At 61.0% G+C, this 56,040-nt stretch carries 53 protein-coding genes (1 of these 53 running past the window's edge); 27 read left to right on the top strand and 26 right to left on the bottom strand.

The genetic code is table 11. The features are described 5' to 3' along the window. A protein-coding gene (locus AB8B20_RS14615; RefSeq protein WP_439074853.1) for a transcriptional regulator GcvA crosses the window boundary here: on the bottom strand, positions 1–234 show its 5' end (the start). It extends 681 nt beyond the left edge of the window; the window shows 234 of its 915 coding nt (coding positions 1–234); its start codon is at positions 232–234; its stop codon lies beyond the left edge, outside the window. A 136-nt stretch (positions 235–370) separates the two neighbouring features. On the opposite strand from AB8B20_RS14615, the gene AB8B20_RS14610 reads away from it, so the two are divergent. Both AB8B20_RS14610 and AB8B20_RS14605 read left to right on the top strand, forming a co-directional pair. After that, the gene (locus AB8B20_RS14610) at positions 371–574 is read left to right on the top strand and encodes a DUF1127 domain-containing protein (RefSeq protein WP_439074854.1); all 204 of its coding nucleotides are present in this window, start codon (positions 371–373) and stop codon (positions 572–574) included. A gap of 30 nt (positions 575–604) precedes the next feature. Next, positions 605–1,216 (top strand): GNAT family N-acetyltransferase, encoded by a 612-nt coding sequence (locus AB8B20_RS14605; protein ID WP_439074855.1) that lies wholly within the window; start codon positions 605–607, stop codon positions 1,214–1,216. A 106-nt stretch (positions 1,217–1,322) separates the two neighbouring features. Here AB8B20_RS14605 and AB8B20_RS14600 read toward each other — a convergent pair whose 3' ends face one another. Continuing rightward, a complete protein-coding gene (locus AB8B20_RS14600) occupies positions 1,323–2,162 on the bottom strand; it encodes an oxidoreductase (RefSeq protein ID WP_439074856.1) in 840 nt (279 codons plus the stop codon). 120 nt (positions 2,163–2,282) lie between these two features. On the opposite strand from AB8B20_RS14600, the gene AB8B20_RS14595 reads away from it, so the two are divergent. Continuing rightward, positions 2,283–3,191, top strand: coding sequence for a LysR family transcriptional regulator (locus AB8B20_RS14595; protein ID WP_439074857.1), 909 nt, complete (start codon positions 2,283–2,285; stop codon positions 3,189–3,191). Positions 3,192–3,198: 7 nt separating this feature from the next. Here AB8B20_RS14595 and AB8B20_RS14590 read toward each other — a convergent pair whose 3' ends face one another. Both AB8B20_RS14590 and AB8B20_RS14585 read right to left on the bottom strand, forming a co-directional pair. Continuing rightward, on the bottom strand, positions 3,199–4,032 hold the full coding sequence (locus tag AB8B20_RS14590) for an enoyl-CoA hydratase (protein ID WP_439074859.1): 834 nt from the start codon (positions 4,030–4,032) through the stop codon (positions 3,199–3,201). A 22-nt stretch (positions 4,033–4,054) separates the two neighbouring features. After that, positions 4,055–4,756 carry an SDR family NAD(P)-dependent oxidoreductase gene (locus tag AB8B20_RS14585; protein ID WP_068734530.1) on the bottom strand — a complete coding sequence of 234 codons (702 nt, stop codon included), beginning with the start codon at positions 4,754–4,756 and terminating at the stop codon, positions 4,055–4,057. A gap of 91 nt (positions 4,757–4,847) precedes the next feature. Here AB8B20_RS14585 and AB8B20_RS14580 point away from each other — a divergent pair, with 91 nt between their 5' ends. After that, positions 4,848–6,605 (top strand): acyl-CoA dehydrogenase family protein, encoded by a 1,758-nt coding sequence (locus AB8B20_RS14580; protein ID WP_439074861.1) that lies wholly within the window; start codon positions 4,848–4,850, stop codon positions 6,603–6,605. A gap of 14 nt (positions 6,606–6,619) precedes the next feature. On the opposite strand, the gene AB8B20_RS14575 is transcribed toward AB8B20_RS14580, so the two are convergent. From AB8B20_RS14575 to AB8B20_RS14540, 8 genes are all read right to left on the bottom strand, one after another. After that, positions 6,620–7,765, bottom strand: a complete 1,146-nt coding sequence (locus tag AB8B20_RS14575) for an alpha/beta fold hydrolase (protein ID WP_439075063.1) — start codon at positions 7,763–7,765, stop codon at positions 6,620–6,622. A gap of 76 nt (positions 7,766–7,841) precedes the next feature. After that, complete coding sequence (locus AB8B20_RS14570; RefSeq protein WP_439074862.1) at positions 7,842–9,080, bottom strand: class I SAM-dependent RNA methyltransferase; 1,239 nt, start codon at positions 9,078–9,080, stop codon at positions 7,842–7,844. Further along, positions 9,073–9,828, bottom strand: coding sequence for a TlyA family RNA methyltransferase (locus AB8B20_RS14565; RefSeq protein WP_439074863.1), 756 nt, complete (start codon positions 9,826–9,828; stop codon positions 9,073–9,075). The genes AB8B20_RS14570 and AB8B20_RS14565 overlap by 8 nt, the downstream gene beginning before the upstream one ends. Positions 9,829–9,830: 2 nt before the next feature. Next, entirely contained in the window at positions 9,831–10,373 is a 543-nt protein-coding gene (locus tag AB8B20_RS14560) for a nucleoside 2-deoxyribosyltransferase (protein WP_120287045.1), read from the bottom strand. Positions 10,374–10,507: 134 nt separating this feature from the next. Then, entirely contained in the window at positions 10,508–12,433 is a 1,926-nt protein-coding gene (gene dxs, locus AB8B20_RS14555; RefSeq protein ID WP_089265987.1) for a 1-deoxy-D-xylulose-5-phosphate synthase, read from the bottom strand. A 343-nt stretch (positions 12,434–12,776) separates the two neighbouring features. Continuing rightward, entirely contained in the window at positions 12,777–14,084 is a 1,308-nt protein-coding gene (locus AB8B20_RS14550; RefSeq protein ID WP_439074864.1) for a hypothetical protein, read from the bottom strand. A gap of 101 nt (positions 14,085–14,185) precedes the next feature. After that, complete coding sequence (locus AB8B20_RS14545; protein ID WP_068734542.1) at positions 14,186–14,437, bottom strand: exodeoxyribonuclease VII small subunit; 252 nt, start codon at positions 14,435–14,437, stop codon at positions 14,186–14,188. Between the two features lie 92 nt (positions 14,438–14,529). After that, positions 14,530–15,465: a histone deacetylase family protein gene (locus AB8B20_RS14540; protein WP_089265990.1), complete on the bottom strand. Its 936-nt coding sequence runs from the start codon at positions 15,463–15,465 to the stop codon at positions 14,530–14,532. A gap of 309 nt (positions 15,466–15,774) precedes the next feature. Between AB8B20_RS14540 and AB8B20_RS14535 the strand changes: the two genes are divergently transcribed. After that, positions 15,775–17,850, top strand: coding sequence for a putative bifunctional diguanylate cyclase/phosphodiesterase (locus AB8B20_RS14535; protein ID WP_439074866.1), 2,076 nt, complete (start codon positions 15,775–15,777; stop codon positions 17,848–17,850). A gap of 1,128 nt (positions 17,851–18,978) precedes the next feature. On the opposite strand, the gene AB8B20_RS14530 is transcribed toward AB8B20_RS14535, so the two are convergent. The 3 genes from AB8B20_RS14530 to AB8B20_RS14520 form a co-directional block, all read right to left on the bottom strand. Then, the gene (locus AB8B20_RS14530; protein ID WP_439074868.1) at positions 18,979–20,748 is read right to left on the bottom strand and encodes a bifunctional metallophosphatase/5'-nucleotidase; all 1,770 of its coding nucleotides are present in this window, start codon (positions 20,746–20,748) and stop codon (positions 18,979–18,981) included. Positions 20,749–20,906: 158 nt separating this feature from the next. Then, positions 20,907–21,668, bottom strand: a complete 762-nt coding sequence (locus AB8B20_RS14525; protein ID WP_089265991.1) for a crotonase/enoyl-CoA hydratase family protein — start codon at positions 21,666–21,668, stop codon at positions 20,907–20,909. A 107-nt stretch (positions 21,669–21,775) separates the two neighbouring features. Next, positions 21,776–23,551 carry an acyl-CoA dehydrogenase gene (locus AB8B20_RS14520; RefSeq protein WP_439074870.1) on the bottom strand — a complete coding sequence of 592 codons (1,776 nt, stop codon included), beginning with the start codon at positions 23,549–23,551 and terminating at the stop codon, positions 21,776–21,778. A 218-nt stretch (positions 23,552–23,769) separates the two neighbouring features. Between AB8B20_RS14520 and AB8B20_RS14515 the strand changes: the two genes are divergently transcribed. Continuing rightward, positions 23,770–24,153 (top strand): YkvA family protein, encoded by a 384-nt coding sequence (locus AB8B20_RS14515; protein ID WP_439074871.1) that lies wholly within the window; start codon positions 23,770–23,772, stop codon positions 24,151–24,153. Between the two features lie 13 nt (positions 24,154–24,166). Here AB8B20_RS14515 and AB8B20_RS14510 read toward each other — a convergent pair whose 3' ends face one another. Both AB8B20_RS14510 and AB8B20_RS14505 read right to left on the bottom strand, forming a co-directional pair. Beyond that, positions 24,167–26,584: a TonB-dependent receptor gene (locus AB8B20_RS14510; protein WP_439074873.1), complete on the bottom strand. Its 2,418-nt coding sequence runs from the start codon at positions 26,582–26,584 to the stop codon at positions 24,167–24,169. Positions 26,585–26,690: 106 nt separating this feature from the next. Continuing rightward, a complete protein-coding gene (locus AB8B20_RS14505; RefSeq protein ID WP_439074874.1) occupies positions 26,691–28,112 on the bottom strand; it encodes a histidine kinase in 1,422 nt (473 codons plus the stop codon). A gap of 206 nt (positions 28,113–28,318) precedes the next feature. Between AB8B20_RS14505 and AB8B20_RS14500 the strand changes: the two genes are divergently transcribed. Both AB8B20_RS14500 and fghA read left to right on the top strand, forming a co-directional pair. After that, a complete protein-coding gene (locus tag AB8B20_RS14500) occupies positions 28,319–28,939 on the top strand; it encodes a response regulator transcription factor (protein ID WP_068734560.1) in 621 nt (206 codons plus the stop codon). Between the two features lie 71 nt (positions 28,940–29,010). Beyond that, on the top strand, positions 29,011–29,856 hold the full coding sequence (fghA, locus tag AB8B20_RS14495; protein ID WP_439074875.1) for an S-formylglutathione hydrolase: 846 nt from the start codon (positions 29,011–29,013) through the stop codon (positions 29,854–29,856). 13 nt (positions 29,857–29,869) lie between these two features. Here fghA and AB8B20_RS14490 read toward each other — a convergent pair whose 3' ends face one another. Then, the gene (locus tag AB8B20_RS14490; protein ID WP_410001845.1) at positions 29,870–30,382 is read right to left on the bottom strand and encodes a DUF3280 domain-containing protein; all 513 of its coding nucleotides are present in this window, start codon (positions 30,380–30,382) and stop codon (positions 29,870–29,872) included. Between the two features lie 130 nt (positions 30,383–30,512). Here AB8B20_RS14490 and AB8B20_RS14485 point away from each other — a divergent pair, with 130 nt between their 5' ends. Genes AB8B20_RS14485 through AB8B20_RS14465 form a run of 5 tightly spaced genes read left to right on the top strand, consistent with a single transcriptional unit; the run spans position 30,513 to position 34,951 of the window. Continuing rightward, entirely contained in the window at positions 30,513–31,694 is a 1,182-nt protein-coding gene (locus AB8B20_RS14485; protein WP_439074877.1) for an ABC transporter substrate-binding protein, read from the top strand. Beyond that, positions 31,694–32,683 carry a YVTN family beta-propeller repeat protein gene (locus tag AB8B20_RS14480; protein WP_439075064.1) on the top strand — a complete coding sequence of 330 codons (990 nt, stop codon included), beginning with the start codon at positions 31,694–31,696 and terminating at the stop codon, positions 32,681–32,683. Before AB8B20_RS14485 ends, AB8B20_RS14480 begins: the two co-directional genes overlap by 1 nt. Further along, positions 32,680–33,501 carry an ATP-binding cassette domain-containing protein gene (locus AB8B20_RS14475; RefSeq protein WP_439074879.1) on the top strand — a complete coding sequence of 274 codons (822 nt, stop codon included), beginning with the start codon at positions 32,680–32,682 and terminating at the stop codon, positions 33,499–33,501. The genes AB8B20_RS14480 and AB8B20_RS14475 overlap by 4 nt, the downstream gene beginning before the upstream one ends. Further along, positions 33,498–34,346: an ABC transporter permease gene (locus AB8B20_RS14470; protein ID WP_439074880.1), complete on the top strand. Its 849-nt coding sequence runs from the start codon at positions 33,498–33,500 to the stop codon at positions 34,344–34,346. Before AB8B20_RS14475 ends, AB8B20_RS14470 begins: the two co-directional genes overlap by 4 nt. Continuing rightward, entirely contained in the window at positions 34,343–34,951 is a 609-nt protein-coding gene (locus AB8B20_RS14465; RefSeq protein WP_439074881.1) for a hypothetical protein, read from the top strand. The genes AB8B20_RS14470 and AB8B20_RS14465 overlap by 4 nt, the downstream gene beginning before the upstream one ends. A gap of 211 nt (positions 34,952–35,162) precedes the next feature. On the opposite strand, the gene AB8B20_RS14460 is transcribed toward AB8B20_RS14465, so the two are convergent. Beyond that, the gene (locus tag AB8B20_RS14460) at positions 35,163–35,864 is read right to left on the bottom strand and encodes an alpha/beta fold hydrolase (RefSeq protein WP_439074882.1); all 702 of its coding nucleotides are present in this window, start codon (positions 35,862–35,864) and stop codon (positions 35,163–35,165) included. 244 nt (positions 35,865–36,108) lie between these two features. Here AB8B20_RS14460 and AB8B20_RS14455 point away from each other — a divergent pair, with 244 nt between their 5' ends. Next, positions 36,109–37,014, top strand: coding sequence for a LysR family transcriptional regulator (locus AB8B20_RS14455; RefSeq protein WP_439074883.1), 906 nt, complete (start codon positions 36,109–36,111; stop codon positions 37,012–37,014). Between the two features lie 31 nt (positions 37,015–37,045). Here the strand turns inward: AB8B20_RS14455 and AB8B20_RS14450 are convergent, their stop codons facing one another. Both AB8B20_RS14450 and AB8B20_RS14445 read right to left on the bottom strand, forming a co-directional pair. Beyond that, positions 37,046–37,600, bottom strand: coding sequence for a PQQ-dependent catabolism-associated CXXCW motif protein (locus tag AB8B20_RS14450; RefSeq protein WP_439075065.1), 555 nt, complete (start codon positions 37,598–37,600; stop codon positions 37,046–37,048). A gap of 2 nt (positions 37,601–37,602) precedes the next feature. After that, a complete protein-coding gene (locus AB8B20_RS14445) occupies positions 37,603–38,499 on the bottom strand; it encodes a substrate-binding domain-containing protein (protein ID WP_439074885.1) in 897 nt (298 codons plus the stop codon). 156 nt (positions 38,500–38,655) lie between these two features. Here AB8B20_RS14445 and AB8B20_RS14440 point away from each other — a divergent pair, with 156 nt between their 5' ends. Continuing rightward, positions 38,656–39,582 carry a quinoprotein relay system zinc metallohydrolase 2 gene (locus AB8B20_RS14440; protein ID WP_089266264.1) on the top strand — a complete coding sequence of 309 codons (927 nt, stop codon included), beginning with the start codon at positions 38,656–38,658 and terminating at the stop codon, positions 39,580–39,582. Positions 39,583–39,637: 55 nt separating this feature from the next. Continuing rightward, on the top strand, positions 39,638–40,468 hold the full coding sequence (locus tag AB8B20_RS14435; protein WP_439074887.1) for a quinoprotein dehydrogenase-associated SoxYZ-like carrier: 831 nt from the start codon (positions 39,638–39,640) through the stop codon (positions 40,466–40,468). A gap of 26 nt (positions 40,469–40,494) precedes the next feature. On the opposite strand, the gene AB8B20_RS14430 is transcribed toward AB8B20_RS14435, so the two are convergent. Then, positions 40,495–40,836, bottom strand: a complete 342-nt coding sequence (locus tag AB8B20_RS14430; RefSeq protein ID WP_175366352.1) for a hypothetical protein — start codon at positions 40,834–40,836, stop codon at positions 40,495–40,497. Between the two features lie 103 nt (positions 40,837–40,939). On the opposite strand from AB8B20_RS14430, the gene AB8B20_RS14425 reads away from it, so the two are divergent. Then, on the top strand, positions 40,940–41,296 hold the full coding sequence (locus AB8B20_RS14425) for a hypothetical protein (protein WP_320445388.1): 357 nt from the start codon (positions 40,940–40,942) through the stop codon (positions 41,294–41,296). Between the two features lie 3 nt (positions 41,297–41,299). Here AB8B20_RS14425 and AB8B20_RS14420 read toward each other — a convergent pair whose 3' ends face one another. Further along, positions 41,300–41,509, bottom strand: coding sequence for a hypothetical protein (locus tag AB8B20_RS14420; RefSeq protein ID WP_068734580.1), 210 nt, complete (start codon positions 41,507–41,509; stop codon positions 41,300–41,302). Positions 41,510–41,588: 79 nt separating this feature from the next. Then, positions 41,589–42,461, bottom strand: coding sequence for a hypothetical protein (locus AB8B20_RS14415; RefSeq protein WP_244558438.1), 873 nt, complete (start codon positions 42,459–42,461; stop codon positions 41,589–41,591). Positions 42,462–42,636: 175 nt separating this feature from the next. Between AB8B20_RS14415 and AB8B20_RS14410 the strand changes: the two genes are divergently transcribed. Next, the gene (locus AB8B20_RS14410) at positions 42,637–42,945 is read left to right on the top strand and encodes an EthD family reductase (protein ID WP_231079394.1); all 309 of its coding nucleotides are present in this window, start codon (positions 42,637–42,639) and stop codon (positions 42,943–42,945) included. Positions 42,946–43,032: 87 nt separating this feature from the next. On the opposite strand, the gene pqqA is transcribed toward AB8B20_RS14410, so the two are convergent. Together pqqA and AB8B20_RS14400 are read right to left on the bottom strand one after the other, a co-directional pair. Beyond that, entirely contained in the window at positions 43,033–43,113 is an 81-nt protein-coding gene (gene pqqA / locus AB8B20_RS14405; RefSeq protein WP_081421972.1) for a pyrroloquinoline quinone precursor peptide PqqA, read from the bottom strand. A 118-nt stretch (positions 43,114–43,231) separates the two neighbouring features. Further along, complete coding sequence (locus AB8B20_RS14400; protein WP_170849575.1) at positions 43,232–44,209, bottom strand: helix-turn-helix domain-containing protein; 978 nt, start codon at positions 44,207–44,209, stop codon at positions 43,232–43,234. Between the two features lie 447 nt (positions 44,210–44,656). Here AB8B20_RS14400 and xoxF5 point away from each other — a divergent pair, with 447 nt between their 5' ends. The 9 genes from xoxF5 (at position 44,657) to AB8B20_RS14355 (ending at position 55,940) form a co-directional block, all read left to right on the top strand. Next, complete coding sequence (gene xoxF5, locus AB8B20_RS14395; protein WP_089266008.1) at positions 44,657–46,462, top strand: lanthanide-dependent methanol dehydrogenase XoxF5; 1,806 nt, start codon at positions 44,657–44,659, stop codon at positions 46,460–46,462. 107 nt (positions 46,463–46,569) lie between these two features. Continuing rightward, positions 46,570–47,061, top strand: a complete 492-nt coding sequence (locus AB8B20_RS14390) for a c-type cytochrome, methanol metabolism-related (RefSeq protein WP_231081034.1) — start codon at positions 46,570–46,572, stop codon at positions 47,059–47,061. 101 nt (positions 47,062–47,162) lie between these two features. Continuing rightward, on the top strand, positions 47,163–48,272 hold the full coding sequence (locus tag AB8B20_RS14385) for an S-(hydroxymethyl)glutathione dehydrogenase/class III alcohol dehydrogenase (RefSeq protein WP_089266009.1): 1,110 nt from the start codon (positions 47,163–47,165) through the stop codon (positions 48,270–48,272). A gap of 76 nt (positions 48,273–48,348) precedes the next feature. Then, positions 48,349–48,912, top strand: coding sequence for an S-(hydroxymethyl)glutathione synthase (gene gfa, locus AB8B20_RS14380; protein ID WP_439074889.1), 564 nt, complete (start codon positions 48,349–48,351; stop codon positions 48,910–48,912). A 557-nt stretch (positions 48,913–49,469) separates the two neighbouring features. Then, on the top strand, positions 49,470–50,552 hold the full coding sequence (locus AB8B20_RS14375) for an ABC transporter ATP-binding protein (protein ID WP_439074891.1): 1,083 nt from the start codon (positions 49,470–49,472) through the stop codon (positions 50,550–50,552). Positions 50,553–50,606: 54 nt separating this feature from the next. Next, positions 50,607–51,671, top strand: coding sequence for an ABC transporter substrate-binding protein (locus AB8B20_RS14370; RefSeq protein WP_093757019.1), 1,065 nt, complete (start codon positions 50,607–50,609; stop codon positions 51,669–51,671). A 56-nt stretch (positions 51,672–51,727) separates the two neighbouring features. Continuing rightward, positions 51,728–53,062, top strand: coding sequence for an LLM class flavin-dependent oxidoreductase (locus AB8B20_RS14365; protein ID WP_439074893.1), 1,335 nt, complete (start codon positions 51,728–51,730; stop codon positions 53,060–53,062). 111 nt (positions 53,063–53,173) lie between these two features. Beyond that, positions 53,174–54,850, top strand: a complete 1,677-nt coding sequence (locus tag AB8B20_RS14360) for an ABC transporter permease subunit (protein ID WP_439074895.1) — start codon at positions 53,174–53,176, stop codon at positions 54,848–54,850. Positions 54,851–54,986: 136 nt separating this feature from the next. Continuing rightward, a complete protein-coding gene (locus AB8B20_RS14355) occupies positions 54,987–55,940 on the top strand; it encodes a LysR substrate-binding domain-containing protein (RefSeq protein WP_320445378.1) in 954 nt (317 codons plus the stop codon). The last annotated feature ends 100 nt before the right edge of the window (positions 55,941–56,040 follow it).

Raw genomic sequence — 56,040 nt, 5'->3', positions numbered from 1 at the left:
GTTGAAGGCCGCGCGTACGCCCGGCAGATAGTCGTGTCCTTGCGGGGTGAGCGCGAGGGCGCGATTCTGCCGAATGAACAGTTTGAGACCGAGCTCTTCTTCCAGCCGCTTGATCTGATGGCTGATCGCCGTCTGCGTGACGTTCAGCTCGCTTGCCGCATTGGTGAAGCTCAGATGGCGTGCGGCTGCTTCGAAGGCGCGCAGTCCGTTGAGTGACGGCAACCGGGTGCTCATCCACGCTCTCTCCCTGGCCACTCACTCCTCGGCCTATCCATGAGTTTGTCTCATGTGACGCGGTGCACAATGTCGTTTGTGCAATGTGAGAATGAAGCCGATATTTCCTAAATAAATTTAGCTTCAGGAGAGCAAAATGTCTACTTGCACCCATGAATCGATGACAAATCATCATGCTCCGCTCAGCGTGGCGGTCATCGCCGAGACGTTCCACGTCTGGCGGGAGCGCGCCCATCAACGCCGCGAACTGGCCCATTGGAGCGAGCGTGACATCCACGACGCCGGCCTTTCGGTGGGCGACGTGATGGCCGAGGCCAGCAAGCCGTTCTGGCGCGCGTAAGGACGGTCCGATCGTCCGGGAGCAACTGTCATGCAACATCTCAACCTCGATGACCTCGGTCAGTATTCCGATGTGGTGTTGTCACGCAGCGGCGCTGCGGTGACAGTTCGGTTTGTCGAGCTTCACGATGCGGACGCGTTGCAGGCCTATTTCCGCGGACTGTCTGTGCGGTCGCGTTACAATCGCCTGATGGGCGCCGCCAGCGAATTGCCGGCGGGGCAGCTCGACAAATTCATCCATGTCGGTGAGGCCGACAGTTTCTCGGTCGTCGCGACGGTCTCGCGCGATGGCTCGGAGACCATTGTCGGCGAGGCCCGCTACGCGTTCGATGAAGCGACGTCCCGTTTCGAACTGGGCCTGTCCGTAGCCGATTCCATGCAAGGGCAGGGCATCGGCCTGGCACTCATGTCCAATTTGGAATGCCGTGCTGCTGCGCTCGGAGCCGACCAGCTCTTCGGAGATACATTGCGCTCAAACGAGGCAATGCTCGCACTGGCCCGCAAGGCCGGCTTCACATTCGCGCCGACGCCGGGCGATTGGAAGCAGGTGCGCTTCGTAAAGCAGATCGATGCGGCGCCAACCGCAAACCCATGTGCGGTCTGGCGCCTCGCAGCGCAATCCCTGCAGCAGATACTTGCCTAAGCGCGGCAACGCTCGCCACGTTCAGGCAAGGTATGATGCGACGAAGCAATTCAATCTCTCTAGCTCAGGATTGCTTCGTCGCATCTGCGTGTCCTGAAGACGGCGCCTATGCCGTCCCTTTCGCGAAGTCTGTTGATGTGGCCACGTCGCGCCACGCAGCCAGTTCCTTTTCGACAAAAGCATGTTTGCTCTCAATCCGCGCAACCGTGTCGCTGCCGAGCGGCAAGCGGACTGGAGGGGTCTTGGCAGCCGCGAGCTGCATGAAGGCCTTTGCCAGCTTGCTGGGATCGCCGGGCTGCGCATGATTGGCGTCGGCGGCATGGCCGCGAGTCTTGCCGACGGTGGCGTGATAGTCGCTGATCTCGAGTGCGGTGCGCACCAGCGAGTTATCGTCCAGAAAGTCGGTGCGGAAGAAGCCGGGCTCGACCACGGTCACATGGATGCCGAGCGGCGCGACTTCGGCGGCCAGTGCTTCACTGATGCCTTCGACCGCGAACTTGGTCGAGCCATAGACGCCCCAGCCCGGAAAGCCTGCATATCCGCCGACGGATGAAATGTTCATGATGTGACCGGAGCCCTGTCGGCGCATATGTGGCAGCACGGCGCGGGTGACGCCGAGCAGGCCGAATACGTTGGTGGCATAGAGACGTTCGACTTCCGTGGCGCTGGCTTCCTCGATCGCGCCGAGCAGGCCATAACCGGCATTGTTGACCAGTACATCGATGCGGCCGAATTTCTTCACAGCCTGACCTGCGGCCTCGTGGGGCTCGGTCTCGCTGGTGACATCGAGCCGTGTGGCCAGCAGGCGCTCATGGGTGCCGAGACGTGCGGTGACAGCATTGGGATCGCGGGCCGTTGCAACGACGGCATCGCCCTGAGCCAAAGCTTCCGCCGCAATGAGGGCGCCGAAACCGCGGGATGCTCCTGTGATGAACCAGACACGCATGATGGTCTCCCTTTCGTAATGGCCCCGCGTCAGTGCCGGGCTGACGGGAGGAAACTAGCGGCTCGCCAGAACTGAAATAATCCTCTATTTATTCCATGTGTTCATGAGCTGGATTCAACAATGAGCCTGATCGGCCCGGCCGACCTCGCCACTTTTCTGGCGATTGCCCGCCATCGCAGCTTTCGCAATGCCGCCATTGAACTTGGCGTGTCCGCCTCCGCGCTGAGCCACGCTTTGCGCGGCATCGAGGAGCGTCTTGATGTCCGGCTGGTCAATCGCACCACCCGGAGCGTCGCGCTGACGGAGGCGGGCGAGCGGTTGTTCGTGCGGGTCAGTCCGGCGTTTCAGGACATCGATGACGCGCTGGAAGATCTCAATCATTTTCGCGGCAAGCCGGCGGGGACGTTGCGCTTCAATGCTGCCCGGCAATCCGCACAACTCGTGCTGCTGCCGATCGTCACGCGATTCCTGAAAGCCTATCCGGAGATCAATGTCGAGATTGCCGTGAATGACGGGCTTGTCGACATGGTCTCTGCCGGTTTCGATGCGGGCATCCGCTTCGGCGAAACTGTTGCGGCGGACATGATCGCGGTGCCGATCGGCCCGCGGCAGCGATCGGCCGTCGTTGCGTCACCCGGCTTCTTCAAGCAACACAAGCCGCCGCAGACGCCGCACGAGCTGAAAGATCTGCCATGCATCCGCTATCGATTCTGGGGCGGCGCGCTCTATCGCTGGGAGTTCGAGCGCGGCGGCATCGAGGTCGAGATCGACGTCGCGGGCACGCTCACTTTGAACGATCAGGACCTGATGGTGGACGCTGCGCTGGACGGAGCCGGACTGGCTTACGTGTTCGAAGGGCAGGTCGAGGAGTTGATCGCCAAGCGAAAGCTTGTGCGAGTCCTCGCTGACTGGTGCCCGGCCTATCCCGGCTTCTTCATGTATTATCCCAGCCGCCGACAACTGCCGGCGGCATTGCGGGCCTTTGTCGATTTTGCCAAGACGCCGGCTTTAGTGAAGTCGAAGGTTTAGATGCGCATCAGTTGCCTTTGAAGTTCGGCTTGCGCTTCTCGATGAAGGCTTGCACCGCCTCGCGGTGATCTGCCGTCATGGTCGTGCGGATCAGCCTCTCCGCCTCATGATCCCGCGCCGTCGTGAAATCGAATGCGAGCGCTTCGTCGAGATTGTCCTTCATGTAGCGCAGCGCCAGCGTCGGCCCCTGTGCCATGCCGCGCGCCAGTGTGAAAGCCTCGTCCTGCAGCCTGTCGTCTGGCACCACGCGGTTGAACAACCCGATGGCTTCGGCGCGGCTTGCATCGACTTTTTCGGCGGTGAACATCAGCTCGCGCGCGCGGGCCGTGCCGACAAGACGCGTCAACAGCCAGGCGATGCCGTAATCGCCGCTGAGACCAACGCGCAGATAGCCTGTCGAGACGAAAGCCGATTGCGCGGCGATGCGGATATCGCAGGCCATGGCGATGGCAAGACCGGCGCCGGCCGCGGGGCCGGGCAGGGCGGCAATGGTTGGCTTGCGTACGGCAACGAGGGCGCCGGTCAGCAGACGCTGACGCTCCTGCAGATCGACGACACGCTCGTCGAACGACATCTCCAGCACGGCCTGCTTGCGATGGGCGCCCATGCCCTTCACGTCACCGCCGGAGCAGAAGGCCGTGCCGGCGCCGGTAATCAGGAGCGCACCGACATCAGGATTTTCGCCGCAGGTGCGGATCATTGTGCGCAATGCGGGCGTGAGATGATCCGACAGCGAGTTGCGCGCTTCCGGTCGGTTCAGGGTGATGACGGCAACGCGCTCGCGGATCTCGCACAGCAGCTCACCGGTGCCGGTGTTGATGACCTGTACGGCTTCACTCATGTGTCTCGCCCCCGCTATCGCGTCAGAATTTTTCGACCCATGGACGGATTTCGAGCTCCGAACTCCAGGCACTGCGCGGCTGCTGTAGCACGTTCCAGTAATTCATGGCGATGGCATCGGGGTCGAGCATCGAGTCCGGCCTGTCCGCTGGCTCAACGCGGACTGAACTGCGAATGCCGCCATCGATGACAAAGTGGGCGATGTGGATCCCTTGCGGTGCAAACTCGCGGGCCAACGACTGCGCCATTCCGCGCAACGCGAACTTGCCCATGGCGAAGGGTGCCGATTGTGCGAAGCCTTTGATACTCGCGGAGGCACCAGTGAACAGGATGGCGCCGTGCTTGTTGGGCAACATGCGCTGCAATGCCTGTTGCGCGACCAGAAATCCGCCGAAGGCGCTAACGGCGATGGATTGTGCAACATCGGGAGGTGCGAGCTCGATGAAAGGCCCACGGGCGCGTTGGCTGGCGTTGTAGACGACGATATCGGGCGCGCCGATCTGGCGTTCGACATCTGCAAACAGCTTGGCGACATCTCCGGCCTGGGTCGCGTCGCAGGCAAAGGCCTTGGCGCCGGTCTCCTGGCACAGCGCATCCAGCTTGCCGGGATTGCGGGCGGCGAGTGCGACGCGGATGCCCTGTTTGGACAGCAGCCTCGCCAGCGATGCGCTGATGCCCTCACCGACGCCGACGATCAAAGCGGTTTCGTAATGCGGAATTTCCATGGATCAAATCTCCGGCTGGGGCACTTTATTCGCTGGCGCGGCAGGCGCATGATGAAGATGGAAACGCAACTGCCAAACACAAGAGGCCGTCATGAACGCCCATGCCCAGATTGCCGCCAATCTGATCGCACCCGACACGTCCGGCATGAATTTCTACCGGGCCGATCCGGCACTGACCGATCTGCTGCGTATTCATCTGCCGGAGGATCTGTTCAACCATATCGAGCCGCATCTCGATCGGCTGGGCGGTCTTGTCGGTGGGCGGCTCGATGAAGCCGGGCGGATGGCCGACAAGCATGGACCAGTGCTGCATCAGCGCGACAAGTTCGGCCAGGACGTCCAGTGGGTAGAATATCACCCGGCCTATCGCGAACTTGAGAACGCAGCCTTCGGCGAGTTCGGGATCCATGCGCTGTCGCACCGCAAGGGCATCATGGGCTGGCCCTCGACCTATCCGGTGACAGCCAAGCACGCCTTTACGTTCCTGTTCAATCAGGCCGAGTTCGGCATGGGGTGTCCAATCAATGTCACCGATGGCGCTGCGAAACTGCTGTCGAATTACGGCGACGACGCGCTCAAGGTAAAATATCTCGACGGGCTGACGCAGACCGACATGAGCAAGCTGACCCAGGGTGGTCAGTTCATGACCGAGAAGGAAGGCGGCTCCGACGTCGGCAAACTGACGACATCTGCCGTGCAGGAGGGCGATCACTGGCGGCTGTATGGCGAGAAGTGGTTCTGCTCCAATGCCGATGCGAAAGTCGTGATGCTGCTGGCGCGGCCGGAAGGCGCGGTCGGCGGCACCAAGGGTGTCGGCCTGTTCCTGATGCCGCGGACGCTCGATGACGGCACGCCCAATCACTACCGGATCGTGCGCCTGAAGGACAAGCTCGGCACGCGGTCGATGGCATCAGGTGAGATCAAGCTTGAGGGCGCTATCGCTTATGCCGTCGGCAAGCTCGATCGCGGCTTCGTGCAGATGGCCGAGATGGTGAATTCGTCGCGCCTATCGAATGGCGTGAAGTCGACCTCGCTGATGCGCCGCGCCTGGCACGATGCGATGGCAGTCGCGCGCGGCCGTGTCGTGTTCGGCCAGCGCATCATCGACATGCCGCTGGCGCGGCGGCAGTTGATGAAGATCATGGTGGCGACCGAGCAGGCGTTGTCGATGAGCTTTCTCACCGCGGATGCGCTGGACCGTGCCGAAGCCGGCAGTCAGGATGCTGCAGCGCTGCTGCGGATCCTGACGCCGACGCTGAAATTCCGTGCGACGCGTGACGCGCGCAAGGTCTGCGGCGACGCGATGGAGATGCGGGGCGGCGTCGGTTATATCGAGGAATTCGCTACCGCGCGCCTGCTGCGCGATGCGCATCTCGGCTCGATCTGGGAGGGCACCGGCAATATCGTCGCGCTCGATGCGCTGACACGTGCGGTGGGCCGGCACGGTGCCGAGGCTGCGCTTGCTGCCGACTTGCATGCGCGGCTGGACGATTCTCCGAGCGTACCGCAGGCATGGCGCGATCGGCTGCGCGGTCTCGCCAACCGTGCCATCGGCTTCGCGCGTGAAGTTGCCGCACGGTCGGACAATGAGGGTGATGCCCGCCGCGCAACGAGTTCACTATATCATGTGGTCAGCGCCATCGCGATGACATGGGAAGCGCACCGCATCCACGAACGACGTGGCGATGCGCGGCGCCTGCTGCTGTCGCGCCTCGTGATCGATCATCGCCTGATGACGCCCGATCCGTTTGCTGTGATCGAAAGCGAAACGCAGAAACAGATCGTCGCGCATCTGCTCGGTGAGCGCGATGTCAGCATGGAGGAGGCCAGTCGGCTGATGCTGGCCTGACCTGATCGCAGGGACTATGAGCGTGGACCGTTATCTTTCAGGAACCCGAGCAGCAAGCGGCTGACCTCTTGTGGTTGTTCCTGCTGCACCCAATGGCCTGCGCCGTCGATCAAGTGCACCGCGCGCATATTCGTGCAGGCGCTGTTTTGCATCGTCTCGATGGCGCCGGGACGCTGATAGATGCCCCAATCCTGCTTGCCGGAGATGAAAGCTGAAGGGACGTCGATAGTGCGACCGGCAAACGTCTCGTAGTCGGCATTGAACGCGCCGGTCGTATTGCAGCGATACCACTGCAATCCGCCCTGGAAGCCGGTGCGGGCATACTCACCGGCATAGAAGGCCAGTTCATTGTCCGGCAACCATTTGCATGATGCGATCTCTTCAGGCGTTGGCATCTCTGCAGCGACGGTCTCGGCCATTGTCTGGTCGCGGTCCATCACATAATAGGTCGGCAGTTTCGCAAGTTCATTCGCCGTCCAGCCCTGCAATGGAGTGGGCGTATTGCCCGGCCAGTCCGCGCTCTTGTGATGATAATAGGCGCGCAGGAAATCATGCACGCCTTGCGGTGCATGTTGCATGTGGGTGTTGGCATCGCGTGTGGCGTAGTACCACTGATAGTGGACGCGCGGCCGCGGCAGTGCGACGAGGTCGCGATGCACGGGATCATTGGTCTTTGGCAGTGCCGGCTGATCGGCGGTGCCGAATGGCAGCGGCGGAGGCCCGGCGAAGGGCGCGCTCATCAGCACAACGGATCTGAAGACATCCGGTCGCACCAGCGCGCACCAGGCTGCAACCGAGCTGCCGTAGTCGTGTCCGACCACCGCATCGACATGGCGATAGCCGAAGGCGGCGACGAGGCCGACCGCATCGCGCACGAGGTTGAGCAGATTGAAGGGACGCAGATCGCCATCATAGTCTGCGCTCCAGCCGGTGGTACGACCATAGCCGCGTTGGTCCGGCGCAATCACGTGATAGCCGGCCGCGGCGAGCTGCGGCATGACCTTGCGCCAGCTGAAGGCCAGTTCGGGAAAGCCGTGCACCAGCAGGATGCGGGGCCGGCCCTTGGTTTCGAAGCCGGCCTCCAGCACATGCACGCGCAAACCGTTGATGTCCTCGACAAAGCGCGAGCGAATTCCAGCCGGCAGAATGTTGGGATCGATGGGTGTCACGTCGCCTCCATGCTGCACTTGTGCGGCAGCGTGAATGCACTCCAGCGCAAGCACCGTGAAAAGACAACTAGCGTTTGAAGCGGGCCACCAATTCGATATGGGGTGTATGCCGGAACTGGTCCACGGGTGTGACGCCCTCAAGTTTGTAGCCGCCATCGATCAGGATCTTTGCATCGCGTGCGAAGGTCTGGACGTTGCACGACACGGCGACGACGACGGGGATCTTGCTTGCGGCGAGCCGTTCGACCTGTGCCTGCGCGCCCTGACGCGGCGGATCGAACACGACAGCGTCGAAGTCGCGCAATTCCTGCGGCACCAGCGGACGGCGAAACAGGTCGCGCATCTCTGCCTTGATGGGCTTCAGGCCCTTGGTGTCCTTGATGGCCTGTTGCAGCGATGTGATCGCGCCACCATCGCTGTCGAAAGCTGTAATCTTCGACTTGGTGGCCAACCGCAGCGCGAAGGGACCGATGCCGCAGAACAGGTCGGCGATGTTCTTCGCGCCTTTGCAGAGTTGGAGCACAAGTGCTGCCAGTGTCTCTTCACCGGCCGCGGTGGCCTGCAGGAACGAGCCGGGTGGTAATGTGACCTGTGCGCTGCCCATGGTCACGACCGGCGGCACGCGCATCAGCACGAGTTCGCCATGTCGTGTCAGCCGCGCCAGTTTGTGCGCTTCGGCAATGCGCGACAGTGTCGTGATGATCGCGGTCGGCAATGGCCCGGTGCCGCGGACGTCGATATCGAGTCCGTTACTGGCCGCTGTCACCTGAATGTCCAAGGGCTTGCTGACCGGCTTCAACACCTCGGCCAGCGCGCGCGCGGCATCGAGCGCGCCATCCAGCGCAGGATCCAGGATCGGGCACGCGTCGATGGCGATGATGGCGTGGCTTGCCGATGCCGCGAAGCCGACACGCAGTCCGCCATCGCTGCCACGCCGGGCATGCAACGTCACGCGGCGGCGGCCGGCGCCATGGGCATCGACGATCGGATCGACCGGGCAAGTGATCTTCGCCTGCGCCAGCGTGTCGATCACGATCTGGCGCTTCCAGGCCTGATAGGGATCGGGTTGCCAATGCTGGATGGCGCAGCCGCCGCAGCGCGTGAAGTAGGTGCAGAACGGATCAATTCGTTCCGGGCTGGCGGTGTCGATCTGCAGCAATCGTCGACGTTCCGGATGTTCGTCGTCGCGTTCCGTCTCGACGATCTCATGCGCCAGCGTGTAGGGCACGAACAGCGACGCGCCGTCTGCAAAGCTGACGCCGTCGCCGCGCTGGCCGACATGATCGATGGTCAGGCGTTCAACCACGCCGGGCACCCATGAAGAACTCGATATTGCCGTCACCGCCGGTGATCGACGACGGGAAGACCTCGATATCGGTGCAGCCGAGTGTCCTGGCAAAATCCGTGATGTCGTCGCAGATGGCCTGATGCACGGCGGCGTTCTTGATGATGCCGCGCTTGGATTGCTTTCGATCGGCCTCGAATTGCGGCTTGATCAGCGCGAGCAGGCTCATCGGCGCCGCGGCGAGCGACAGCGCGACGGGCAGTACCGCCTTCAACGAAATGAAGCTGACATCGATCACGACCACATCCGGGCGGGCCGGCAGGCGCTTGTTCTCATAGCTGCGGATATCCGTTTCTTCCATCGAGATGATTTTCGGATGGCCGTGCAGCGATGGATGAAGCTGACTGTGCCCGACATCGACGGAGAACACCATGCTGGCGCCGTTGGCCAGCAGCACTTCTGTAAAACCGCCGGTGGAGGCGCCGACGTCGAGGCAGACGTGGTCCTCGATCTCGATCGGATATAGCTCGAGCGCGCCGGCCAGCTTGACGCCGCCGCGCGAGACCCAGGGATGCGCCGGTTCAGCCTCGATCGCGGCGTCGAGCAGCAGCGGTTCTGACGCTTTAGCGACTGCTTTGCCGTTGGCCTTCACAAGCCCCGCTTCGATGGCGGCTTGCGCACGCGCGCGGCTTTCGAAAATTCCGCGGTCGACGAGAAGAGTATCGGCGCGTTTGCGCGGCGCGGCAGCAGTGTTCTGAGATTTCGTCATGGTCAGTACGATGCAGCAAGTTTCAAACAGGCTTCGAAGCTCGTCAGATCCTGCCAGAGATCATCGGGTGCTTCACGGGGGACGATCATGGACGCGCCATAGAGATCGAGCGCGTGGATCATCATCAGATTGTCGGCGAGGCCGAAATTTTCGACGGTGAGCCCGTTCGCATCGACCAGATGGCCATCCTGCTCGGTGATCTCCGTCATACGGCGGACGCGGTCGAGATAGAGCGCAGGGTCGTTGCAATAGCCGAAGCAGAGCTTGCCGTGCCCGGCCATATAGCCAAGCTCGAACACGGTGCCGGCATCGGCGCTGGGGCCGCGAAACGGCGTGAGATTGGCGATGATAATGTCGCAGTGGTTCATCATCGCTTCGTTGCCATGAAATATCTGGCGTGAGGCGTCGCCGGCATTGATGTCGATGGCGTTATCGAGCGGGAAGAACCCGTGTGCGCCGTAGCGCTTGCAGAGCGCAACCTTCTGCCGGCCGATCTCGGCGGCATTGGGCAGGAACACGTCGGGGCCTGCGAGATAGATATTCATATGGTCCCCGTCTCATGGTGAGCCGCGCCGACATTGACGAGCCAATTCAGACGAGAACGAGGCAATCCGGCGGTTCCTGCCGAATTGCCTCGTTGTATTCTCTTCGCAATTGCAAACGCGATGTCGCGTTCAGATCAAGCGAGCTTGACGGTCTCGGCCTTGAAATCCTTGCCGAGGGTCTCGAACACCTTCTTGACGATCCCCTTGGAGTCCAGACCCGCTTGGGCATACATCGCTGCCGGCGTGTCGTGATCCTGGAACATGTCGGGCAGCACCAGCGAACGCATGCGCAGACCGCCGTCGAGCATGCCGTTGTCGGCGAGCAGCTGCATCACATGCGAGCCGAATCCACCAATCGAACCTTCTTCGACGGTCAGAAGGATCTCATGATCGCGGGCGAGCTTGAGGATCATGTCAGTGTCGAGCGGCTTCATGAAGCGCGCGTCGGCAATCGTGGTCGACAGGCCGTGGGCGGCGAGTTCGTCGGCGGCCTTCTCACATTCGGCAAGGCGCGTGCCGAACGACAGAAGAGCAACCTTGCTGCCTTCGCGGACGATGCGGCCCTTGCCGATTTCCAGGGGGATGCCGACTTCAGGCATCTCGACGCCGCGGCCTTCGCCGCGGGGGTAGCGCAGGGCGCTCGGTGAATCGTTGATGGCGACCTGGGTCGCGACCATGTGCACCAGTTCGGCTTCGTCGGAGGCGGCCATGATGACCATGTTCGGCAGGCAGCCGAGATAGGCATTGTCGAATGAGCCCGCATGGGTCGCACCATCCGCACCGACCAGTCCGGCGCGGTCGATGGCGAAGCGCACGGGCAGGTTCTGGATCGCCACGTCGTGGACAATCTGGTCGTAGCCGCGCTGCAGGAAGGTCGAGTAGATCGCGCAGAACGGCTTGTAGCCTTCGGTGGCGAGGCCAGCCGCAAAGGTCACCGCATGCTGCTCGGCGATGCCGACGTCGAAGGTGCGGTTCGGGAACGCCTTGTTGAAGATGTCGACGCCTGTACCCGACGGCATGGCCGCGGTGATGGCGACGATCTTGTCGTCCTTCTCGGCTTCCTTGACGAGGCTCTGGCCGAACACGTTCTGATAGGCCGGGGCGTTGGGCTTGGACTTCGACTGGGTGCCGGTGGCGACGTCGAATTTGACGACCGCATGATATTTGTCAGCGGCGGCTTCGGCCGGACCGTAGCCCTTGCCCTTCTGGGTCACGACGTGAAGAAGGATCGGGCCGGTCTCCATGTCGCGGACATTCTGCAGCACGGGCAGCAGGTGATCGAGGTTGTGGCCGTCGATCGGGCCGACATAGTAAAAGCCGAGCTCTTCAAACAGCGTGCCGCCGTTGACCATGAAGCCGCGCGAATATTCTTCGACGCGCTCGGCACGGTCAGCGATCAGTTTCGGCAGATGTTTGCCGAGCTGCTTGGCAGCATCGCGCAGCGAGCGATAGGTCTTGCCCGAATACATGCGCGACAGATAGGCCGACATGGCGCCGACCGGCGGCGCGATCGACATGTCGTTGTCGTTGAGGATGACGATGAGGCGGGAATTCATCGCGCCTGCGTTGTTCATGGCCTCATAAGCCATGCCGGCCGACATCGAACCGTCACCGATCACGGCGATAACGTTGTTCTTGCCGCCGGAGAGGTCGCGGGCGACCGCCATGCCGAGGCCGGCGGAGATCGAGGTCGAGGAATGCGCGGCGCCGAACGGATCGTATTCGCTCTCGCTGCGCTTGGTGAAGCCGGACAGACCACCGGCGGTGCGGAGCGTACGGATACGGTCGCGGCGACCGGTGAGGATCTTGTGCGGATAGGCCTGATGGCCGACATCCCAGATGATGCGGTCGCGCGGCGTATCGAAGACGTAGTGGAGGGCGGTGGTCAGTTCGACAACGCCGAGGCCGGCGCCGAAGTGGCCGCCGGTGACGGACACCGCATCGATGGTTTCCTGACGAAGCTCGTCGGCAACCTGACGAACCCGCTCGATCTTCAGCTTCCGGAGATCTTCCGGAGTCTTGATGGTATCGAGCAACGGTGTCTTACTAAAATCGGTCACGGCACTATTCCAATTTTACATGTCCGGGACTGCGTCTGGCTTCGGGGCCGTCGCGTTTCCGCGCGCCCACCGGACAACCGCAGCCTCCAGAACCGGGAAGCCTGTTTCGAGGCCTTATAATGGGCTTCGATTTTTCAGTGTGATATCTAACATGCTTGGCGGCGACTTCATCTGATCATTTTTGCCAGATGAATGAAGCGCTTATCTACGTTAACGGCCGGCGTTTCAGCCTGCTCGTCAGCGCATAGTCCTAGTCCCTTTACACCAAAGCGATGGCCAAAGCCAACCGCTGTGCCTGCGGGGGTGGCAGCACAAAGGCGCTATGGACATTCGCGCGGTGTGCCTAGCCGATGCGCCGGGCGACCGGTTCCGTCTCATGGGAACCCGTGTGGGTAGAGCTCTTCGCGCCCAAATCGAGCTTTTTCCATGCGTTTTCGCGGGTAGTGGGGGTGCCATCGACCAACGCCAAAGTTGTGGCCGGCTGACTGACACGCCCCCGGAGAGGCACAGGCCCGCAAACGATCATGAAGAAATCGTAGGCATGCGGCCGCTCATTGGCCATGACGAACTGGAAGTGCACCCGGAAGAACTTCCAGCGGAACCGGTTGTAATGTTCCGGGCGGATGATTTCGCGGAACCGGACGGGGACGATGGTGGGATTCCGCCGGGCCGGGCCGGCGTCGATCCCGTGACCGGCGATGGGATCGAACGGAAAGAAGTTCATCACGTCCTTGCGGGATTGGCAGTCGATCCAGTCGATGGAAGGCTCCACGGCCAGCAGCCGCAAATTGTCGCGAAAGCCTTGCGCGACTCTATGGAAGCCGACGATCGGCATATTGCCGCCGAGCGTCAGCAGCACGACGCGAGGGCCGTGGCTACCGAGTTCCGGATCGAGTTTCAGCGCGCGGGCGAGGATTTCGGAGCCAAGGAACGATCCGGAGCTGTGACCGACCAGCACGATTTCCTGCGCTTTGGTAGACTTGGCGACCTGGACCAGATGCTGCGCGAAGCGGTCGATCCGGGCGTCCCAGTCCGGCCGGTTGCCGTGGGAAAACTGCCAAGTGAAGATCGTATCGGCCATCAGATAAAGCAGATAGGTGTGCTTTTCGGTGTATTTCAGCAGCGAGCCGAGGACGGCCACAAACACCGCCGCAGCGCCGCAGGCCACCAGAAATCCGTGTATTCCAAGCGCCTGCAGCCCTAGCGCGAACAGCCAGGCGATGCCCGCCGACCAGATCGCTCCGTTGAGCAGCAGGACGTGAGGCCAGCTGATGAAGGTGGCGAAGCGCCAATGCGCCTTCCAGAACCGGCCCATCGTGCCGGAGAAGACGAGGCCCCAATAGATGGCGATGGCGTGGATCAGCGTGCGCCAGATCGGCACGGCCAGATCGCGCTGGATCATGTCTTCCCAGCGCAGGAAGTCGTAATCGGTCGTGGTCTGCCAGCCGTCGCCGGAGGTTTCGATGCGCCAGGAGGCGGATTCATGCGCGAATTCGCCGTCCGTATGACCTTTCGGCCGGCTGACCGAGGTGGTCAGACCATAGAGCCGGCCGAACTTGCGCAGTTCGGTCCGAAACATGCGGTAATACTGCGAGAGTCCCCGCGGATCGTATCCCTGCACATAGATGACATGACGGTGCTGGACGCGCACGCTGGTTCCCCGGACTGACGGCGGACTATAAACAGGCCGCGCCATGCGCCAAGCGCTAATTCGGCCGCGGGGTGGTGCGAGGTCTCAGCCCGCGCGATTTCCTACTGGACGTCCAGCGGTTCGGTGCCGATCGCTTTGCCGTTCGAATCCGTGGTGATCTTGTCCACGCGGGCTTCGGCCTGACGCAGCAACTCGTCGCAGCGCCGTTTCAGCGCCTCGCCGCGCTCATAGATGGCGACCGACTCTTCCAGCGGCACCTTGCCGTCTTCGAGGCGCTTCACGATCGATTCCAGTTCTTCGATCGCGGTCTCAAACGTCAGCTTCTTGACGTCAGCATGGGTGTTCTCGGCCATTCGGTTTCCCGTGTGCGCATTTTGGAAGGACGGAGTCAAAGATATGTTTGAGGGCGTATTGTGGCGGGTACATTTTGCGACCTGCGCCCCTTTCAGCGCGATGCCCCCATCAGCGCAGAAACATGGGCTGCGGCCGATTCTTTCAAGCCCTGCAGATCATAACCACCCTCGAGTACCGAGACAATGCGGCCACCGGCGGTGCTGTCGGCGAGATCCATCAGCTTGCGTGTCACCCAGCCGAAATCCTCGGCGTCCAGATTAAGCGACGCGAGCGGATCGCGACGATGCGCATCGAAGCCGGCGGAGATGATCAGCAGTTCCGGTGCGAATTTCTGCAGTTGCGGCAGGATGAGATTGTCGAAGGCAGAGCGGAATTTTGCACTGCCGTCGCCGTCATGCAGCGGTGCATTGACGACCGTGTCGTGCTCGCCGCGCTCCTGGGATGCACCGGTACCGGGAAACAGCGGCATCTGATGTGTCGAGCAATACATCACTGTGGGGTCGGCCCAGAAAATGTCCTGCGTGCCATTGCCATGGTGGACGTCGAAATCCACGACGGCCGCGCGGGTAATGCCGTAGGTGCGCTGCGCATACCGCGCTGCAATCGCGGCCTGATCGAAGAAGCAGAAGCCCATCGGCTTGTTGTGCTCGGCATGATGGCCGGGCGGGCGGGTCGCGACGAAGGCATTGCTGTGCTCGCCTTTCATCACCGCGTCGGTCGCCGCGATTGCGCCGCCGACGCCGCGCATCACCGCTTCCCAAGTGCCGGGGGACATCGACGTGTCGCCGTCGAGATAGACGAGGCCGCTGCTCGGCGCGACATGGCGCAGCTCATCGATGTAATGATTGTCATGACAGAGGCTGACGACGTCGAGATTGCCCTCCGGCGCTTCGCCCCGCACCAGCGCGTTGAAGCGGTCTTCGCTGAGTGCCTGTGCCACCGCGCGCATACGGTCGGGGCGTTCAGGATGGCCGGGCGGGGTGAGGTGATCGAGCGAGGCCGGATGGCTCAGAAGAAGTGTCGTCATGCAAATGGTCCGCAAGCGCAGGGTGCGCTGGTATGATGAGACGATAACCTAGCCGGTCAGGTCAGGTTCCGATAGGGGGGCATCGCTGGTGCGGTCGTCCCCTAACAAAGCTACCGATCAGAATTATGGATCGCTTTCTTCACATTCGATTCATGTCGTTTCATCGACACCGCCTGACGCCGCGGAATTGAAATGCGCGTTAAGTCGCGGCTGCTATCGGTGGAGGCCGCGGCATTCTGCGGAGAAGGTGCGCATATTCCATCGTCGGACTCCGCAGTTGCGCTCGCGTCTGGGGTGGGTTCGTACGCGATGAGTGAATCGAAATATCCAAGGCGCGTACCCCATCTCTTGCGTTCGGTGTGGCCGTTCGTTGCCATCGTCTTGCTGCAGGCATTTCTCGCCGGCACCAGCATCCACATCCTGTCGTCGGTCCGCGCCTATGTCACCGGCGAAAGCCGATGGTCGAAGGGGCAGATGGAGGCGGTGCATGCGCTCAGCCTCTATGCCGAGACCGGCGACGACAGATATTATCGTCGTTATCAGGCGAGCATCGCCGTGCCGCTCGGGGATCTCATCGCGCGCCGCGCGCTCGAACAGCCGGTGCCGGATCTGCGGGCTGCCTATGACGGATTCCTGCAAGGCGGCAACGATGCCGCAGACATCCCCGGCATGATCTCGCTGTTTCGCAATTTCAGCAAGGTCGTCTATCTCGCCCGAGCCATCGAGACCTGGCACGCCACCGATCCCGTGATCCAGAGTTTGGTGGATACGGCCGACGCCATTCACGCCAGCGTTATCGATGGCAAGGTGGGATCGATGCGCCTCGCAGCCCTGAAGGCGCAAATCGACCAGATCAATGAACAGACCTCGCCGCTGGCAGTGGAGTTTTCCCGACGCCTCGGCATCGGCTCCCGCGCCATTCAAGGCATTCTGCTGGTCGCCAATGTGTTCACCGCGGCGCTGTTGATCCTGCTCGGCATCTGGCGGACACGTAATCTGCTGATCCAGCGTCAGCGCTTCGAGACGGCGCTGAAGATCGAGAAGGAGCGTGAGCAGAAATACATCTCACGTCTCGCGTTCCAGGCCTCGCATGATGCACTGACGGGGCTGGCGAACCGCCGTGAATTCGAGCGTCGGGTCCAATACGCATTGCCGCGGATCGACGCCGATGCGCGGCCGCATGCACTGATGTTCCTCGATCTCGATCAATTCAAGATCGTCAACGACACCTGTGGCCATGCTGCCGGCGATCATCTGCTGCGGCAGGTCTCGGGCATACTGAAAAAACATCTGCGCCCGGACAATCTGTTGGCCCGCCTCGGCGGCGATGAATTCGCTGTGCTGCTGGAACGCTGCGAGCCGGATCGTGCGGCGGCGACCGCCGAGCGATTGCGGCGGACGGTCGAAGAGCTGAACTTCGTCTGGAACGGACGTTCGTTCAACGTCACCGTCAGTATCGGCCTCGTCTGTATCGCGCAGCCCGAGGTGACGCTGGAAGAGGCGCTACGCGCGGCCGATGCAGCTTGTTACATGGCCAAGGAGAAAGGCCGCAATCGCGTTACACTGCATCAGCCCAGCGATTCCGAATTGCTGCAGCGGTTCGGCGAAATGAACTGGGTACAGCGCATTCACGATGCGCTGGAACAGGATCGCTTCTGTCTCTATGCGCAGAAGATCATTCCGCTCAGCGAGCGCGAGGATGGCACTCTGCATGTCGAACTGTTGTTGCGGCTGCGCGACGAGGCGGGGCAACTGGTTGTGCCCGGCCATTTCATTCCCGCGGCGGAACGTTATGGTTTGATGACGCTGATCGATCGCTGGGTGGTCAGGAATGCGTTCATCATTCTCGCCGCGCGATTGGTCGAAGGTGCGACGCCGGTCTCGACCTGCGCCATCAATCTGTCTGGCGCGACATTCAAGGATGAAAGCTTTCTGGACTATGTCCGCGAGCAGTTCCGCATCTATCGGATACCGCCGACCATCATCTGCTTCGAGATCACCGAGACAAGCGCCATCGCCAATCTCGCCGATGCCAATAAATTCATCCAGGCGCTGCAGCAGATCGGCTGCCGCTTCTCGCTGGACGATTTCGGCAGCGGCATGTCGTCCTTCGCCTATCTCAAGCACCTGCCTGTGGACTATCTCAAGATCGATGGCTCCTTCGTCAAGGACATGCTCACCGATCCGATCGACCGCGCCATGGTCGAGATGATCAGCCATATCGGCAAGATCATGGGCAAGCGGACGGTGGCCGAATTCGTCGAGAGCGACGAGATCATCACGGCGCTCACGGAGATCGGCGTCGACTTTGCGCAGGGCTATGCGGTGGGCAGGCCGGAGCCGTTCGATGTCCATAGCGAGATCGACCGGAGGAACGTGGCGTAGAAGGTGGAGCGGTTGAATTTCATGATCGTCATGGCCAGATGGCGCGAAGCGAGCTTCGCAATAATCCCAGGCCTCTCCCCACGTCATGGCCGGGCTTGACCCGGCCATCCATCTTTCTTGTGCGACGGTGTGCGGGCCAAGCTGGATCCCCGGGTCAAGCCCGGGGATGACACCTGTGGGTGCGGCGCCGATAGCGCGTCGCGCCGTCGCAGATTCAACTGTCAAACAGCCACGCCCTTCAGACATGCGTCATCACCCCTGTTGTTTGCGGCGCGGGGGCGCCGTCGTCTCTTGCATTCCCGCCCCCTGTGAGAGGGCGTGCGGAACGCCGGGTGCCCGTTGCACCCTTGGGCCTGATGCGAATGCGGTCTTCCGCAGGTTAGTGTGCATCAGGACTTTCGGAGGCGCCGAGCAAGTGCCCGGCGTTCCGCCTGCGGTGTTTTTTCGGTTGCTTGCACATCTGCCATGGCGAACGGTCCCATCACCAAAATTAATGTCCCAGGGCGGAGGGACAGGGTAGCCTCAAGCGACTGGGCCGAACGCGTTTCGATTTGGTCGTCCGTCACGCTGTCCAGGGCTCTTTCCATCCGAAGGTCGGCCGTCTCCTTGCCAGTGGCAGTGCTGGCGCAGATCCGTCCTGCCCGAAGACAGACGTTCCCCCATGAACCGCGTGACGCCGCATCTCCGGCGTCCACCGCATCCCACCCCGCGAACGTGACGATCGCGATCGCCCCTCTCGGTGGGGCAGGACGCAGGGGAATATAATCAAGGCGGGGATGCTATCAACAGAGTATAGGAAAAAATGTTCGAGGGCTGTCTTGCCGCCCCACACTGTCATTCCGGGGCGCGGGCGCGCCTTCGCGCACGGGAACCCGGAATCTCAGCCTGTTTTGAGCTGAACATTTCGGGATTCCGGGTTCGCACTGCAGCGGCTCCGCCGCTTTCGTGCGCCCCGGAATGACGAGTGTGGATCGAGGTTCGCGCTCTGCCGGCTTCGCCGGCGACGCACGCCCTCAGGCAAACCAATTGGTTTGCCGGGGAATGACGAGCTTGGGTCGAGATCCCGGGCCGGGGAATGACGAGCCATGATGATTCCGGAATGACAGCTTGGGGCCGACAGGCGTTCCGCTAATCCACTCGCGCAATCCGCCCCAGCGGCATCGGCGACACCGGGCTGTTGGTCTTCATGTAAGCGTTCAGCGCATCGACATCATAGACGCCGACCAGCGGCTCCTTGCCCTCTTTCAACACCGTGAAGCCATCGCCGCCGACGGCGAGAAAGCCGTTCACGGTGACGCGATAGTTGGCCGTGGGATCGATCACCTTGCCATCCAGCATCATGCGCTCGGGTGGAACGCGCTGGCCGGCGGCTGCACTGTTATTCCAGGCGTAACTGAAGCCTTTCGACACCTGCAGGATGCGCGGTCGGCTCGGGGTGTTCCATTGCTGCTCGAGCATCGCCTTGATCTGCGCGCCTGTGAGCGTCAGCGTCACCAGTTGATTACGGAACGGCTGTGCCGCGAAGACGTCGCCATAGGTCACGCTGCCGTCGGCCGATTTGGTGATGTCGGCGCGGATGCCGCCGGGATTGGTAAAGGCGATCACGGCAGCGCCGAGATTGCCGGCCGATGTCGCCGCGAGATGAGCATCGGCGATGATATCGCCCAGCGGGCTTTCGCCGGTCGTCATGTCGGGCATGCGCGACAGCGTTGCGGTGATCGATCCCGCAGGACGGCTGGCGATCGGCGCGGCAACCTTGTCATAGGCGGCGAGCAAGGCGGTCTGCGCGGGATCGGCGGGATAGGTCGCCGTGCGCACGATGACATTGTCGGCCTTGGCGCTGATGACATCGCGCGTCGTACGGTCGAGCTTGAGGTCGATGGTGGTGACCAGCGTGCCATATTTGTCGCCCGAGGTGACGAGCCGTCCGTCGATCTGGCAGGTATAGGCGCGGTGGGTGTGACCACTGACCACGACATCGACCGCCTTGTCGAACTTCTTCACGATATCGACGATTGGTCCGGAAATACCCGGGCATTCATTGTAGTCGCCGGTCGGGAAGCCGCCTTCATGGATCAGCACCACGATGGCCTCGACACCCTTGGCCTTCAGTTCGGGCACCAGCGCATTGACCGTGTCCGCTTCATCCCTGAATTCGAGACCGGCAATGCCGGGCGGCGCCACGAGGCCGGGCGTACCTTTCAGCGTCAGGCCGATGAAGGCGACGGGAATGCCGTCGAATGTCTTGATCTGATAGGACGGCAGCAGCGACTTGCCGGTCTTGGTATCGATGGTCGAGGCGGCGAGATAGTTGAACGTCGCGCCGGCAAAGGGATGCGGGCCTTGGCAGCCATCGACGGGATGGCAGCCACCGTTCTGCATGCGCAGCAGCTCCTCGCGGCCTTCGTCGAATTCGTGATTGCCGACCGAGGCGATCTCAAGGCCCATCATCGACAGTGCCTCGATGGTCGGTTCGTCATGAAACAGCGCGGAGAGAAACGGGCTGGCGCCGATCAGGTCGCCGGCAGCCACGAATACGCTGTTCGGCTTGCCGGCGCGGAGCTGCTTGACCAGCGTCGCCATATGCTCGGCGCCGCCGGCGGGCACGGTGATCTTCTTCGTTTTGTCGGCGGGATCGTCGATCACGATGCCGCCGGGGGCAGGGCGCAGATTGCCGTGGAAGTCGTTGATGGCAAGGACGGTGACGTCGACGGGGGTGGGGGATGTCTGGGCGTGGGCGGTTGCGCCACACGCAAGTGAGATCAAGAGAGCGAGAGATGCGATGCGCGCCGTCTTAACCTCTCCCCGTGCTTTACGGGGAGAGGTCGGATCGCTCTTGCGATCCGGGTGAGGGGCGGCGCAAGGGCATTGCCATTCGGGAGAGCTATCGGGTCGCATGATTTTGAGCATCTTGTATCGATGATTGAGGACTTTGGCGTCTCAGTGCGACAGCGATGTGATCCGCTAGATTTCCATCGATGCTGGCATGGTGCCATGCCCCTCACCCGCCGCGAAGACGCGGCGACCTCTCCCCGTAAGCACGGGGAGAGGTTAGATCACCCCTTCTTGCGCGCGAAGAACGCCTTGAACGCAGCGCTCGCTTCCTGCGACTTCATGCGCTCGCCGAACAGATGGCTCTCCTGATCGATGCGCCGCGTGAGATCCTCGGGCGGGAGCTTCAGCAGCCGGCGCGAGATTGCCACGGCTTCCACCGGCAATGCGCAGATCTCGCGTGCGACCTTGCGCGCCTCGACTTCGGTGTGACCGGGCGGCACGATTTCGTTGATGAAACCGGCGGCCTGGCCATCTTCCGCCGTCATCGTGCGGCCCATCACCAGCGCGGCGAAGGCTCGCTGATGACCCATGGTGCGCGGGAACAGCAGGCTGGAGGCGGCTTCCGGCACCAGGCCGAGATGAATGAACGGCGTTGAGAAGGTTGCGGTGGTCGAGGCCAGCACATAGTCGCAGTGGAACAGCATGGTCGTGCCGATGCCGATGGCAATGCCATCCACCGCGGCGATGATCGGCTTGGTGTTCTGCGCCAGCGAATACAGAAACTTCACGGCGTTCGACGCGCGTGGGGACTCGGCCTTTTCGGCGCTGTCCTTCAGAAAATCCTGCAGGTCGTTGCCCGCGGTGAAAGCGCCGGAGCCGCCGGTGATGATCATGCAGCGGATATCGGGATTGTTCTGCGCGGTGTCGATCGCGTCCGACATGGCGTGATACATGTCCTGCGTCAGCGCGTTCTTTTTTTCCGGCCGGCGCAGCGTGATAACGCGCGTGGCCTCGTCGTCGGTCACGATCAGATGTTCGGTCATGTCAATTCCCTGCCATAGCCCATAGCGCCCCGCAAAAAGCGCGGCTGGCACGTTTCCTCTGCCGGATATTACATCAATCCGCTGCGGCCGATATGGCGGGCGATGGTTTATGCCAGCAAAACGGCGTCGGCCGACATTACGGATTCACTGGAGTCCATCACGGTGCGTTCAAGCGAACCAGCCTGCACCGCAACATTCTCGGCGAAGAACCGCGCAACTGTCACATAGCGTGCAGCGTCGCCGTCGCCATCGCGTGCGGCAAGGGCTTCGTTGGCCAGCATGCATCCGCCGAGTGCGGAGCCGAACAGCCGCAGATAGGGCGTGGCGCCGGACAGTGCGTCGTTTGGCGCCGAGGCCAGCTTCTCCAGCAGCCACTTGCTCGAACGCTCCAGCGAGCCGAGCGCGTCGCGGAGTTTTGCGCCGGTGGTGCCGAAGGCGGGATCGTTGGAGGCCTCGACGCGCGACACGATGCCTCCGAGTTCGTCCAGCAGTGCCCATACGGATTCGCCGCCCGATGCCGCGAGTTTGCGCGTGACGAGATCGATCGACTGGATACCGTTGGTGCCTTCATAGATCGCGGTGATGCGCGCATCGCGGTAGTGCTGCGCAGCGCCGGTCTCCTCGATGAAGCCCATACCGCCATGGATCTGCACGCCCAGTGACGTCACTTCATTGCCAATATCGGTGGAGAAGGCCTTGGCGATCGGTGTCAGCAATGCGCCGCGCGCGGCCGCTTCGGTGCGCACCTTGGCGTCGGGCGAACGTGCGGCGATGTCGAGCGCCACGGCGGTGGCGTAGCAGATGGTCCGCGCGGCGGCGGTGAGCGAGCGCATCTGCATCAGCATGCGCTTGACGTCGGGATGCACGATGATCGGGTCCATGCCGGCGGTCTTGCTGCCGATGCCGCGGCCTTGTTTGCGCTCCTGCGCAAAGGCCAGTGCCTGCTGATAGGCGCGGTCGGCGATGCCGACGCCTTCAAGGCCAACGCCGAGCCGGGCCTGGTTCATCATCGTGAACATGCACAGCATGCCGCGATTTTCCTCGCCGATGAGGTAGCCGACCGCGCCGCCCTTGTCGCCCATGGTCATGGTGCAGGTAGGGGAGGCGTGCATGCCGAGCTTGTGCTCGACGCCGGAGGCATGGATGTCGTTGCGTTCACCGAGCGAGCCGTCGGTATTGACGAGAAATTTCGGAATCAGGAACAGCGAGATGCCCTTGGTACCGGCGGGGGCATCGGGCAATCGCGCAAGCACGAAATGCACGATGTTATCGGTCATGTCGTGATCGCCATAGGTGATGAAGATCTTGGTGCCGGAGATGCGATAGCTGCCGTCGGCCTGGCGCTCGGCGCGCGAGCGCAGGGCGCCGACATCGGAGCCGGCCTGCGGCTCGGTGAGCTGCATGGTGCCGGTCCATTCGCCGGTGACGAGCTTTTCCAGATAGATCTTCTTGAGCTCATCGCTGCCATGGGCGTCGAGCGCCTCGATGGCCGACAGCGTCAGCAACGGGCAGAGGCCGAAGGCGATGTTCGACGCGCTCCAGATTTCGGTGCAGGCGGCATTGATCGCCAGCGGTAGGCCCTGGCCGCCGAAAGCTTCGGGGCCAGAGACGCCGTTCCAGCCGGCGGCAGTCCAGCGCGCATAGGCATCGGGCCAGCCGGGGGCGGTGGTGACTTTATTATCCGCGAGCTTGATACCGTTCTTGTCGCCCACGGTATTGAGCGGCGCCAGAACGTCACTGGCAAAGCGGCCGGCTTCTTCGAGCACGGCAGCGGTCATGTCGGCGTCGAAATCGCCATAATGGCCGGCTTTCAGGGCCGCCTGCAGGCCGGCGCCGTGATTCAGGGCCAGCAGCATGTCGTTGATCGGTGCTCGGTAGGTCATGGCATCTCGCTCCCAGAAATTCTTTGGGTACACTTTTTCAGCTTTCCGCCGTCTTCCCACGAAACGGGCGGCTCCTCAACACGCCAAAGGGCGCATCCGGGGCCCGCTGTGGCTGGGGCGGCAAGATCCGAGCCTCCGTATGGGGAAACGAAATCCGCCGACTTCTGCTGCAATATCAATGGCTATCTTGAAGCTGACTTGTGCGATACGACGCATCCATGTTGATGCGGATCAAAAGCTGGGCCCGGAACATCAAGACGGACACGCATGCCGTCTATCTCGCCGCGCGCGATCCGCGGGTGCCATGGTTTGCGAAAGTTCTCGCGATCGCTGTCGCCGCCTATGCGCTGTCGCCGATCGATCTCATTCCGGATTTCGTGCCGGTCCTTGGCTATCTCGACGACCTGATCATCGTGCCGCTGGGCATCTGGCTCGTGGTGGCGCTGGTCCCGGGCGAGGTGATGGCGGAGTACCGGATCAAGGCGCACGAGGCTGCGGAACGCCCGACCAGCAGATCGGGCATGATCGCCATCATCTCACTGTGGCTGGCGAGCGCACTCCTGCTCGGGTGGCTCGGCTATCGCTACTGGACGCGGGCCTGATCGCCCACGCCCGTCAGAACCTGACCTTCACACCCGCATAGAAGGCGCGCGGCCGCGCGGGGCTGACCGAACGTGCGTCCGTGAACTGGGCGCCGCCATTGGCAAAATTCGGCACCGAGTCGGTCTCGAAGAAAGTCCCGTAGGTCGAATAACGTCGGTCGAGGAGGTTGTCGACGCGGGCGAAGACCTGCACGGATTTATCGATCTGGTACGACGCGTGGGCATTGAACACGGTATAGGCTTCAAGTTTCGGTGCCTGGTTGGAATCGTCCCCGACGAAATACTGGCTGCTGACGAACAGCGCATCAGCCCCGACCTTGAAAGCGTCGGTCAGTGCATAGTCGAACCCGGCCTTGACGCGGTGACGCGGGATTGCCGGGATCTGGTTGCCGGGCAGGATCTGGACGTTGCCGTCGTCATCCTTGAACGGGCTGTTCGAGCCGATCGCGAGCGGATCAAGGAAGCGCGCATCGACGAAGGCATAGCTGGCATAGAGCTGCAGGGTCGGTGCACGCAGCGTGACCTCCGCCTCGATACCCTGCCGGCGCGTCGAGCCGACATTCTGGAAATAGCCATAGCCTTGCAGCACCGGGCTTGGGATCGCGAGAATGTCATCGGTGTTGGTGGCGCGGAAGGCGCCGAGCTTCCAGCCCAGCGTGCCCGCATTCAGCTCCTTCGTGCCACGCAGGCCAGCTTCTATCGTATGCGAAACCACCTGCTTGAGCGGCGGATCGGAGATCAGGAAGGCACCGACGATGCAGGGATTGGCGGGGTCGGCGCAGCCGAGTTCCAGCGGGGTGGGCGCGCGGTTAGCTTCCGAATAGCCGGCATAGGCGGTCAGCTCAGGCGTGATCTTGTAGGTGCCGCCGATGATCGGATTGAAACGATTGAAAGTGTGGTCACCGTTGAGCGCGGTGCCGATCTGATCCTCAAGCACTATCTGCGCCGTGTTGAAGCGACCGCCGCCGGTGATCGAAAACGCATTGGTCACATCGAATGTGTCGAGCGCGTAGATGCCGCCATAGCGATTGGTGGTCCGCAGCGACACCGGGCCGATCGCGATCGGATCGCCGGACTGGCCGAGGGAAATCCCGCTGCCGGTGACGATGTAATCCGGGCCGATCGTGCCGAGTTCGGCGCTGGCTGTGAAGTGACTGGCGCTGGACGAATAGCTGGCGCCGACGACAAAGCGGTTGTTATGGCCGAACAACTGATCGGTATTGGTCGCCTGCAGGGAGCCGCCCACCGTGGTCGAGCGCGTCGAGGTACGATCATTCTCGCCAAGGACCGCGCCGGGCGCGAAAGGATTGGCAATTTGCGCGCCGTTGAGGCCGTTGGCCGGCGTGTCGTCATCGCCGAAGCACAAGAGGGTCGGATCTTCGCAGGGCTGGGTGCCGGTCGGATTGCCATCCTGCGTCTTGTTCCGGAAGAAGCGAAGATGCGCCGCCGCCTCCACCGTCCAGGTCGGCGTCGCCTCGACCTTTCCAGTGAAATTGAGATAGCCGACGCGGTTATTCGAGGTCTGCGGCGTCGTATAGGTGGCGCCATAATTCTGCTGCAGCAGCTCGACCGGAACGGTCGCCGAGGCGCCAAACTTGTTGTTGGCGACGCCCATATTGAGGTGAAGCTCGCTGCTGTCGCTGCGATAGCCAACATCGCCATAAAAGCGTCGGACGTCCGATGTCGCGAAGTTGCGAAAGCCCTTGTCATGCAGGCCTTCGAGCGCGCCATAGACGGCGAATCCCTCGACCTGCTTGCCCCATTGCGCCGAGCCCTGAATGCGGCCGAACGAGCCGCCCATCGTGCTCAGCTCGGCTCCTTGATAGTTGAAGCCGTCCTTCATCTGGATGTTGACCGCGCCGCCCAGCGCGTTGAGGCCGAAGGCGGGATTGTTGGTGACCACGCTGACCGAGCGGATTGCCGCGGTCGGGATCAGGTCCCAATTGACGGTGTCACCGAAGGCTTCGTTGATACGCACGCCATTCTGATAGACCGCGAGCCCCTGCGGCGTACCGGCCACCGGCGACGCCACGAAACCGCGAAATTGCAGGTCGGGCTGGAAGGGATTGCCTGCGACTTCGTTGATCAGAATGCCGGGCACTTGCTGCTGCAGCGCATCCGTAACGTTCAGGGAATTGGCACGTTCGATCGCGCGAGCATCGACATAATTGATACTCGCCGTGACCTTGTCGACGTCGATGCCGGAACGCGACGTTGGCGTGGTCGGATAGACGTAGACCGTACGCGGCCGCTCGGCGACCCGCTGGGTGGTCTGACGCCGGGGGCCGCGTTTGCTGGCGGTGGCGGGGGCGGACACCACGACCGGAGGCAGCACCTGCGGCTCTCCAGGTGGACTTTGCGCAAAAGCCGTTTCGGAAACCGGTAGAAAACCCGTCGACAGCGAAGCCACGACCAGCACTCTTACGCGCATCTGTTTCACCCCATTCCGCGTCGGCGCTCTGATGGCACCGTTCGGTAGCGTGATACTAGCGAGTGTGAGAGGCTGCGCTATCTGCAAATGTCGAAATCCGTCTCAGTTATTTTCCCGATAAAGTCGGGACAAATTCCCGATCGCGCGTTACAGGCGGATTTGGCAGCGGCTCCGTCACGGGAATGATAGCCTCGACAGTCACACCGTCCACATCAGATCTGACCGTGAGCGTCCCGCCCAGGGCCCAGACCCGCTCTCTCATGCCGACCAGACCAAAGCCGCCATTGCGATCGGGATCGAGGCCGCGGCCATTGTCGCGCACGCGGACCAGTACATTGTCATATTCAGACTTCGTCGCCGTTCCCATCACCGGTTCGATGACTAAGCTCACGGCAGAGGCTTGCGCATGGCGGAACACATTGGTGAGTGCCTCCTGAACGACGCGATAGGCGGTTAGTTCGGCAACCTCACCAAGCGGAGCAAGCGTCGGGGATATCAGGCTCTCGATAACGACCTCCGGATGGGATTCGCGCCAGAGACGCAGCAAGACCGTAACGGCACCGGACAGGCCGAGATCCGTCAGTCCGACCGGTCGCAATCGTTCGAGAATGCGGCGATTGAACTGCTGCAAGACATCGACCTGCGCCAGAATGGCAGTGCCGTGCCTCGACAAGGCACCTGTGCCCGACGGATCGTGATCGGCAAGACGCATCACTGCGCCCGCATGGGCGCGCAGGGCGAACAGATACGGCCCGAACTCATCATGCAGTTCGCGTGCGATATCCTTGCGCTCGATATCCTGCAGCGAGACGGCCCGTTGGGCCAGACGTCGCCGGTCCTCGAGCACATCGCCCAATGTGGCTGCGAGATGATTGAGCCGGATGCAGAGTGCGGCGAGTTCCGGCGCTCCCGCGGGGGCGACGCGTGCCTGATAATTCCCGGCTTCGATATCGACCATGGCCTGCGACAATGCATCGAGCGGCGCCAGCGCCCGCCTGACGACCAGGCTCGTGACGACGAACAGCACCATTGCAACGATCAGACTGAGCGCCAGCTGGGTGACGATGCCGTCCCATATTTCCCGCATCTCGTCATCGGGATGCGAGGTGATCAGCAGCGTCTGCCGCTTCTCGCCAACCATCACCGACACCGACTCCGATATCCGCTCCGGGTGAATCAAGGATACGAACCACGATGGCGGAGAGCCTGCACCGTCGCTCCGATCCTGACCGTCACTCTTCGGGGACGGCATGTTCCCATCGCCTTGCCTGATAATACTGACATGTCGCAATCGATTGAGATCGGCGACAATTTTATCGAGCCGCGCATTCGGATCCTGCGCTTCGTTCAGGCTGGTTCCGATACTTTCGATGACTTCACGTGTCAGCCGGATCACGCTCTGGTCCTCGGCCTGGACGCGTGGGCCAGCTTCCAGCGCGAGCCGCACGATATTGGCGACCAGGCCAAGAGCGAGCACGAGCGCCACCAGAAGATTGATCCGCGCGCGCAGCGAAAGATTCTGCCACATGACCATGCTTTCACTCGCATCTCGCCTGCATGCCGCGACTATGAACTTGACAGCGAAATTCGACGGCGATCATATCGGATCGAGGCGACCTTCGATTGTCAATCATGTCACTCCAAAGGCGCGCGGCTGATGCAGCGCAGCAATCGAGGAGCAGGTCGAGACTTGCTGACAGAGTTTCTGGCCGACAGAGTTTACGGGGTTAACCCATGCGCGTTCTGATCGTCGATGATCACCCCATCGTCACATCGGGTTGCCGCGCGGTGTTCGCGGACGATCCGGAGATCGAACTGCTGGAAGCCTCCGATGCCGCCAGTGGAGAGCAGGTTTTCCTCACCGGCGACCCCGATATCTGCATCATCGACATCAATCTGCCGACGGTTTCCGGATATGAACTGGCGCGGCGCATTCTGCTGCGCGACGACACGATGCGCATCATCATGTTCAGCATGAATGACGACCCGATCTTCGCTGCCCGTGCGATCGAGAGTGGCGCCAAGGGCTATGTCTCCAAGACCGGCGACCCACACGATCTGCTGGAGGCCGTCTATGAGGTTGCGCGCGGCGGCGTGTATCTCCCACCGGCGATGGCGCGAAGCCTTGCTTTTGCCGGGCCTGCGCTGACGCAAAGTCCGCTGTCGAAGCTGAATTCGCGCGAGATGGAGATCCTGCGACTGCTCGGTGCCGGCAAGAGCCTCGCCGAGATTGCATGGATGGTTCACGCCTCCTACAAGACGGTCGCCAATACATCGTCACTCATGCGGCAAAAGCTCGGCGTCCGCAGCTCCGTCGAACTGGTGCGCTTCGCCATCGAGCGTGGCATCGCCTGACCGGGCATTCCTGACCGGATATCACTTGTTTCGGCGATGTCGCATCGCTGCCGCACCCAACCTGTAGAGTCATGACCATGCAGACAGTTTCGCTCAATCGATCATATGGCGGCACACAGGGTGTCTACAAACACGCCAGTCGCGCGACCGGAACTGACATGACATTCTCGGTCTATGTGCCGCCGCATCAGGACGGCGCCAGGCTGCCCGTGGTCTGGTATCTCTCGGGCCTCACCTGCACCCACGCCAATGTCACCGAAAAGGGCGATTTTCGCGCCGCATGCGCCGAATTGGGGCTGATCTTCATTGCGCCGGACACCAGCCCGCGCGGTGCCGATGTTCCCGGTGACGCCGACAATGCCTATGACTTCGGACTCGGCGCCGGCTTCTATGTCGATGCCACCCAGGAGCCGTATGCGCGTAACTATCGCATGTGGAGTTATGTGACCGAGGAGCTGCCGCAGCTCGTAGCTGGCCAATTCCCGATCGACGGCAGTCGTCAGTCGATTCTCGGCCATTCCATGGGCGGGCATGGCGCGCTGACCATTGCGCTGCGTCATCCTGATCGCTATCGCGCGGCCAGCGCTTTCGCGCCGATCGTGGCGCCGTCGCAAGTGCCGTGGGGAATCAAGGCGCTGCGCGGCTATCTCGGCGACGACAAGTCTGCCTGGCGAAAGCACGATGCGGTTGCCCTGATTGAGGACGGCGCGCGATTCCCCGAATTTCTGGTCGATCAGGGCGACGCCGACAATTTTCTGGCCGAACAATTGCGGCCCGAACTGCTGCAGACTGCCTGCAAAAAGGCAGGCATTCCGCTGACGCTGCGCCACCAGCCCGGCTACGACCACAGCTACTATTTCATCTCGACCTTCATGGCCGATCATCTGCGCTGGCATGCGGCGCGGCTCAAGAGGTAAGCTGCGGCTCGCATTACTGCGGCTGCGGGGCACCGTAATTCGGAGCGAGCAGGCGGTTGCGCACCAGATAGCTCGTCGCCCGCGACCAGCTTTCATCGGTGTTGCCGCGCAGGTCAGCACTCATTGTGGCGACCAGCCGCCCGGTGTGAACATTTCGCAAGGTGATGTTCATATTGAGGATCAGGTTCGAGACCTTCTGTACGAGCCCCGTAATGACGAGGTCGGCACCGATCTGCTGCGCGAGTTGTACGTCACAGCCGCCGCATGCCTGCAAGTTCCGGCCTTGCGCCGCAACATTGAGCGATGACATGTCCAGCAGCTCGAAACGGCCGGATTGCTTCATCTCCTCGCGAAGCTGGTCGGCAGCATGGAGCAGTCTTGCCTGCTCGTCGCTGCGGCGTCCCTTCACCTCGCCTTCGAGGCTCGTATCCAGCCATTCGAAATTGAACACCGCCACTTTAGGCGCTGCGGCGTGAGCTGTTGCCGTCATCATCAGTAACAGCACGGTGATCGATAGGGCTCTCATCGCGGACCTCGCATCATTAAAATGCAACGCGTCGGCAGAATCCGAGGTTGCAAGCTACGATAATTGGTTCATGTTTCAAGCACGAGACCCTTCACCGGCGCCAAGCCGGGAAGGAGTAGCCGGAGGGAACATGATACGGTGGTTGATCGGCGCGATCAGTCTCTGCGCCGTGACGTCGTCTGTGTTGGCGGCCGAACCGCTGACGATCAGCATCGGTTATCTCGGTCAGGCCGGCATCAAGGCAACTCTTTCGCTGGTCGAATTACCGTCCGAGAACGATGGCATTGCCGGCGCGCGGCTCGCCATCGAGGACAACAACACCACGGGCAAGTTCCTGAAGCAGCAGTTCGGGCTGGACGAGGTCCGTGTGAAGGAGGGCGACGATGTCGCCGGAGCCGCACGCGATCTCGCTGGCCGCAGCACCTTCATCATTGCCGACCTGCCGCCCGATGCATTGCTCCAGGCCGCCGACGCGGTGCGTGACCGCGGCGGCATCCTGTTCAATGTGGGCGCTGCCGACGATCGGCTGCGCGAGGCGGACTGCCGTGCCAATGTGATCCATATCGCGCCGACGCGATCGATGCTGGCCGATGCGCTGGCGCAGTATCTGGTGTGGAAGCAGTGGAAACGCTGGCTGCTCGTGGTCGGCTCGCATGACGACGATCGGCTTGAAGCCGACGCCTATCGCCGTGCCGCCGCACGGTTCGGCGCAAAGATCGTGCAGGAACGCGTCTTCGAAGACACTGGCGGCGCGCGGCGCACCGATAGCGGCGTCACATTGATCCAGCGCCAGATCCCGGTCTTCACACAACAGGCACCGGCTTATGACGTCATGATCGCCGCCGACGAGAGCGAAGTCTTCGCTTCCTATTTGCCGTATCGCACCTGGGATCCGCGGCCGGTCGCGGGATCGGCGGGCCTGGTGCCGACCAGTTGGCATGCTGCTCAGGATCAATGGGGTGCGGTGCAGATCCAGAACCGCTTCACCAAACTGAATGCGCGCCGCATGACAGCGCGCGACATGCAGGCCTGGCTCGCGACCCGCATGATCGGCGAAGCCGCATCCCGCACGAATTCGGGTGATGGCAAAGCCATTCTGGCGTTTCTGAAGTCGCCCGATTTTTCCATCGCCGGCTTCAAGGGACAGCGGCTCACGATCCGCGACTGGAACCTGCAGCTACGCCAGCCGATCCTGCTGGTCGACGGGCGCATGGTGATTTCGGTCTCGCCGCAGGAAGGCTTCCTGCATCAGGTCTCGGAGCTCGACACGCTCGGTATAGATCGTCCGGAAAGCAAATGCAGGCTGCAATGATGATGAACAGATCGAAGATGCTGTGCCGTGTCTGGCTGTGTGGAGCGGCGACGTGGCTTGCAACAGCAGCGCCTGCATCGGCCTTTCTCGCTTATGTGTCGAACGAGAAGAGCAACACCGTTTCGGTGATCGACACGGATAGCTGGACCGTCACCGCGACCATCAAGGTCGGTCAGCGCCCGCGCGGTATCGAACTGACGCGCGATGGCAAATCGGTACTGGTCGCGGTTGGCGACGACGACACCATCCAGATCATCGACGTCGCCAGCCAGAAGGTGGTCGACTCGCTACCATCCGGTCCGGACCCCGAGCTTTTCACCCAGGATGCCGCCGGCAAGATTCTCTATGTCGCCAATGAGAACGACAACACGGTGACCGTGATCGATCTCGAAAAACGCGTGCGCATGGGCGACGTACAGGTCGGTGTCGAGCCCGAAGGCATGGCGATCAGCCCCGATGGCAAGATCCTGATCAACACGTCCGAAACCACCAATATGGCGCACTTCATCGACACCGCGACGCGTGAGATCGTGGCCAACGTCCTGGTCGACGCGCGCCCGCGCTTCGCCGAATTCAAGCGCGACGGCTCGGAACTGTGGGTGTCCTCCGAGATCGGCGGCACCGTGTCCGTGATCGATCCCGCCAAGCGGGTGGTGACCGACAAGATCGAGTTCAACATTCCCGGTCTGCGGCGCGAAGCCATTCAGCCGGTCGGCATCGGCATGACCCGGGATGCCAAAATCGCCTTCATCGCGCTCGGCCCCGCCAACCGGATCGCCATCGTCGATGCGGCGACCCACAAAGTGATCAAGTATCTGCTGGTGGGCCAGCGGGTCTGGCACATGGCGTTTACCCCGGATGAGAAATATCTGCTGGTCACCAACGGCGTCTCCAACGATGTCTCGGTCATCGACGTCGCGGCGCAGAAAGTCATCAAGACCATTCAGGTCGGCGAATTGCCCTGGGGCGTCGCCATGGCACGGCCATGACCACGATCGACACATCGCGCCCTGAACAGATCGCGCACGACGCGCCGGAGCCAATTGACGTTTCGGCGATCACACCCGCTCTGTCGGTTGCCGGTATCAGTCATTGCTATGGTCGTCGGCAGGCGCTGTCGGATGTCTCCTTCAATGTCGCGCCGGCGAGTTTCACGGCTCTGCTCGGCCTCAATGGCGCAGGCAAGAGTACGCTGATTGCGCTGATCACCCGGCTGTTCGGCATTCAGGCTGGGCGGATCGGCGTATTCGGCCACGATATCAGCGATACGCCGAGCGAAGCCTTGCGGCTGCTTGGCGTGGTGTTTCAGCCGCGTACGCTCGATCTCGATCTGTCTGTCATGCAGAACCTGCTCTATCATGCCGCGCTGCAGGGCATCGCGCGGCGCGAGGCTCGCCTGCGCGGTGACGAGGTGATTGCACGCATCGGCCTTGCCGACCGGGTGAACAGCCGGGTGCGCGATCTCTCCGGAGGACAGATGCGACGTCTCGAGATCGCCCGCGCATTGCTGCACCGGCCGCGGCTGCTGTTGCTGGACGAAGCGACCGTTGGCCTCGACGTGCAGGCGCGCGCCGATATTCTTGCGCATGTTCGAATGCTGGTCGCGGAACAAGGCATCGGCGTGCTGTGGGCAACACATCTGTTTGACGAGATTGCCGCCAGCGACGATCTCGTCGTGCTGCATCACGGTCATGTGCTCGCGCGCGGTTCCGTGACGCAGATCCTCGGCGAAACCGGCGCGCCCAATTTCGACGTGGCTTTCCGGGGTATGACCGAGGCGGCCGACCGACGCGGGAGGTCATCGTGAGTACGACATTCGTCACGCATGAGCGTCGCAAGCTGGGCTTCGGCAACTATGTCACCTGCCTCAACGGCATCCTGTGGCGGGAGGCGCTGCGCTTCCTGCATCAGCGCGAACGTTTCGTTTCGGCACTGGTGCGTCCGCTGGTCTGGCTGTTCATTTTCGCCGCCGGCTTTCGGCAGGTGCTTGGTATCTCGATCATCCCGCCTTACGAGACCTATATTCTCTATGAGGTCTATATCGCGCCCGGCCTTATCGCGATGATCCAATTGTTCAATGGCATGCAGTCCTCGTTGTCGATGGTCTATGACCGCGAGATGGGGAACATGCGGACGCTTCTGGTCAGCCCGCTGCCGCGCTGGTTTCTCCTGGTATGCAAACTGCTGGCCGGGACAGTGGTCTCCCTGCTGCAGGTCTATGCGTTTCTCCTGATCGCGTGGTTCTGGGACATCGCTCCGCCGCTCATTGGCTATCTCACTGTTCTACCGGCACTGATCCTGTCCGGATTGATGCTGGGATCGCTGGGCATGCTGATCTCGTCGCGCATCAAGCAACTGGAGAATTTTGCGGGGGTCATGAACTTCGTGATCTTCCCGATGTTCTTTGCGTCGTCCGCACTCTATCCTTTGTGGCGCGTGCAGGAGGGCAGCCCGATGCTCTATTATCTCTGCCTGTTCAATCCCTTCACCCATGCGGTCGAACTGATCCGCTTCGCGCTCTATGACAAGGTCAACTGGGTCTCCCTTGCCGTTGTCGCGGGCTGTACCGCCGTATTCATGATCGGTGCAATCATTGCTTACGATCCCGGTCGCGGCCTTGCCCGCCGGGCACCAGCCGGGGGCGAGACATGAACAGAGCGATCGGCATCATCACAGCACTCTTGTTGATCTGGTCGGGCACTGCGCAGGCCGCGGATCCGCGTTATCCCGACTGGCCGTGCATTCAGGCCAAGGTGCCGGAAATCTCGCTGGCCGCCGTCTGGGCCGGACCGCCGATCGACGATGTCGCCAGCGCCTGGAAGGACGACGCCGAGGTCAGCGCACTTGTCGAACGTCTGGCGACACGGCGCGTACCCGTTGAGGAAGCGCAGAAGGCGATCACGGATTTTCTGTCGCGATCGCCGGACAAGGCCAGGTCAGGCAAACTGATCTTCGCCGGGCTGTTCGACAGTCTGAACGCGCAGCGCGCGACAGTGCTGGCCGGTCTCGAACGCGTCACGCGTAAACAGCGCGAAGCGGCCGACCGGGTCCGCGCCGACACGGCCATGCTGCAGTCGCTGCAGAGCGCATCGCCACCCGATCAGGCGAAGATCGACGAACTCAACAACAAGCTGCTATGGGAAGCCCGCATCTTCGACGACCGGCGCCGCGTCGTCACCTTCGTCTGCGAGGTGCCGACGCTGATCGACCAGCGTCTGTTCGCGCTTAGCCGCACCATCCAGCAGGAGATGGAATGATATCGCGTGGCAGGGCGTGGACCTACAAAATCGGCTGCCTGGAGTAGGTTCGCTTGATGTCTGCTTGGCGCCGAACACTGGCGGAAGACGGGATATTCGACGACTTCCCCTTCGGGCCATAGACGGCCGCCGCACGCCAGCTACATTAACGAGAAAGAGAGACCGCCGTTGCCGACTGTCTCTCTTACGTCCCGGCAATGGCCTGGCGCGATTAGCTTTCTTGAACGGCGGCGGCGGCCTTGCGGATCACCTCGATAACGATGTCGGGCTGAGAGAGCATCGGCACGTGACTGCTCGCCACTTCGGTGACGGTCGCTCCCATGCGCTTCGAGACCCAGCGCTGCAGGTCAGGGTGTACTGTACGGTCTTGCGTGGCCAGAATGTACCAGCTCGGCTTCGATCTCCACGCGATGTCGTCTGCGCTGAGCTTCTGTTGGCGGAACAGATCGTAGACGGGCGCATAATGCGTCGCCCACACGAGTTTCTGGTCTTTCTCGGAAAGATCTCCAGCGAAGAACTCGGTGCCGTTCGGAAGCATCCAAGCGCGGCCGTCCGCGACCTCGACGCGCGAGAAAATATCTGACGGGTACTTGTCAAGCTGGTCCTGCACGGTCTCGCCGGCGTCAGGGGCGACAGCTGCGATGTAGACGAGGCCGACTACGCGCTCATCGGTGCCCGAGGCGGTGATGGTCGCTCCACCATAAGAATGACCGACGAGGAGGACCGGGCTGCCGACGCGGTTGAGCGTGCGCTTCACCGTCGCCAGGTCCTCTTCGAAGGAGTCCAGGCCATATTGAACCGCGATGACTTCGTGTCCGTCCGCCTGCAATGCAGGAATGACCTTACTGAAGCATGAGCCATCGGCCCAGATTCCATGGCAGAAAACGATGGTTGGTTTGGCTTGCGCAGGCATATTGCGTTCCCTTTTTCGAAGTGAAAGCAGGATTCCAACTCTGACGATCTGCCGGCCGTCTACTCTACGGGGGGATCGATGAAAGGCGTTTGAAGACCCAGACCATGGCGTCCAGGGATCTGAACAACGACAGCGAATCTCGCTTTGTCTCTGCGCGATCGCTCATTGCGATGGATAGACTATTCGTTCATAGATGGCCGAATAGATAGAAATCGTTCGGTTCTTTCGAGATCAAATGTCCTGAATGGCAACGATTTTGGAAAAGACGGCGGGCCTGCTCGCCTTTGTGCGGACGGTTGATGCGGGGTCTTTCGCTGGCGCCGCAAGGTTAATCGGCGCCAGCCCTTCAGCGGTGTCGAAAAGCGTCGCGCGCCTGGAACAACGTCTCGGTGTCCGCCTTTTGCAGCGGTCGACGCGCACGCTCAGCCCGACTTCCGAGGGCGCCGCCTACTACGAGCACGTGGCTCCCCATCTGCGCGCGATAGAGGAAGCCGAGGACATCGTGCAGATTCCCGGCAACGTGCGTGGCGTGCTGCGGGTCTCCGTGCCGACTACTTTTGGACGCCCGCTAATTTCTGCCTGGTCTGGCTCGTTCCTCGAACTCTATCCAGACATCAAGCTCGACCTCAGCGTCACAGACCGCCGCGTTGATTTGATTCGCGAAGGTTTCGATCTCGCGGTGAGGATCGGAGAATTGGAAGACACGAACCTGATCGGTCGCTCGTTAGGTGTCCTGCAATATGTCCTGGGCGCATCGCCAGACTATCTCCAGCGTCGGGGAATCCCCCGTTCGATCGACGATCTCAAGCAGCATGCTTGTCTTGGCCATCAGCTTTCCGGCCGGCCGCAACCGTTTACTTTTGCCGATGGCACGCGGATCGTTCCGGCTGGCCCCTTCGATAGCGACGATGCTCAATCGTTGATCGAGGCAGTCCTAAAGGGAGTCGGTATCACGCAATTCATGCGTCTGGCGATCGAGGATGACCTTGTGGCCGGACGATTGAATATCGTGCTGCCCGAGATACCCATGTTCACCACGCCGATTTATGTTCTCCACGCGTTCGGACGGCAACTTCCGCTACGAGCGCGCCTGTTCATCGATTTTCTGGTCGAGGCGTTGGGCGTTGGTTCTCATTTCAAATTGCCATGAAGAAAGGCGCGTGGACCAACATCCCGCCGCCCTAGTTTGCCGGCGGCCGCGGTTCAGGCTGCGCATCCGCCAGCGGTAGATCCTCCAGCTCCCAACCGTCGGTGCCTTCCGGATACCAGACGACATTGCTGTAGCCATAGGACACCGCGCGCTTTGCGGCATTCCACGACATCCAGCAATCGGCCTGACAGTAGATCACCAGAAGCGCAGCACGGTTGCCGGCCGATGCGCGCGCGAGACCATCCCGCAGATAGGCCTCGGTCTCGGTGGCCAGCCTGCCGTAGCCGGTGTCGGGCAGCCACAGGCTGCCCGGAATGTTGTGCCGCGGCTTGTCGCGCCAGACCGTTTCCGGCGGCAGATTGGCCGGCTTCGGCGGACGCGGCATGACATCAATGAAGGCGCCGCGTTTGTCGCGCCAGATCGCCTCCGCGTCTTTCGTCGTGATGACGCGTCCGCCTTTCAGCGTCGCCGGCACCGGCGTGCGATAATTGTCGGTGCGATAGTCGTCGGGCTCGGGGACGATATCCTGGGCCCGGGCCGTCGTGACCATCACCAGTGCCATCGCGAGAAGGATGGCGTAACGCATGGTCACGGCGATTTGGCCGCCGCCTCCGGCCCGATCGGACGATTGTTCTCATCGAGAATGGGAACACCGAAATCGAGCAGGACCTTGTTGATGGCCGGCTGGTTTTCCTGAATCAGCCGGTTGAGCTGCCGCTTCCAGTTCTGATCCGCGGAGCGCACGCCCATGCCGATGCGATAGACGAGGCGCGGCCCGGTGGTTTCCTTGACCAGCGGCGTGACATGAAGCGGAGGATTGGCGTTCTTGGCGTAGAAGCCCGCCATAGGTCCCCACAGGATCGCTGCGTCGATATCGCCAGCTGTGAGGTCCTTGATCATGGCCAGTGCCGATGAATCGATGCGGGTATCGATCACCAACGGATAGGGCTTCGCATTCACCATCAAGCCGTTGACCGCCATATTGGTCGCGGGCGGCGTCCCCGCCACGATGCCGATATGTTTGCTCTTCAACCTGGCGTCATCCAGCGTCGTGACGTCATCGAGACCTGCGCCGGTCTTCGACACCAGGGCATAGGCCGTCCGGTAATAGGGATTGGTACCCTGGACGAGGTCGTCGCCCTGCGGGAAGCCCATGATGACATCGCAACGATGCGCGCCGAGAGTCATGCGAACAAAGCCCGTCGCCTGCGGGAAATAGACGTAATCGAGCTTCTTGTTCAGCTTGGCTGCGAACAGCTCGGCGAGCTTGTTCTCCAAGCCCTCGCCCTTCTCGTTCGAGAACGGCATGTTACGCGGATCGGCGCAAACACGCAGCGACTGTGGATCGACCAGTTCGATCGAGAGATCATCGGTCGCAGCAGTCTGGCCAAGCGCGGTGCATATGCCCTCAAGCAACAGCGCACTCGCAAAGAGCGACGTGAGTAGCGCGCGACGTGTTTCGGATCGTTCCGCTCTGTGGTGCATGCGCTACCTGCCGTTCACATTTGATGGGTGACACGACAAAAACCTAGGCCTCTCGTTTTAAGCGTGCAAGATGCAATGGGGCGCTTCCGATGTTGCGCCGCACTTTCCGGATGATTGCAGAATCGCTGCTTGCCCCGGAGTGATATGGAGATGCAAATGACATCTCGCTTTGCGATGCATGTAGCGCTCATCATGCTGGCAATGCTCGCATCTGCTCGCGCGCAACAACAGACTTTGGCGATCAGTGAAATCGCGCCGGGCGTCTTCATGCATCAGGGGCGCATCGCCTTGATGTCGTCGGACAATGACGGCGCCGTCGCCAATATCGGCGTCGTGATCGGCGATCGGGCGGTTGCCGTGATCGACACCGGGGGCAGCGTGCGGGAAGGGCGACAATTGCTGGCTTCCATTCGCGCACATACAGACAAGCCCATTCGTTACGTCATCAACACCCATGGTCATCCCGATCATATGTTCGGCAACGCCGCCTTCGTCGCTGACGGAACCGAGTTTGTCGGTCATATGAGGCTGCCGCAGGCACTGGCCGCACGCGGGCAGTATTATCTCGACGCATTCAGGCGCAGCATGGGCGACGCCCTGATCGATGACGTCCGTATCGTACCGCCCACCCGGCTCGTCGATGGAGAGCTCGTCCTCGATCTCGGCGGGCGCACACTTATCGTGAAAGCCTGGCCCACCGCCCATAGCGATAGCGACGTCACGGTATTCGACACGGCGACGAAGACGTTGTTCGCTGGAGATCTGGTCTTTCTCCGCCATATTCCGGTGCTCGATGGCAGCATCCAGGCATGGCTCAAGCTGCTGGACGATCTCGCGGCGCTGCCGGCCGAACGCGTCGTTCCCGGCCATGGTCCAGTGAGCGATTGGCCGCAAGCCCTCGCCGCTGAACGCCGGTATCTCGAAACACTCGCGTCCGGTATCCGGAAGGACGTCATCGATGGCAAACCGATCGCGGAAGCTACGAAACACGCGGCAGAAGCCGAGCGCGGCAAATGGGAGCTTTTTGACGACTACAACGTCCGCAACGCAACTGCAGCATACTCACAATTTGAATGGGAATGACCGCCGGTTGGGGTAGTATCAAGCGCGTCGCTTCTTCCCTTGCGAGGGCCGTACCATGCCGGAATTTGCAATCCGCAGCGTCTGTGCCGCCATCCTGCTGAGCGCTTTACTCAGTCCGCATTCTGTGTCCGCGGCCGGTCCGGAGCCTTACGATCCATGGCCGGGGCTGGTGCAAGATATTTTCGACAGCCGACCGATGGAAGACGGCAGCAACCTGATCGCACTTGAGATGCCGACGCGCGCGGAGGATGCCGCCATCGTGCCGGTGACGTTGCGCCTTAAGCCGACATTCGACGCACGCCCGCGGGTGGTGACGATCACGCTGGTGATCGACCAGAACCCGGCGCCTATGGCCGCGAAATTCAAGCTCGGGGCCGACGCAAATGTCTCGGAGATTTCAACCCGTGTCCGGATCAACAATTACACCAACGTCCATGCCGTCGCGGAGACCAGTGACGGCAAACTCCATGTGGTGCAAACCTATGTGAAGGCGTCCGGTGGCTGCTCTGCGCCGGCGGCGAAGAATGCCGAAGAGGCCAAGAGCCGGTTGGGCCAGATGCGCTACAGGGAGTTTGCCGGAGCGCAAAACGAGGAAAAAAGCGGTACGCGCGAGGCGCAGGTCATGATCGGCCACCCAAATAATTCCGGCCTGCAGATGGATCAGGTCTCGCAACTCTATATTCCGGCCCTCTATGTCGACCGGCTCCAGCTATGGCAGGACAACAGCCCGGTCCTGTCGGTGGAGGGCGGCATCTCGATTTCCGAAGATCCGAATATTCGATTCACTTACGTCTCAAATGGCGCAAAGACGTTCCGCGCCGAGGCCAAGGACACCGATGGACATCAGTTCAGGCATGAGTGGAAGGTCAATGGCTCCGGCATGTAACGCAGCGCATCATGCAGAGCATAGCGCTAGAAGCAGCGCACCTCAGCCTCGGCCTGGGCACGCCTGACGTCATTGATGGCGCTGTTAGCCTGCTCCGAGGTCCGGAACTGGGCGCTCAGATTGCCGCGCACCTGCGACATGCTCAGCGCCGTTTCCGCCGTGATGTAGCGGGTATAGGGAACCAGCGACGCCACGACATCGATCGAGCATGAGCATTGTTCGATCGATTGTCGGGTCTCGCCATTCGCTTTCATGCAGCCAAACACATATTCGGCGCGGGCGGAGGTCGGATAGTCATTGACCTCCGCGGCTCTTGCCGACCCCGACAAAACGGTAACGGCCGCAAACGCGACGAGATATCCTGTCATTCGATCGGGTCCCACGAGAGCCTCGCAAAGCTGGCGAAGACGACCGGCAAACTATACTAAGAAAACGAAACGGCTCAATAAGCCGAACAGATATGGAGGGGACATGTCACGCGCATCTCTATCGATGGCTGTCATATTGTTGCTCATGGCAAGCCAAGCTCATGCCCAGGGCAAAGCCGGCAAGGGCATCCGGCTCTGGAACCTGACGACATCGACCATTACCGGGTTCCAGCTATCCCCGGCAGGAAAGCAGCAATGGAGCGCCAACTTGACACTGGCGGACAAGGATAAGGAAGTCGATCACGACGAGCGGCTGCGCATCACGGGGATAGAGCCCGGCAGTTACGACGCCAAGGTCAGCTATTCCGAGGCGCGCCAGTGCGTGGTCAGGAATATCGAGATCAAGGCCGATGCGGTATTCTCGATTGCGGACAAGGACCTGCAGGACTGCAACAAGTAACGATCATGCCTTGTCATGGCTATGCGGATATTCGCAGCGCCACTTCACCGCGGTCCATTTCGGGTGTTCGCCGATCCACTGGGCAATGTAGGGCGGCGCTGCCATGGCGCATTGATGCAGCGAGAAGTCTGCCGTGAACGACAGGTTCCGCTCTTCGCAGGTGTTTGGCGACATTACCGCGCAGACTGTCAGGACCAGATTGATCATATTCATGTCGGCATCCCAGATCGTTCACTGGACGATAACATCTGAAATACGCGCCCGTCAGCGCGAAGTTTCGGCGATTTCCAGGCTAAAAATTGATCCCGTAAACCAGACGGGCCTGGTGACGCTCAAAACTGACCAGATCCAGCGACGATCCCGGCACCTCGGAGCGGCCCCATACTTGCGTGCTCCAGCTGGCAGTCAGTCGTGATCGGTCCGAAAGCTGGACATAGGCGGTTGGCCCGACGAACAGCGCCTGACCAGCCAGTTCGCCAAGGCCGATCCCTTCATATCGGCGCATATAGCGCGCCTCGCCTCCGAGAAGGATGCCGGGGCGCACCTGCATCATGACGCCGAGCGCCGCTCCGATGCTCGCCTCGCGTTCCCGCGTTCCAGTATCGACATAGCGCGTCCATTCCGGCTGATAGATCAGATTGAGCGCCGCAACAGCAACGTCAGGGACGATCTCCCGATCGAAGGCCAGCGTGAGCCCAGTGCCGTAGCTCCTGACCCGCGCTGCGCTCGTTTCGTCGATCCCGTTGAACTGCGTGTCGATCGCGAGCGTCATGCCGACGGGGGCCGTCTCGCGATCAAGAAATCTGTAGCGGAAATCCAGCGATGCCCCCTGCCAGGCGAGCGTGCGCTGATCGGCGAATCCGGGAACGCCAGTGATCCGATGGGCCGAGAAACTGCTGCCGATCTCGATGCGAATGTCCTTGGCGGGAACGAACTCCAGTTCGAATTCCTGCTCGCCCGCGCGATAGCGACCGCCGGATTTGCCGAATCGCCCGGTCGTCTCGCTCTGGAATTCCCGCTCGCCCACCCGGCCGACGTCACTGCCGATCATGAAGCCGAAAATATGCTCGGTATCGATGTCGCCGGCCTGAGCGCTCGGCACGGCCAGCGTGCTGAATGCAAGAATCGCCGCGTAGACTGTCCTGACGCCGCGCTGCACCTGCATCCAATCCTGTCATCGAAGAGAGGCGTATATATAGAGATAATGCACCGCGCGAGCCTAGTCGAAATTGGCCCAGCCGCGAAGACGTCTCTGCGATTGACTTGAACATCGCACCAGGATCGGTTGCTATACGCATGCGGCGCGCCGTTAGTGCCAATAGTCAGGGAAGGATATGTCCATGGCGAGACTCCTGGTCCTCTACAAAACACCGAAGAAGCCCGCAGCCTTCGACAAATACTATCAATCTGTACATATCCCGCTGGCAAAGAAGATTCCGGGGCTGAGACACTATGGTGTCAGCACAGGGGGCGTCACAACGCCGACGGGAGACAGCGATATTCATCTGGTCGCGGCGCTGGATTTCGAAACGGTTGCGGCGCTCAAGCTGGGCCTCGCCTCGCCGGAAGGGCAGGCTGCAGCAGGCGACCTCGCGAATTTTGCGGATGGCGGCGTAGATCTTCTGATTTTCGATACGAAGGACGCCTGACAATCGCAACGCGCGTTCAGCGGCCTCTGCCCGGCTCACAAACCGCAGTCTGCGAGCCGGGAGAGATCGATCAAGACGATCAATCTGTCACTTACGGGCCGCGCAGGCGTACATGTTGATTTCCATGCCGACCTGCACTTCCACGATCTTCGGAGTCTTCCAGCTCATCTTGGTCTCCTCAGAGTTTGCGCGATGATTGCGCCGCCGCACGATAAGCAGTGAGGCGACGTCTTTCAACTTAACTCCTCAGGTTGCGGCGCAAAATGTGCAGGCAACCGAAGTTTAACTACACTTCCTCGGTGAGAGCAGGCCGCTGATGGCCGTGATGCGCCTTGTGTATCGCGGATGGAGCCACGCCAAAATATTTCCGGAACACGCGACTGAAGTGCGAGGAACTTGAGAAGCCCCAGGAAAATGCGACGTCCGTGATCGTCTTTCCGTTCTGCGCTTCCAGTTCCTGCCGGCAATTCTGCAGCCGCGCCTGCCAGATATAGTCGCTGACGGTTATCCCGCGGTCGCTGAACAGCATATGCAGATAACGTTTGGTGCAGTGCAGTGCAGACGAAATCTGATCGATGCTGAGCTCGGGGTCCCGCAAGTGTTCCCGAATGAAACCCTGCGCACGGACATACATGGCTTCCGGACCGACGCGATCGAGCGTCATGTCGACTTCCCGCAACGGCAATAGCAACAGATCAATCAGTGAATCCGCAACACCGATGGCACTGTTTGGCGATAGTCTGGTCGCTTCGTGGAAGGCGGCCTGTACAAATTCGTGCGCGATGCGCCCGGTGCCGGCGCGCGCCGACAGTTTGCAAGCGGCCAGATTTCCCGCACCGAGGCCGCGTTCATGCAGCAGCTCCTTGGGCACGATCACGACGTCATGGCGTGTAAAGGCCGGGCTGACGATGGTATGCGGGCACGACACATCATAGACGAGGCAATCGCCTGGCCCGATATCGATCCGGCGACTGTCCTGTTCGAAATGCGAGACGCCATAGGTTTGGAACACAATCTTCACGTATGGATGATCGCTTTGCCGAATTCGCGGGGCAGCGTGGCCGATTCGATGCTGGCTCGCCTCGATGTGGCACAATTTCAGCCGCGAAACCGATGTGCAGCTGATCAGCGCATCGAATGTGGATGCTTCCAGCGGATCGATGTCAAATCGCCCGCACAGATCGGTCAGGGCATCTGACCAAACCTGGATCTGCCTTGTCGGCGTCAATCCGGATGTGCTGAGAGAACTAAGCGTATCGGACATGAACAATTCACCGCTGAAAGGTCATCACGTAACAATTCGTCACGAGACGGAACTATACTTACAGAACGAAGCACATATCGAACGAAGCACATATGGAAAAATGTGCGAAACAATATGTATCGGCACAGCCCGCAGCTCGTGAATTGTGGTCAGAGTAACTCACTTCTCCTTGTCGATCCTCTGACTCGATACCAGCCCCGTCAAGTGAAACATCACCCTTAGGTCGCAGTGCGGCGATCCGTGTGCAGTGCGAAAGGCGCGGGCTTTCCAGATACCGTTCAGGTTTTTCGTCAATGTACGAGAAAATTATCTTGCACGGGTTCTCTGTCGAGCAAGCCTGCTTCGCTCTTGGGCAAGTATGCAGCAGCGGATCTTGCTACTCATAGATACCAAAATGAAGCTGGGCCGCTTGACGAGACCCGGCATTATGTCTGGGAGGACATCACGATGCGAAAGGTGCTGCTTGCGACCTGTCTTGGCACAATGGCGGCCTCTGCCGCGAGTGTTGCCATCGCCAATGATGAACTGACAAAGATGGCGCAGAACCCGAAAGACTGGGTCATGCCAGCGGGCGACTACGCCAATACGCGCTATTCGAAGCTGAACCAGATCACGGCGGCTAATGTCGGCAAGCTGCAGGTGGCCTGGACCTTCTCTACCGGTGTTCTGCGCGGCCACGAAGGCGGTCCGCTGATCATCGGCAACATGATGTATGTGCATACGCCGTTCCCGAACAAGGTCTACGCAATGGACCTGTCGCAGGACAACAAGATCGTCTGGAAGTATGAGCCGAAGCAGGATCCGAACGTCATTCCGGTGATGTGCTGCGACACCGTCAATCGCGGCGTCGCCTATGCGGACGGCAAGATCTTCCTGCACCAGGCCGATACCACGCTGGTCGCGCTCGACGCAAAGACCGGCAAGGAAGTCTGGACCGTCAAGAACGGCGACCCTGGCAAGGGTGCAACGGGCACGTCGTCCCCGCTCGTGGTCAAGGATAAGGTCCTGATCGGCATCTCGGGCGGTGAATTCGGCGTTCAGTGCCACATGACTGCCTATGACCTGAAGACCGGCAAGCTCGCTTGGCGCGCCTTCTCGGAAGGACCGGACGACCAGATCATGGTGGATCCGGAGAAGACCACCGCACTCGGCAAGCCCGTCGGCAAGGACTCCAGCATCAAGACGTGGCAAGGCGATCAGTGGAAGATCGGCGGCGGCTGCACCTGGGGCTGGACCTCCTACGATCCGGAGCTGAACCTCGTCTATTACGGCTCGGGCAATCCTTCCACCTGGAATCCGAAGCAACGGCCGGGCGACAACAAGTGGTCGATGACCATCTTCGCGCGCGATGCCGACACAGGCATGGCCAAGTGGGTCTATCAGATGACGCCGCATGACGAATGGGACTATGACGGCGTCAACGAAATGATCCTCAGCGATCAGCAGATGAACGGCCAAAACCGTAAGCTGCTGACGCATTTCGATCGTAACGGCCTCGCTTACACCATGGACCGTGTCACCGGCGAATTGCTAGTTGCCGAAAAATACGATCCGAAGGTGAATTGGACCACCGGTGTCGACATGAACAAGTCGTCGCCGACCTATGGCCGCCCGAAAGTGGTCGATCAGTACTCCACCGAGAAGCAAGGTGAAGACGTCAACACCAAGGGCGTCTGCCCGGCGGCACTCGGCACCAAGGATCAGCAACCCGGGGCCTATTCGCCGGATACCCAGCTGTTCTATGTGCCGACCAACCATGTCTGCATGGACTATGAGCCGTTCAAGGTGAACTACACCGCCGGTCAGCCTTATGTGGGCGCGACGCTGTCGATGTATCCGCCTCCGGGCGAAACCCATATGGGTAACTTCATTGCCTGGGACAACAAGACCGGCAAGATCGTCTGGTCCAACAAGGAACAGTTCTCGGTCTGGTCGGGAGCGCTCGCCACTGCCGGTGGCGTGGTGTTCTACGGGACGCTGGAAGGCTACCTGAAGGCGGTCGATGCCAAGACGGGTAAGGAACTCTACAAGTTCAAGACTCCGTCCGGCATCATCGGCAACGTCACCACCTACGAAAACAATGGCCGGCAGTATATCGCCGTCCTGTCAGGCGTCGGCGGCTGGGCCGGCATTGGTCTCGCAGCGGGTCTGACGGATCCGACTGCCGGTCTCGGTGCCGTCGGTGGTTACGCAGCCCTGACCAACTATACCGCACTCGGCGGCGCGCTGACGGTCTTTGCACTCCCACAGTGAACTGACGCATCAGTCACCGGCGCATGGCTTCGTCCATGCGCCGGTCTTTTCTGAAATCGAATGCCGAGGACAAGCTATTGCGTCACATCTGGTCTGTCATTGCCACGATTGTTGTCGTGGCCTCTGGGAATACGAGCTTCGCCGAGAATGCCGGCGATCCGAAAGCCGTTAAATCCGAAGACGGCAAGTATCTGGACAAGGAGGGCAATCCGACCTTCAACGTTTCCGCCGATGGCACCATCGACTGGTACACATATTCGGGTTACCGGCGCTATCACTCGGAATGCCACGTTTGTCATGGCCCGGATGGGATGGGATCGACCTACGCACCGGCACTGAAGGACTCGCTGAAAACGATGAGCTATGGCGATTTCCTCGGCGTTGTCGCCAGTGGTCGCAAGAATGTCAGCACGTCGCAGGAAAGCGTCATGCCGGCCTTTGGCGATAACACCAATGTCGCCTGCTATATGGACGATCTCTACGTCTATCTGCGTGCGCGCGCGAATGATGCAGTCGGCCGTGTGCGCCCGGGCAAGCGTGAGGAAAAACCCGCAGCCTATACCGAGGCCGAGAGCGCCTGCATGGGGAAACCACACTGATGCGGATCACAAGCGATCCGCTGACCTGCAGTCCCGGATGACGCGGGCTCGGACCGCACGGGACCGGATGACGCAAGATCAAATGACCGAGGGAGTTGAGAATGAAGACCCGCGCCGCAGTCGCCTTCGAAGCAAAGAAACCGCTTGAGATCGTCGATATCGATCTCGAAGGGCCGAAGGCAGGCGAAGTTCTGGTCGAGATCAAGGCGACCGGCATTTGCCACACCGATGCCTATACGCTCGATGGTTTCGACAGCGAAGGCATCTTTCCTTCCATCCTCGGCCATGAGGGCGCAGGTATCGTGCGTGAGGTCGGTCCCGGCGTCACCTCGGTCAAGCCCGGCGATCATGTCATTCCGCTTTACACGCCGGAATGCCGGCAATGCAAAAGCTGCCTGAGCCAGAAGACCAATCTCTGCACCGCGATCCGCGCCACCCAGGGCAAGGGCGTGATGCCGGACGGGACCTCGCGCTTCAGCTATCAGGGCAAGCCGATCTACCACTACATGGGCTGCTCGACCTTTTCGAACTTCACGGTGCTGCCGGAGATCGCGGTGGCGAAGATCCGCGACGACGCCCCGTTCGACAAGAGCTGCTATATCGGCTGCGGCGTCACCACGGGTGTCGGCGCCGTGGTCAATACAGCGAAGGTCACGCCGGGCTCCAATGTCGTCGTGTTCGGCCTCGGCGGCATCGGCCTCAACGTCATTCAGGGCGCACGGATGGTCGGGGCCGACAAGATCGTCGGCGTCGACATCAATGACGACAAGGAAGAATGGGGCCGCCGCTTCGGCATGACCCATTTCGTCAATCCGAAGAAGGTCGATGGTGACATTGTTCAGCATCTGGTGGGGCTGACCGATGGCGGCGCCGATTACACCTTCGACTGCACCGGCAATACCACGGTCATGCGCCAGGCGCTTGAAGCCTGCCATCGCGGCTGGGGTGTCTCCGTTGTCATTGGCGTCGCGGAATCAGGAAAAGAGATCGCGACCCGGCCATTTCAGCTCGTCACAGGTCGCGTCTGGAAAGGCACAGCCTTCGGCGGCGCGCGCGGTCGGACTGACGTGCCCAAGATCGTCGACTGGTACATGAACGGAAAGATCGAGATCGATCCGATGATTACGCATGTCCTCAAGCTGGAAGAGATCAACAGGGGATTCGATCTGATGCACGAAGGAAAATCGATCCGATCGGTGGTCGTGTTCTGAATGCAGGCTGCAACACCAGAGTGCCAATACAACAATGCTTCACACAAGTGACGCATCATACCAGGAGGATAGACTGATGACTGTTCATATCCACCCGTCCGTTGACGGCGGTGTCAAACAAGGTTCAGGCCATTTTGCCGGCGGAACGCTGGTCTGCAAATGCAGCGACAAGCCGGTCAAGGTTGGTGTCAAAGGCGACGTCGCTCATAACCACGCCTGCGGCTGTACCAAATGCTGGAAGCCGAGCGGCGCGACGTTCTCTGTCGTCGCGGTCGTCCCGCGTGAAAACGTCACCGTCCTGCAGAACGGCGACAAGTTGCGCATCGTCGATCAGGCCGCAACCATTCAGCGCCATGCTTGCACCGGATGCGGCACCCATATGTTCGGCCGCATCGAGAACAAGGGACATGCGTTCTATGGCCTCGACTTCATTCATCCCGAATTGTTCGAAGAATCCGGCTCGGCCGCACCGGGCTTTGCCGCCTTCGTCTCGTCGGTGATTGAATCCGGCGTGAAGCCGAGCGACATGACCGTCATACGGTCGCGCCTCAAGGAACTGGGACTTGAGCCTTATGATTGCCTTTCGCCTGCACTGATGGATGTCCTCGCCAATCACGTGGCAACGGCCAAAGCGGCCTGAGTCAACACAGCATATGAGCATCCGCCGGTGGCGACATGTCGCCACCGGCGTTGCTATTGGTAGATTTGCCCCGGCAAGGGGCTTCGACTTTGTGGGTCACCCGAATAATCGCGCTTCGGCCTCGCTGCGATCGGCCCGCTGCTTTGTCGCGACAATACTCACAGCATTGACTGCACGAAGAAGGAGAACCCGTAAGGGCTCGTCATGCTCCTTCTTTCACCAGGCACGGGGTGTGGACGCGCTAAGACGAAGGTCATCCCTCACCAACTCTGCCAACTGGCCTGCAGAATGTCAGGATTGAGCGACAGCAAGGTCCCTTCCTCGCGATTAAATTGACGCCACGATTGTCCAACAAGATCGCCGGTATATGAGCTTCATGCTCAAAGAGTGAGCATTTGTCGAACGCTTCGGCTTCCTAATTGAGCAAAAAAACGCGTTTCGGCAAATCCAAAGAACAGCGGCGGTTTTTCCTAATTTACCCGAAGATGAGGCACGGCTAGCTTTCGTTCAGAGCGGCAGAGAAGAGGTTTGACTTAGTGCATGGAAGCCTGGTCCCGATGGCATCGACATCATCCTCTGCGAGCGATGCAGTAAAGCTGCATGCTCAGGGTATCTGCAAATTCTACGATGCCACGGCAGCGCTGAATCCGATCGAACTCAAAATCTTCACCGGCGAACTGCTCACACTTCTTGGACCGTCGGGCTCCGGCAAGACGACGCTGCTGCAGCTCATCTCGGGCCTCGTGAAGCCGAGCAGCGGTCGGCTGATCATCGACGGCCGCGATCAGACCGATCTGGAGCCCTACAAGCGCGATATCGGCGTCGTGTTTCAGAACTACTCGCTCTTCCCGCATCTGACGGTGCAAGAGAATATCGCATTTCCGCTGCAGATGCGCGGGCAGTCGGACCGGGGGTCCGCAACGCAGGTTGCCGGTGCGCTCGACATGGTCGGGCTTGAAAAGTTCGGCAAGCGCTTTCCGCACGAACTGTCAGGCGGCCAGCAGCAGCGCGTCGCGCTGGCTCGATGCCTTGTCTATAAGCCGTCGCTGATCTTGATGGATGAATCGCTCTCGGCGCTCGACCGCAAGCTCCGCGAGGCCATGCAAGTCGAGATCAAGCGGATCCACCGGGAGACCGGCTCGACGATCGTTTTCGTGACCCACGATCAGGAGGAAGCGCTCGCGCTGTCCGATCGCATCTGTCTGATGAATGACGGCGCGATCGAGCAGCTCGGGACGCCGCTCGAACTGTATGACAAGCCGAAGAGTATTTTCGCGGCGACATTCATCGGGACGTCGAATGTCATCAGCGGCGAAATGGTAAACGCGACGCAGATCCGGTCGGACATCAGCGACCGGGCGATCGATATCGGAGGCACGCCCAAGAATGCGAATCCCGGTCGAGTTTGCAGTGTTGCGATCCGGCCCGAATATGTCCGCATCGGCGACAGCGGGGCAGGCCTCCTGGACGGCACGATCATCGAGCAGATCTATGCCGGCTCCGAGACGCGCATGATGGTCGAGTTGCCGCATGGCTCGGTCTTCACGGTCCGCGTTCCCGGCGGCGCGCAGCGTGGTCGGCTGGGCGAACGCGTCTCGTTAGCGTGGGAGTCCCAGCATATTCGCATCCTCGAGAGCTAGCCTACCAGGATGCCACCCATCTTTTCATCCGAGTCGACCATCAAGGAACACCTCATGAAGCGCACCACGTTGAACCGACGCACGCTCCTCAAGGCCACCGTCCTCGGAGGTAGCGCGCTGGCGATGCCATCGATTCTGACAAAGTCAGGGTTTGCGGCCGAGTCTCTCACCGTCGCGGATGTCGGCGGCGCGGCCGGCGACGCCATTCGCGTGGCCTTCTGCGAGCCGTTCAAGAAGGAAACCGGCGTTCAGGTCGTCAATGTTGCGCATGACCCGGATCCCGTCACGCAGTTCAAGCTGATGGTCGATACGAAGACGTATCTCTGGGACGCCTGCATGATGATCCCGGATTACATCTTTCGCCTTCAGGAGGGAAAGAACTATATCGCACCGCTTGATCTGAAGGATGAAACCGGAGATTTGGTCCCGGGCATGCTGACCGAGAACTGGCTCGGCTTCTCCGTGTTCGGCATTCTCATGGCCTACAACACCGAGAAATTCGGCGACAACGGACCGAAAAGCTGGCCCGATTTCTTCAACACTGAAAAATTCGTCGGCCGGCGTGGCCTCTATCGCGCGGGCTGGGGCTCGCTGGAAATGGCGTTGCTGGCAGACGGCGTCGCGCCGGACAAGCTCTATCCGATCGACGTCGATCGGGCGTTCAGGTCGCTCGAGAAGATCAAGAAGAACGTGTCGGTCTGGTGGACCAGCGGTGCGCATAACACCCAGATACTGCAGAGCGGTGAGGTCGACATGGCCGATACCTGGTCGGGGCGCGTCTATAGCGCGATCCAGGGTGGCGCGAAGCTCACGCCCGTCTGGCAGGGACTGTATTCGGTGGATGGCTGGGCCATGCCGATCAATGGCCCCAAACAGTCGCTGGCCAAGGAATTCATCCGCTTCTGCATGCGTCCGGACCGGCAGGCCGCCTATTCGAATCTGGTGGCGAATGGCCCGACCAACAAGAAGGCCTTTGACTCGATCGCGCCGGAGCGCGCGAAGATTCTTGCGACCAATCCGGCGAACTTCGCCGGTCTCGTGCCGCTGGATCCGCGCTGGTGGTCGCAATCCAACAGGCAGATGGTCAAGAAGCGCATGGACGAATGGTTGCTCACCTGAGCCGAGTTCGCCGCAACGTCCAACCTCGCTAGTGTGAATTCGAACTGGTACTGACGATGACATCAAAAAAACAGATCGTGCTATCGGCGCTTGTCCATCCGCATGGCATCTACAAGGGCGCCTGGCGGCATCCGGACGCCGAGGCCGGTCGCGTCAATGATGTCGAATACTACAAGGAGGTCGCGCAGCTCTGCGAGCGCGGTTTGCTCGACCTCTTTTTTATCGCCGATACGCCTGCGGCGCGCACCGACAATCTCGACATCTGGACACGATCGCCGCTGTTCCAGAACGTAATGGAGCCAGTGACGCTGCTTGCAGCGCTGGCCGGCGCGACGTCACGGATCGGCCTCGGGGCGACGGTTTCGACCAGCTTCTTCGAACCCTACAATATCGCGCGGCAGTTCGCGTCGCTCGATCACATCACAGGCGGACGCGCCGCCTGGAACGTGGTGACGTCGGCTAATGACTATGCAGCCCGCAATTTCGGCCTCGACCGGCTGCCGCCGCATGGCGAGCGCTACGCCAAAGCGCGCGAATGCCTCGAACTCGTGAAGTCCTATTGGGACACCTGGGATCAGGATGCGTTTGTCTTCGACAAGGACAAGGCGATTTATTTCGATCCCAAGAAGTTTCACACCGTCGATCACAAGGGTGCATATTTCACGGTGCATGGCGGCCTCAATATCGCGCGACCGCCGCAGGGGCATCCTGTGATCATCCAGGCTGGCGCATCTGAGAGCGGCAAGGAGCTGGCCGCGCAGACCGCCGAAATCGTGTTCGGGACAGGCGCCGAGCCCGAGGCTGCCAAGGCGTTCTACAGCGATCTCAAGGGCCGGATGCCGAAGTTCGGCCGGGATGAATCGCAGCTCTTCGTTCTGTCCGGATTGAGCACGGTGATTGGCCGGACCCGCGAGGAAGCAAAGGAAAAATTTGAATATCTGCAGTCGCTGGTTCCGGTCGAAGTGAAGGTCATGGCGCTCAGCAATGATCTGGAGGTCAATCTGCTCGATCTGCCGCTGGACGAGCCGGTGCCCGTCGATCGCATTCCGGCCTCGTCCAATCTGCACCAGGCCTATTTCAATCAGATCGCGGACATGATCCGCGGCCAGAAGCTCACGCTGCGCGAGATGGCCAATAAATATACCAGGGGGTCGAAGGCCATGTGCGCCACGGCCAACGAAGTCGCTGACTTCATGGAGAGCTGGATCGAGCAGCGCTGTTGCGACGGCTTCATGCTGTCGCCTGCAGTTGTTCCGGGCTCGCTGAAGGAGTTCATTGATGAGGTCGTGCCGGTCCTTCAGGAGCGCGGCATCTACAAGACGGCTTACAAGGGGAAGACTCTGAGAGAGAATCTCGGGCTCTATCCCGTCGCCAACAAGAATTCGCTGTAGCAGACAGCGATCGGGGGGGACGTGACGTCGTTAGACCTATCTTCAGCAATCCTTCCGGTGACGGAGAAGCGGAGGTTTCGTTTCGGACCTATTTGGCTTGCCTTGCCAGGCGTGGCCTTCCTCCTGATCTTCTTCCTGTGGCCGACGCTGCACATACTCGTGTCGGCCGTATGGGGAGGCGACGGCGGCTTCTCGTTGAAGGCCCTGCTGGCGGTCTTCACATCGCCGTCCTACAGCCGCGTCATGACGACCACATTCACCGTCGCCATCCAGGTGACGGTGCTTTGCGTGCTGATCAGCTATCCGTTGGCCTACTGGCTAAGCCGGCATTCGGCGAGGCGTCAGCGACTGATGATGATGCTGATCCTGCTGCCATTCTGGACCAGCGCTCTGGTCAAGAACTTTGCATGGCTCGTCCTGTTCGGCCGGAACAGCAGTTTTGCGCAGCTCATCATGTCGATGGGCGGAGCCGGCGATCGGCTGCTGTTCAACAAGACGGTCGTGCTGTTCGGTATCGTACACACGCTGGTGCCGCTTTGCGTCATCGCAATGATGCCGACACTGAACCAGGTCAACAAGTCACTTCTCTCGGCTGCGACGACGCTGGGCGCGAGTCCGACGCAGGCATTCTGGCGGATCTTTCTTCCGCTTTCGATGCGCGGTGTAGCGACCGCTGGCCTGATGATTTTCATCACGTCGCTCGGCTTCTTTATCACCCCGTCGCTGCTCGGCAGCCCGCGCGAGACGATGGTGGGGCAGTTGATCATCGAGCAGATCAACGAATTGCAGAATCTTCAGCAGGGGAGCGCGTTCGGTGTGATCCTGCTCGCCGGGGCGATCATCGCAGTGGTGCTGTTCGACCGCGTATTCGGTCTTTCGGGCATGGGCGGCGGTAGTGGGCAATCGCAGCCGGACAGCCGTGTCCGTCGCTTTGGCCTCTGGCTCGCCGGCCACATCGGCAACATCTTCGACCCGGTGGCGCGCAGCTATCGCAATACGTTTCGTGGATTGCCGGGATCCCGCCTGCTGGGATTGTACAGCTTGCTCGTGATCGCCATCCTGCTCGTCCCCGTGATTGCGATCATCCCGATGGCGTTTACGAGCGGCAGCTTCCTTGCCTTTCCGCCGCCTGGCTTCAGTCTTCGCTGGTTCGACACTTATTTCGCGTCGCCGATCTGGATGGCTGCCACCGCCCGGTCGTTCGGAATCGGCGTGGCTTGCGCGGCGCTGACGATCGTGGTGGCGGGGACCGTTGCCTTTGCGGTCGTCCGCTCGGGAAGCAGACTGGCGGGCGCCATCTTCATCTTCTTCATGTCGCCGATGATCGTGCCGCATCTCGTCATCTCGATAGGCCTGTTCTACCTGTTCGCGCAGATGTCGCTGATCGCGACAGATGTCGGCCTCGTGCTCGGCCACAGTGTGATCGCAACGCCCGTCGTCTTCATCATCGTCCTGTCGACCTTGCGCGGGCATGACTGGCGGCTGGATGACGCTGCGCTCACGCTCGGAGCCTCACCTCGCAAAGCATTTTTCAGGATCACGCTGCCATTGATCAGCGGTGGCATCGTTGCGGGGCTGATCACGGCCTTCCTCATCTCCTTCGAAGAGCTGACGATCGCGCTCTTCATTGGCGGTGGTCTGATCACGACGCTCCCCAAACAGCTTTGGAGCGACATCTTCCTCCAGATCAACCCGACCCTGGCGGCTGCGTCCGTTGTCGTGCTGGGCGTTGTGACGGTGCTGTTCCTGCTGATGGAGGTCATCAGCTATTGGCGAAAGCCGGCTTGACCGCGCCCATCGGGACAGGTGTATAAAAAGCGAGCATCGGATCGCGGAAGCCTGGATGCGAGCGTCCGGGCCTGCTTGGAAACACTCGCGTTGATATGGTGGCCCGTGATGCCGACGGCAAGATCGCGGGTTTGCAATGCGTTTTACGTTAAGACAGCTGGAGTATTTCGTAGCTGCCGGGGAGACGGGCAGCATTACGCTCGCGTCCGAACGCATCAACATATCGCAGCCGTCGATCTCGACGGCCATCTCACACCTTGAGAAAGAGCTGGGCGTCCAACTGTTCGTCCGGCATCACGCGCTCGGTCTGTCGCTGACGCCGGCCGGGCGAAGTCTGCTCCGGGAAGCGAAGAACGTACTCAATCAGGCCGAGCAACTCTATTCGGTCGCCTCCGATGTCGACGGGCAGGTTCGTGGCCAGATTACGGTTGGCTGTCTGGTGACATTGGCGCCGATGGTCATGCCGGAACTGGCGCATTCGTTCACCACCGCATTTCCGGATACCCAGATCAGGCATATCGAGCTCAACCAGGAGCAGCTTCTCGAAGGGCTGCGCTGTGCCGAGATCGATGTCGTCATCACTTACGACCTGCAGTTGCCGTCGGGGATCGCATTCACGCCGCTGGCCCAGCTGCCCGTGCATGTCGTGGTCAGCGAAAACCACAGATTTGCATCCAGATCGGCCGTATCGCTTACCGAGCTCATCGACGAGCCGTTGCTGCTGCTGGATCTCCCGCTAAGCCGCGAATACTTCCTCGCTTTATTCATGGGCGAGGGATTCGAGCCGCGCATCGGCGGACGTTCAGCATATCAGGATGTCATTCGCACGATGGTTGCGAATGGCTATGGCTATACGCTGGCCAATGTGAGGCCGAGATCCGATACGGCGCTCGACGGCAGGAAGGTCGTCCGGGTGAAGCTCGTCGGTGAATACCGCCCGATGGTGATCGGCGTCGCGACACTGGCGCAACTGACCAAGTCACGCTTGATCGAAACGTTTCAGGCGCATTGCCAGGCGCTGATTTCCGAAGACTACATACCCGGCATGGTGGCCCCCGGCGTCGATCATCCGGTATCCGGAAAGAAGTGAGCAGGGCACGCGGTTTGCGCCGATCCTGCCTGGTTCAAGATCAATGCTGCTGACTATGCAGGCATGCCTCGGAAAACCGGAAGGTGCCCTTCGCGAAAGC

Origin of the sequence: Tardiphaga sp. 866_E4_N1_4 (genome assembly GCF_052076075.1) — a bacterium.
In the GTDB taxonomy this organism is placed as follows: domain Bacteria; phylum Pseudomonadota; class Alphaproteobacteria; order Rhizobiales; family Xanthobacteraceae; genus Tardiphaga; species Tardiphaga robiniae.
This window is presented reverse-complemented; position numbering and strand designations above follow the sequence as displayed.

What these genes read in the sequence shown, in the direction of transcription:
- AB8B20_RS14610 (WP_439074854.1), top strand. Translation starts at nt 371, where the DNA reads ATGTCTACTTGCACCCATGAATCGATGACAAATCATCATGCTCCGCTC.
- AB8B20_RS14605 (WP_439074855.1), top strand. Translation starts at nt 605, where the DNA reads ATGCAACATCTCAACCTCGATGACCTCGGTCAGTATTCCGATGTGGTG.
- AB8B20_RS14600 (WP_439074856.1), bottom strand. Translation starts at nt 2,162, where the DNA reads ATGCGTGTCTGGTTCATCACAGGAGCATCCCGCGGTTTCGGCGCCCTC.
- AB8B20_RS14595 (WP_439074857.1), top strand. Translation starts at nt 2,283, where the DNA reads ATGAGCCTGATCGGCCCGGCCGACCTCGCCACTTTTCTGGCGATTGCC.
- AB8B20_RS14590 (WP_439074859.1), bottom strand. Translation starts at nt 4,032, where the DNA reads ATGAGTGAAGCCGTACAGGTCATCAACACCGGCACCGGTGAGCTGCTG.
- AB8B20_RS14585 (WP_068734530.1), bottom strand. Translation starts at nt 4,756, where the DNA reads ATGGAAATTCCGCATTACGAAACCGCTTTGATCGTCGGCGTCGGTGAG.
- AB8B20_RS14580 (WP_439074861.1), top strand. Translation starts at nt 4,848, where the DNA reads ATGAACGCCCATGCCCAGATTGCCGCCAATCTGATCGCACCCGACACG.
- AB8B20_RS14565 (WP_439074863.1), bottom strand. Translation starts at nt 9,828, where the DNA reads ATGACGAAATCTCAGAACACTGCTGCCGCGCCGCGCAAACGCGCCGAT.
- AB8B20_RS14560 (WP_120287045.1), bottom strand. Translation starts at nt 10,373, where the DNA reads ATGAATATCTATCTCGCAGGCCCCGACGTGTTCCTGCCCAATGCCGCC.
- AB8B20_RS14545 (WP_068734542.1), bottom strand. Translation starts at nt 14,437, where the DNA reads ATGGCCGAGAACACCCATGCTGACGTCAAGAAGCTGACGTTTGAGACC.
- AB8B20_RS14540 (WP_089265990.1), bottom strand. Translation starts at nt 15,465, where the DNA reads ATGACGACACTTCTTCTGAGCCATCCGGCCTCGCTCGATCACCTCACC.
- AB8B20_RS14535 (WP_439074866.1), top strand. Translation starts at nt 15,775, where the DNA reads ATGAGTGAATCGAAATATCCAAGGCGCGTACCCCATCTCTTGCGTTCG.
- AB8B20_RS14530 (WP_439074868.1), bottom strand. Translation starts at nt 20,748, where the DNA reads ATGCGACCCGATAGCTCTCCCGAATGGCAATGCCCTTGCGCCGCCCCT.
- AB8B20_RS14525 (WP_089265991.1), bottom strand. Translation starts at nt 21,668, where the DNA reads ATGACCGAACATCTGATCGTGACCGACGACGAGGCCACGCGCGTTATC.
- AB8B20_RS14520 (WP_439074870.1), bottom strand. Translation starts at nt 23,551, where the DNA reads ATGACCTACCGAGCACCGATCAACGACATGCTGCTGGCCCTGAATCAC.
- AB8B20_RS14515 (WP_439074871.1), top strand. Translation starts at nt 23,770, where the DNA reads ATGTTGATGCGGATCAAAAGCTGGGCCCGGAACATCAAGACGGACACG.
- AB8B20_RS14510 (WP_439074873.1), bottom strand. Translation starts at nt 26,584, where the DNA reads ATGCGCGTAAGAGTGCTGGTCGTGGCTTCGCTGTCGACGGGTTTTCTA.
- AB8B20_RS14505 (WP_439074874.1), bottom strand. Translation starts at nt 28,112, where the DNA reads ATGTGGCAGAATCTTTCGCTGCGCGCGCGGATCAATCTTCTGGTGGCG.
- AB8B20_RS14500 (WP_068734560.1), top strand. Translation starts at nt 28,319, where the DNA reads ATGCGCGTTCTGATCGTCGATGATCACCCCATCGTCACATCGGGTTGC.
- fghA (WP_439074875.1), top strand. Translation starts at nt 29,011, where the DNA reads ATGACCATGCAGACAGTTTCGCTCAATCGATCATATGGCGGCACACAG.
- AB8B20_RS14490 (WP_410001845.1), bottom strand. Translation starts at nt 30,382, where the DNA reads ATGAGAGCCCTATCGATCACCGTGCTGTTACTGATGATGACGGCAACA.
- AB8B20_RS14485 (WP_439074877.1), top strand. Translation starts at nt 30,513, where the DNA reads ATGATACGGTGGTTGATCGGCGCGATCAGTCTCTGCGCCGTGACGTCG.
- AB8B20_RS14480 (WP_439075064.1), top strand. Translation starts at nt 31,694, where the DNA reads ATGATGAACAGATCGAAGATGCTGTGCCGTGTCTGGCTGTGTGGAGCG.
- AB8B20_RS14475 (WP_439074879.1), top strand. Translation starts at nt 32,680, where the DNA reads ATGACCACGATCGACACATCGCGCCCTGAACAGATCGCGCACGACGCG.
- AB8B20_RS14465 (WP_439074881.1), top strand. Translation starts at nt 34,343, where the DNA reads ATGAACAGAGCGATCGGCATCATCACAGCACTCTTGTTGATCTGGTCG.
- AB8B20_RS14460 (WP_439074882.1), bottom strand. Translation starts at nt 35,864, where the DNA reads ATGCCTGCGCAAGCCAAACCAACCATCGTTTTCTGCCATGGAATCTGG.
- AB8B20_RS14455 (WP_439074883.1), top strand. Translation starts at nt 36,109, where the DNA reads ATGGCAACGATTTTGGAAAAGACGGCGGGCCTGCTCGCCTTTGTGCGG.
- AB8B20_RS14450 (WP_439075065.1), bottom strand. Translation starts at nt 37,600, where the DNA reads ATGCGTTACGCCATCCTTCTCGCGATGGCACTGGTGATGGTCACGACG.
- AB8B20_RS14445 (WP_439074885.1), bottom strand. Translation starts at nt 38,499, where the DNA reads ATGCACCACAGAGCGGAACGATCCGAAACACGTCGCGCGCTACTCACG.
- AB8B20_RS14440 (WP_089266264.1), top strand. Translation starts at nt 38,656, where the DNA reads ATGACATCTCGCTTTGCGATGCATGTAGCGCTCATCATGCTGGCAATG.
- AB8B20_RS14435 (WP_439074887.1), top strand. Translation starts at nt 39,638, where the DNA reads ATGCCGGAATTTGCAATCCGCAGCGTCTGTGCCGCCATCCTGCTGAGC.
- AB8B20_RS14430 (WP_175366352.1), bottom strand. Translation starts at nt 40,836, where the DNA reads ATGACAGGATATCTCGTCGCGTTTGCGGCCGTTACCGTTTTGTCGGGG.
- AB8B20_RS14425 (WP_320445388.1), top strand. Translation starts at nt 40,940, where the DNA reads ATGTCACGCGCATCTCTATCGATGGCTGTCATATTGTTGCTCATGGCA.
- AB8B20_RS14420 (WP_068734580.1), bottom strand. Translation starts at nt 41,509, where the DNA reads ATGAATATGATCAATCTGGTCCTGACAGTCTGCGCGGTAATGTCGCCA.
- AB8B20_RS14415 (WP_244558438.1), bottom strand. Translation starts at nt 42,461, where the DNA reads ATGCAGGTGCAGCGCGGCGTCAGGACAGTCTACGCGGCGATTCTTGCA.
- AB8B20_RS14410 (WP_231079394.1), top strand. Translation starts at nt 42,637, where the DNA reads ATGGCGAGACTCCTGGTCCTCTACAAAACACCGAAGAAGCCCGCAGCC.
- pqqA (WP_081421972.1), bottom strand. Translation starts at nt 43,113, where the DNA reads ATGAGCTGGAAGACTCCGAAGATCGTGGAAGTGCAGGTCGGCATGGAA.
- AB8B20_RS14400 (WP_170849575.1), bottom strand. Translation starts at nt 44,209, where the DNA reads ATGTCCGATACGCTTAGTTCTCTCAGCACATCCGGATTGACGCCGACA.
- xoxF5 (WP_089266008.1), top strand. Translation starts at nt 44,657, where the DNA reads ATGCGAAAGGTGCTGCTTGCGACCTGTCTTGGCACAATGGCGGCCTCT.
- AB8B20_RS14385 (WP_089266009.1), top strand. Translation starts at nt 47,163, where the DNA reads ATGAAGACCCGCGCCGCAGTCGCCTTCGAAGCAAAGAAACCGCTTGAG.
- gfa (WP_439074889.1), top strand. Translation starts at nt 48,349, where the DNA reads ATGACTGTTCATATCCACCCGTCCGTTGACGGCGGTGTCAAACAAGGT.
- AB8B20_RS14375 (WP_439074891.1), top strand. Translation starts at nt 49,470, where the DNA reads ATGGCATCGACATCATCCTCTGCGAGCGATGCAGTAAAGCTGCATGCT.
- AB8B20_RS14370 (WP_093757019.1), top strand. Translation starts at nt 50,607, where the DNA reads ATGAAGCGCACCACGTTGAACCGACGCACGCTCCTCAAGGCCACCGTC.
- AB8B20_RS14365 (WP_439074893.1), top strand. Translation starts at nt 51,728, where the DNA reads ATGACATCAAAAAAACAGATCGTGCTATCGGCGCTTGTCCATCCGCAT.
- AB8B20_RS14355 (WP_320445378.1), top strand. Translation starts at nt 54,987, where the DNA reads ATGCGTTTTACGTTAAGACAGCTGGAGTATTTCGTAGCTGCCGGGGAG.